The organism is Citrobacter sp. C6_1 (assembly GCF_014596835.2).
Lineage (GTDB): Bacteria > Pseudomonadota > Gammaproteobacteria > Enterobacterales > Enterobacteriaceae > Citrobacter > Citrobacter pasteurii.
In genome coordinates this window covers 3,451,282-3,508,952 of the sequence record NZ_CP115031.1, presented here as the reverse complement: position 1 = coordinate 3,508,952, position 57,671 = coordinate 3,451,282, and the positions used below count along the sequence as shown (strand labels likewise).

Here is a 57,671-nt window from a genome sequence, read left to right as displayed (position 1 = left end):
CGGCATTACGCCGAGGATAAAGGCTAACGATGTCATCAGAATCGGACGTAAACGCATACGAACTGCATCCAACGTCGCTTCTACCAGGCCTTTACCTTCTTTATCCATCAAGTCTTTGGCGAATTCGACGATCAATATCGCGTTCTTCGCCGACAACCCAATGGTTGTGAGCAGGCCCACCTGGAAGTAAACGTCGTTGGTCAAACCACGGAACGTTGCCGCCAGCAGCGCACCGATAACCCCCAGCGGAACGACCAGCATAACGGAGAACGGAATTGACCAGCTCTCGTACAATGCCGCCAGACACAGGAAGACGACGATCAGTGAAATCGCATACAGGGCAGGTGCCTGGTTACCGGACAGCCGTTCCTGGTAGGACATGCCCGTCCAGTCATAGCCGATACCGGATGGCAGTTTGCTGGCCAGTTGCTCCATCATTGCCATCGCTTCACCGGTACTTTTACCCGGTGCGGCCTGGCCCAGGATTTCCATGGAAGGCAGACCGTTATAGCGTTCCAGACGCGGTGAACCATATTCCCAACGCGAGGAAGAGAATGCAGAGAACGGCACCATTTGTCCATCGCTACCACGGACATACCAGTTTCCAATATCTTCCGGCAACATACGGTATTTGGCTTCAGACATGACGTAAACTTTCTTCACACGACCACGGTCGATGAAGTCGTTCACGTAGCTTCCGCCCCATGCAGCGCCCAGCGTTGTATTAATGTCGCTAATGGAAACACCCAGAGCCTGCGCTTTTTCCTGATCGATATCGATCTTGAATTGCGGAGTATCTTCCAGACCGTTAGGACGTACGCCGACTAACAGGTCAGGATGCTTCGCGACTTCACCAAACAGCTGGTTACGCGCCTGGGTCAGCTTCTCATGACCTAAACCTGCCTGGTCAATCAGCTGGAAGTCGAAACCGGTAGCAGTACCCAATTCCACAATGGCCGGCAGGTTAAAGGCAAAGACCATGGCGTCTTTAATCTGCGAGAATGCACCCATCGCACGTTGAGTAATGGCCTCAACTTTGTTCTCTTCGCCCGGGCGTTCACTCCAGTCTTTCAGAGAGACGAATGCGATACCGGTGTTCTGACCACGACCCGCAAAACCGAAACCGTTAACGGCAAACACCGATTCAACGTTCGCTTTTTCTTTAGTCAGGTAGTAATCCGTCATTTCATCCAGCACCTTCTGGGTACGCTCTTGCGTTGCACCCGCTGGCAACTGAGCCATTGACAGGAATACCCCCTGGTCTTCATCCGGCAGGAACGAACTTGGCAGACGAACGAACAGATAAGCCATGCCGACGACGATGATCAGATACAGCGCCAGGTAGCGACCGGTGCTGCGCAGAATACCGCCTACGCTATCGGTATAGTGATGCGTGCTCTTATCGAACATGCGGTTGAACCAACCGAAGAAGCCCGTTTTGCCTTCACCGTGATCGCCTTTAGCAATCGGTTTAAGCATTGTTGCACACAGGGCAGGGGTCAGAATCAACGCCACCAGTACAGACAACGCCATTGCGGAAACAATGGTGATGGAGAACTGACGGTAAATCGCACCGGTAGAACCCCCGAAGAACGCCATCGGGATAAATACCGCTGACAGCACCATCGCGATACCCACCAGTGCGCCCTGAATCTGGCCCATTGATTTACGCGTTGCTTCCTTCGGCGGTAGCCCTTCCTCAGCCATTACACGTTCAACGTTCTCGACCACAACGATGGCGTCATCCACCAACAGGCCGATGGCGAGCACCATCCCGAACATCGTCAACGTGTTTATCGAGAAGCCGAAAATCGCCAGGACGGCAAACGTACCCAATAGCACCACTGGCACGGCGATAGTCGGAATCAACGTCGCGCGGAAGTTCTGCAGGAACAGATACATGACCAGGAATACGAGGATGATTGCTTCCGCCAGCGTTTTCACTACTTCGTGAATAGAGATTTTCACGAATGGCGTAGTGTCATACGGGTATACGATCTTCAGACCTGACGGGAAGAACGGTTCCATCTTCTTCAGTTCTTCGCGGATAGCATTCGCGGTGTCGAGGGCGTTAGCGCCTGTCGCCAGCTTGATACCCAGACCGGATGCCGGTTTACCGTTGAACTTCGCAATGATGTCGTAGTTCTCACCGCCCAGTTCCACTTTCGCCACGTCACGCAGACGAACCTGGGAACCATCCTGATTCACTTTCAGCAGAATTTTGCCGAACTCATCAGCAGAGGTCAGACGGGTTTGCGCGATGATCGATGCGTTAAGCTGCTGACCTTTCACCGGCGGTGTACCACCTAACTGACCGGCTGCAACCTGGGCGTTCTGCGCTTTGATAGCGCTGATTACATCAACCGGTGTCAGCTGGAAGTTGTTCAGTTTGTTCGGATCCATCCAGATACGCATCGCGTACTGAGAACCAAACAGCTGAACGTCACCCACGCCTGAAGTACGGCTAATGGCATCCTTCATGTTGGCGCCAACGTAGTCGGAAATATCCTCCTGCGTCATGGTGCCGTTGGTGTTGATAACACCGACAACCATCAGGAAGCTGCTGGATGACTTCTCAACACTAACCCCTTGCTGCTGTACTTCCTGAGGCAGCAACGGCATGGCCAGCTGCAGTTTGTTCTGCACCTGTACCTGTGCGATATCCGCATCAGTACCAGACTGGAAGGTCAGGGTGATCTGCACGGTACCCGTGGAGTCACTGTTAGAGGACATGTACATCAGGTTATCGATACCGTTCATATTCTGTTCGATAACCTGCGTAACAGTATCCTGTACTGTTTTGGCATCAGCGCCAGGGTAGGTCGCGGAGATCGTCACTGCCGGAGGTGCAATAGTCGGATATTGCGCTACCGGCAATTTGAGGATCGCGAGCCCCCCTGCCAACATGATGATAATGGCGATCACCCACGCAAATATGGGGCGATCGATAAAGAAATTAGGCATGTCTTAACGGCTCCTGTTTAAGTTAAGACTTGGACTGTTCAGGCTGGCTACCGCTTGCGGCTGGCTGGTTATTATCCGCGGTGACTTCCTGCGCTTTAACCTGAGCGCCAGGACGAACTTTCTGCAGCCCACTTACAATCACGCGGTCGCCCGGCTTAAGTCCTTCAGTGACTAACCATTTGTCGCCAATTGCTTGTGCTGCCACAATTTGACGCGTTTCAACTTTGTCATCAGCACCGATAACTAATGCACTGGCATCGCCACGCGGTGTACGGGTAACGCCTTGCTGTGGAACCAGTATCGCCGTTGGGTTTGTCCCTTCTTCCAGACGCGCACGGACGAACATGCCCGGCAGTAGGGTGTGATCCGGGTTCGGGAAGATTGCGCGTAACGTAATTGACCCAGTGGTTTGATCAACCGTCACATCCGAAAACTCCAGCGTACCGGACTGCGGGAATTTAATACCGTCGCTGGTGACCAGTTCGACTTTTGCTTTACCGTTCTCTTGCTTCAGCGTGCCATTGGCCAACTCTTGTTTCAGGCGCAGGAAATCGTTACTGGACTGCGTCACATCAACATAGATGGGATCCAACTGCTGAACGGTCGCCAGTGCGGTCGCCTGACCGTTTTGCACCAGTGCACCTTCAGTAACAGATGACTTACCAATGCGGCCGCTGATTGGTGACGTGACTTTGGTATAGGCCAGATTAATACGTGCGGTTTCTACCGCGGCTTTCGCAGCGACAACAGCAGCGTTCGCCTGTTGTGCATCTGCCTGCGCGCTATCGTAGTCCTGTTGACTGATGTACTTCGTACCTAACAGTTTCTGATAACGTTTAACCGTCAGTTGAGCGATATTTGCCGCTGCTTGTGCTTTGGCCAGATCGCCTTTCGCACTTTCGTACGCGGCCTGGTAAGTAGCAGGATCAATCTGATAGAGAGACACACCTGCTTCAATGTCGCCGCCTTCGGTAAAGTTACGTTTCAGGATAATACCGCTGACCTGAGGGCGAACTTCCGCAATGCGAAAAGCACTGGTGCGACCTGGGAGTTCAGTTGTGATCTGTAGAGGTTCAGTTTTGAGCGTCACAACTCCAACTTCTGGCATCTGCTGGCCCCCTTGTTGGGCCTGTTTGTCGTCACATCCTGTTAGCGCTAAGCTGCCTGAGAGCATCAGAACGACTGCCAGAGGCGTTAACCCTCTGTTTTTGTTCATATGTAAACCTCGAGTGTCCGATTTCAAATTGATCAATGGCTTAAAGCCCATAAACCCATTGCTGCGTTTATATTATCGTCGTGCTATGGTACATACATTCACAAATGTATGTAAATCTAACACCTGTAAATTCACTGACATATGGCACGAAAAACCAAACAACAAGCACAGGAAACACGGCAGCACATTCTGGATGTTGCTCTGCGTTTGTTTTCGCAGCAAGGGGTATCATCCACCTCGCTGGCGGAGATCGCAAAAGCCGCTGGTGTAACGCGCGGTGCAATCTATTGGCATTTCAAAAACAAATCGGATTTATTCAGTGAAATCTGGGAGCTAGCAAAACCTAACATTGATGAGTTAGAGACTGAGTATCAGGCAAAATTCCCTGACGATCCACTATCAGTATTAAGAGAAATTTTAATTTACGTTCTTGAAACTACCGTGACAGAAGAACGCCGACGTTTATTGATGGAGATTATATTCCACAAATGCGAATTTGTCGGGGAAATAGCATCAGTTCAGTTAGTCGAACGTAGCCTGTGTCTGGAAAACTATGACCGTATAGAAAAAACGTTACGCCACTGTATGGATGTCAACATGCTGCCGGAAAATCTGAACACACGTCGGGTAGCGGTGATAATGCGTAGCTATATTTCCGGAATCATGGAGAACTGGTTATTTGCCCCTGAATCATTTGATCTGAAGAATGAGGCTCGCCACTACGTGGCGGTGTTGCTGGAGATGTGCCTGCTTTGTCCAACCTTGCGCCTGCAGACAGGGGAAATACGCTAACCTACCATTTCTGCACCAGGAATTCTCCTGGTCATTTTGCCTCCTGCTATTCTGCCGGTCACAGCCGTGATATTCTTGCCGCTTGACTATTTCCGGTCACTTTCCCGGTTCAGAAACATTCATTCTCATGACTATGTTGCAGCTCTATAAACGTTCACAGCATGTAATTGCTATTAGCATTCTTTTCTTCATTCTATTGCTATCCTGCCAGTCATCTGCATTTGCGCGGGCGCAACAGGGTGGTGAACTGCCGACGAAAGCGGATATCCAGAGCCAGTTAGACACGCTGAGTAAACAAAAAGATCTCTCCGCGCAGGATAAGCTGGTCCAACAGGATCTCATCGATACCGTCGCCACGCTGGATAAAATCGATCGCGTAAAAGATGAGACCGTACAGCTTCGTCAGAAAGTGGCTCAGGCGCCGGAAAAAATGCGCCAGGCAACGGATGCGTTGAATTCACTCAGCGATGTCGATAATGACGATGAAACGCGGAAAACGCTGAGCACGCTCTCTCTGCGCCAGCTTGAATCTCGTGTCGCCCAGGTGTTGGACGATCTGCAAAGTGCGCAAAACGACCTTGCAGCCTACAACAGTCAGTTGGTCTCGCTGCAAACGCAGCCAGAGCGCGTGCAAAATGCGATGTACACCGCATCACAGCAAATGCAGCAAATCCGCAATCGCCTGGATGGGACTAATGTGGGTGAGGCGGCATTACGCCCCAGTCAACAGGTGTTGCTGCAGGCGCAGCAAGCGTTGCTGAGCGCGCAGATCGATCAACAGCGTAAGAGTCTGGAAGGCAACACTGTTTTGCAGGATACCTTGCAGAAACAGCGTGATTATGTGACGGCGAATACGAATCGTCTCGAACATCAGCTTCAGTTGCTGCAGGAAGCGGTGAACAGCAAACGTCTGACGCTAACCGAAAAGACGGCGCAGGAAGCAGTCACGCCTGACGAAGCGGCTCGTATCCAGACCAACCCGCTAGTTAAGCAAGAACTTGATATTAACCATCAGCTCAGCCAGCGTCTGATTGCCGCGACCGAAAACGGCAACAGCCTGATGCAGCAAAATATTAAAGTCAAAAACTGGCTTGACCGCGCGCTGCAATCCGAACGCAACATTAAAGAACAGATTGCCGTTCTGAAAGGCAGTCTGCTGCTGTCGCGTATTCTGTATCAGCAACAACAAACGCTGCCGTCGGCGGATGAACTTGCCGATATGACCAACCGGATCGCCGACTTGCGTCTGGAGCAGTTCGAGGTCAACCAACAACGCGACGCCCTGTTCCAGAATGATGCGTTTGTCGCCAAGCTGGAAGAAGGGCACAGCAGCGAAGTTAACGGCGAAGTCCATGATGCCTTACTGCAGGTCGTGGATATGCGTCGTGAACTGTTGGATCAGCTGAATAAGCAACTGGGTAACCAGCTGATGATGGCGATTAATCTGCAAATTAACCAGCAGCAGTTAATGAGCGTGTCGAAAAACCTGAAAGGGATCCTCACGCAGCAGATCTTCTGGGTTAACAGTAACCGTCCGATGGACTGGGACTGGATCAAAGCGTTCCCGCAAACGCTTAAAGACCAGTTTAAGTCGATGAAAATCACGGTGAACTGGGAAAAAGCGTGGCCCGCAGTGTTTATTGCGTTCCTGGCGGGATTACCGCTGCTGCTCATTGCCGGGTTAATCCGCTGGCGCCTGAAATGGTTGAAAGAGTATCAGGCGAAACTAGCCGCCGCGGTGGGTAACCTGCGTAATGACAGTCAGCTCAACACGCCAAAATCGATTCTGATCGATCTCATCAGAGCCTTGCCGGCGTGCCTGATTATCCTCGCGATAGGTCTGATTTTGTTGACTATGCAGTTGAATATCAGCGACCTGCTGTGGGCGTTCAGCAAGAAGATGACCGTCTTCTGGCTGGTGTTTGGTTTGTGCTGGAAGGTGCTGGAAAAAGATGGCGTGGCGATTCGTCATTTTGGCATGCCTGCGAAACAGACCAGCCACTGGCGTCGCCAGATTGTGCGCATCAGCCTCGCGCTGTTGCCGTTGAACTTCTGGTCGGTTATTGCTGAGCTGTCGCCGCTCAACCTGATGGACGATGTGCTGGGTCAGGTGGTCATTTTCCTCAACCTGCTGCTGATCGCCTTCCTGGTATGGCCAATGTGCCGCGAAAGCTGGCGCGATAAAGAGTCGCATGGTCTGCGTCTGGTGACGATTACCGTGTTGTCTATTATCCCGATAGCATTAATGGTGCTGACGGCAACCGGCTATTTCTACACCACGCTGCGCCTGGCGGGACGCTGGATTGAAACGGTTTATCTGGTCATTCTCTGGAACCTGCTGTACCAGACCGTGCTGCGTGGATTGAGCGTCGCGGCGCGTCGAATCGCCTGGCGTCGTGCGCTGGCGCGTCGTCAGAACCTGGTGAAAGAAGGGGCGGAGGGCGCAGAGCCGCAGGAAGAGCCGACCATCGCGCTGGAGCAGGTTAACCAGCAAACGCTGCGTATCACCATGCTGGTGATGATTGCCCTGTTTGGTGTCCTGTTCTGGGCCATTTGGTCTGATTTGATCACCGTGTTCAGCTATCTCGACAGCATTACGCTCTGGCATTACAACGGCACCGAAGCGGGGGCGGCGGTGGTGAAAGACGTCACCATGGGCAGCCTGTTGTTTGCGATTATTGCCTCAATGGTAGCGTGGGCGTTGATCCGCAACTTACCAGGCCTGCTGGAAGTGCTGGTACTCTCGCGACTGAAAATGCGCCAGGGGGCATCGTACGCGATCACCACGATCCTCAATTACGCGATCATCGCCATCGGCGCAATGACGGTCTTCGGATCGCTCGGTGTTTCGTGGGATAAGCTACAGTGGCTGGCCGCCGCCCTGTCGGTTGGTCTGGGTTTTGGCTTGCAGGAAATTTTCGGTAACTTTGTTTCCGGCCTGATTATTCTGTTTGAACGCCCGGTCCGCATCGGCGATACGGTTACTATCGGTACGTTCTCAGGAACGGTCAGCAAGATCCGAATTCGTGCTACCACCATTACCGACTTCGATCGTAAAGAGGTGATCATCCCGAACAAAGCATTCGTGACGGAGCGTTTGATCAACTGGTCGCTTTCCGATACCACCACGCGTCTGGTGATCCGCATTGGCGTGGCCTATGGTTCTGATCTGGACAAAGTGAAGAAAGTGCTGCTGCAGGCGGCGATGGAGCACCCGAAAGTGATGCACGATCCGGAGCCGGCAGTGTTCTTTACGGCTTTCGGTGCCAGCACGCTGGATCATGAGCTGCGTTTATACGTGCGTGAACTGCGCGATCGTAGCCACACGGTTGATGAACTTAACCGTGCGGTCGATCGTTTGTGCCGTGAAAACGACATTGATATTGCCTTTAACCAACTCGAAGTGCATCTGCATAATGCCAAAGGTGACACAGTGACAGAGGTTAAGCGTGACATCATCAAAGGCGACGACCCGACGCCTTCGGTAGGTTAATAGAAAAGCTCATCAGGCCTGCGAGCTTCGATTCATTCGTAGGCCTGATAAGTGCAACGCTATCAGGCATTTCAGCTATAGCGCGTTTTTTGAAGATGAGAGCTGTTTCTTTTCGTAATCCCGTTTAACAATCTCCAGCGCCTTCAGCACAGTCTCAGGCGCAACCTGATTCTCTTCAAGCAAAACAATCAAATCGACGGCCAGTTTGACCTCGTCCGGGGCGTTCTCTAATGACATAAATTCTCCGGGATTAACGGGTTAAACGCGCCAGCACGTTTTCTATTCTCGCCAGTGCATGGCGACAGCGCGCCAGTCGCGCCTCGAATGCTTCTACTTCACGATGCAGTTTTTGCTGTTCTTCAAAACCCGTTGACTGAGCCAGACGCTCTTTGCGTTCACGCGTCATTTCCACCAGTCGGCGTTCAAACTCCTGGTGTTGAACCCGCTTGCGCTGCCAGCGCGCCAGGCCTGGAGATGCGTTGTCCCACTCACGGAGCGACCAGCTGGCAGTTTCACGCGAAATCGCCTCTAACTGTGAGGCAAGGTGTTCCGCCAGCCAGCTAATTTGTGGCAGTTGTTGCTGTTCGACTGCACGGCGCAAGGCGACGAGATTATCTTCAGCTTCATCCAGACAGGCCTGCAGCAACGTGCTGCGAGTGTGAAACAGATGCCTGTCAAAGCGGGCGCTCAGCGTGGCGTGATGTGCCAACGGGGCACAACGCTGCCGCAGGCGGTTAAGCTGGTTTTCAAGCGTCTGTAGCAGCATGACGGTTTTCACGACAACACTCCGATGAAAATGAGAACTGTTATGCTAAAGTAGCGATTCTCTGTGTTAAGTATTGATATTATGCAACGCATTATTCTAATCATCATTGGCTGGATAGCGGTAGTGTTAGGCACGCTGGGCGTTGTATTGCCGTTGCTGCCCACGACGCCATTTATCCTGCTGGCCGCCTGGTGTTTTGCCCGCTCATCGCCGCGCTTTCACGACTGGCTGCTGTACCGTTCGTGGTTCGGCGGGTATCTGCGTCACTGGCAAAAACACCGCGCGATGCCGCCTGGAGCGAAGCCGCGCGCGATTTTGTTGATCCTGGTGACATTTGCTATTTCACTCTGGCTGGTCAATATGATGTGGGTGCGCGGTCTGCTGCTGGTTATTCTCGCCTGTTTACTGATTTTTATGTGGCGGATCCCGGTGATTGATGAAAAACAACAAAAGCAGTAAAGCGCAATAATCGCTGTTGCAATTGTCTCTCGCAGCCAGTAAATTCGACCGTTTTCGAGCACAGGCGCAGATGGTCAAAGGTTAAGCAAGTGTAACCCTGACCCTTAATATAGACACAAAATCATTCAAGATACGTCGAGGATGAAGTGTATAGTGCGCCGTGAAGTAATACTGTATCAATCAGGCACAAACTTATGACCGCGACTGCACAGCAGCTTGAGTTTCTCAAAAATAGCATCAAAAGCATCCACGATTACCCAAAACCGGGCATTCTTTTCCGTGATGTCACCAGTTTACTGGAAGATCCGAAAGCCTACGCCCTCAGCATTGAATTGCTGGTTGAACGCTATAAAGATGCGGGTATCACTAAAGTGGTTGGCACCGAAGCGCGTGGCTTCCTGTTTGGCGCGCCGGTAGCGTTGGGTCTGGGCGTCGGCTTTGTTCCGGTACGTAAACCCCGTAAGCTTCCGCGTGAAGTGATTGCTGAGAGCTATGAGCTGGAATACGGCACCGATCAGCTGGAAATTCACGTTGATGCCATCAAACCGGGCGATAAAGTCCTGGTTGTAGACGACCTGCTGGCAACTGGCGGCACGATTGAAGCGACCGTGAAGTTGATCCGCCGTCTGGGTGGCGAAGTGACCGATGCTGCCTTTATTATTAACCTGTTTGATCTGGGCGGCGAACAGCGTCTGGAAAAGCAGGGGCTGACTTGTTACAGCCTGGTTCCATTCCCGGGCCACTAATTTCGGGCTATCTTATCCCGGCTGAAGTAATACCGAGACACACAACCTCGCCGTTGCTGCGAGGTTGTGTTAGCATTACCCTCCTGTGAATCCACCCTCCAGCCTTTCAGAGCCTGCCAATGAGTTATCAGGTCTTAGCCCGAAAATGGCGCCCACAAACCTTTGCTGACGTCGTCGGCCAGGAACATGTGCTGACGGCACTGGCGAACGGCTTGTCGTTAGGGCGTATTCATCATGCTTATTTGTTTTCCGGCACCCGTGGCGTCGGAAAAACCTCTATCGCCCGCTTGCTGGCGAAGGGATTAAACTGTGAAACCGGCATCACCGCTACGCCGTGCGGCGTGTGCGATAACTGTCGGGAAATTGAGCAGGGGCGTTTTGTCGATTTGATTGAAATCGATGCTGCCTCGCGCACCAAAGTCGAAGACACTCGCGATCTGCTGGATAACGTTCAGTATGCGCCCGCGCGCGGTCGCTTTAAGGTCTATTTGATCGACGAAGTGCACATGCTGTCGCGCCACAGTTTTAACGCCTTGCTGAAAACGCTCGAAGAGCCGCCCGCGCACGTCAAATTCCTGCTGGCGACCACCGATCCGCAGAAGCTGCCGGTGACTATCCTGTCGCGTTGTCTGCAATTCCATCTTAAAGCGCTGGATGTCGAACAGATTCGCCATCAGCTTGAGCATATTCTCAAAGAAGAGCATATCGCCCATGAACCGCGTGCGCTGCAACTGCTGGCTCGCGCCGCAGACGGCAGCCTGCGCGATGCGCTGAGTTTGACCGATCAGGCGATCGCCAGCGGCGATGGCCAGGTCTCGACCGACGCGGTCAGCACTATGCTCGGTACGCTGGACGACGACCACGCGCTCTCGCTTGTTGAAGCGGTTGTGGCCGCCGACGGCGAACGCGTGATGACGTTAGTGAACGACGCCGCCGCGCGCGGTATTGAATGGGAAGCACTGCTGGTTGAGATGTCGGCTTTGCTGCATCGTATCGCCATGGTTCAGCTTTCACCTGCCGCGCTCGGCAGCGATATGGCCGCCATTGAACAGCGTATGCGTGAACTGGCGCGAATCGTCCCACCAACCGATGTGCAGCTTTATTATCAGACCCTGTTAATTGGGCGCAAAGAACTGCCGTATGCGCCGGACAGGCGAATGGGCGTCGAAATGACGCTGCTGCGTGCGCTGGCTTTTCATCCACGCATGCCGCTCCCGGAACCTGAAGTCCCGCGCCAGTCGTTTGCCCCGGTCGCACCCACAGCGGTGATGACCCCGACGCAGGTGCCACAGCAGCAAATTGCGCCAGCGCAACAAAATGTGCCGCTCTCCGATGCCACCAGCCAGGTGCTGGCGGCACGCAGCCAGCTGCAACGCGCTCAGGGAGCAACCAAACCAAAAAAGAGTGAACCGGCAGCCGCTTCCCGCGCGCGGCCGGTGAATAATGCTGCGCTGGAAAGACTGGCTTCGGTGTCGGAACGTGTTCAGGCGCGTCCGGTGGTCTCTGCGTTGGAAAAGGCGCCGACGAAGAAAGAAGCGTATCGCTGGAAAGCGACCAATCCTGTTGCAGAAGTCAAAGAAGTCGTTGCCACGCCGAAAGCGCTGAAAAAAGCGCTTGAGCATGAAAAAACGCCGGAACTGGCGGCAAAGCTTGCGGCTGAAGCGATTGAACGCGACCCGTGGGCCGCCCAGGTGAGCCAGCTCTCGTTACCTAAACTGGTGGAGCAGGTGGCGCTAAATGCCTGGAAAGAAGAGAATGGCAACGTGGTGTGCCTGCACCTGCGTTCCTCGCAGCGGCACCTTAACTCCAGCGGCGCGCAGCAAAAACTGGCCGAAGCATTGAGTGCCTTAACGGGGTCAACGGTTGAATTGACCATCGTTGAAGATGATAATCCTGCGGTGCGCACGCCGCTGGAGTGGCGTCAGGCCATTTATGAAGAGAAGCTCGCGCAGGCGCGTGAGTCGATTATTGCGGATAATAACATCCAGACGCTGCGTCGTTTTTTCGATGCGGACCTGGACGAAGAAAGTATTCGCCCCATTTGATCGTCAGCCTAATGGTTTGATGGTCGTCATCCCTTAACGTGATTGAGAGAGAAGCCTATGTTTGGTAAAGGCGGTCTGGGTAACCTGATGAAACAGGCCCAGCAGATGCAAGAAAAAATGCAGCAGATGCAGGAAGAAGTCGCCAAGCTGGAAGTGACCGGCGAATCTGGCGCGGGTCTGGTAAAAGTGACCATCAACGGCGCGCATAACTGCCGTCGCGTGGAGATCGATCCAAGCCTGCTGGAAGACGACAAAGAGATGCTGGAAGACCTGGTTGCTGCGGCATTCAACGACGCGGCGCGTCGTATTGAAGAGACGCAGAAAGAGAAGATGGCTTCTGTTTCCTCCGGAATGCAGCTGCCGCCTGGCTTTAAGATGCCGTTCTGATGCAAACCAGCCCGCTGTTAACTCAGCTTATGGAAGCACTGCGCTGTCTGCCGGGCGTTGGCCCGAAGTCGGCGCAGCGCATGGCGTTCACGCTGCTTCAGCGCGATCGCAGCGGCGGGATGCGTCTGGCGCAGGCGTTAACGAAGGCGATGTCGGAAATCGGCCACTGTGCCGATTGCCGCACTTTCACCGAGCAGGACGTCTGCAACATCTGCTCGAACCCGCGTCGCCAGGAAAACGGTCAGATTTGCGTGGTGGAGAGTCCGGCGGACATCTACGCCATTGAGCAAACCGGGCAATTTTCCGGACGTTACTTCGTGCTGATGGGACACCTGTCGCCGCTGGACGGTATCGGGCCAGATGACATCGGGCTGGATCGTCTTGAACAGCGACTGGCGTCTGAGCAAATCAACGAACTGATCCTCGCGACCAATCCTACGGTCGAAGGAGAGGCGACCGCCAACTATATTGCTGAGCTTTGCATGCAGTATGGTGTTGAAGCCAGCCGTATCGCCCATGGCGTTCCGGTCGGCGGCGAGCTGGAAATGGTCGATGGCACCACGCTGTCGCACTCTCTGGCAGGACGACACAAGATTAAATTCTGAACAAACGGAGGCCGCGACGGCGGCTTCCGCTTGAAATCCTTCCCGCTTGTCCCCATTTCACCCTCAACGTGTTTTTACCATTGAATATGGCATTGTTGAGGTAGATCTACATGAAAGGACAAGAAACTCGTGGTTTTCAGTCAGAAGTAAAACAGCTTCTGCACCTGATGATCCATTCTCTGTATTCCAATAAAGAAATCTTCCTGCGTGAGCTTATCTCTAACGCCTCGGATGCGGCAGACAAGCTGCGTTTCCGCGCACTGTCTAACCCAGACCTGTATGAAGGTGACGGTGAGCTGCGTGTGCGTGTTTCCTTCGATAAAGATAAGCGTACGTTGACCATTGCCGATAATGGCGTGGGGATGAACCGTGATGACGTTATCGATCATCTGGGGACCATTGCGAAATCCGGCACCAAATCTTTCCTCGAATCCATGGGCTCCGATCAGGCGAAAGACAGCCAGTTGATTGGTCAGTTCGGGGTTGGTTTCTACTCTGCCTTCATCGTGGCGGACAAAGTCACCGTGCGTACCCGTGCTGCGGGTGATAAACCGGAAAACGGCGTGTTCTGGGAGTCTGCGGGCGAGGGTGAGTACACCGTTGCTGATATTACCAAAGAAGACCGCGGTACCGAAATTACTCTGCATCTGCGCGAAGGCGAAGACGAGTTCCTCGATGACTGGCGCGTACGTTCCATCATCAGCAAATATTCCGACCATATCGCGCTGCCGGTAGAGATCGAAAAATCCGAAGAGAAAGACGGCGAGACCGTGGTTTCCTGGGAAAAGATCAACAAGGCGCAGGCGCTGTGGACGCGTAACAAGTCGGAAATCAAAGACGACGAGTACAACGAATTCTATAAGCATATCGCCCACGATTTCACCGATCCGCTGACCTGGAGCCACAACCGTGTGGAAGGTAAGCAGGAATACACCAGCCTGCTGTATATCCCGTCGCAGGCGCCGTGGGATATGTGGAATCGCGATCACAAGCATGGTCTGAAACTGTACGTCCAGCGTGTATTCATCATGGACGATGCCGAGCAGTTCATGCCGAACTACCTGCGCTTTGTCCGTGGTCTGATAGATTCCAACGATCTGCCGCTGAACGTTTCTCGCGAGATCCTGCAGGACAGCACCGTCACCCGTAACCTGCGCAGCGCGCTGACCAAACGCGTACTGCAGATGCTGGAAAAACTGGCGAAAGACGACGCGGAAAAATACCAGACCTTCTGGAAACAGTTCGGTCTGGTGCTGAAAGAAGGCCCGGCGGAAGATCATGGTAACCAGGAAACTATCGCTAAGCTGATGCGCTTCGCGTCTACGCACACTGACTCTTCCGCACAGACCGTGTCGCTGGAAGACTATATCTCCCGTATGAAAGAAGGGCAGGAGAAGATCTACTACATCACCGCAGACAGCTACGCGGCGGCGAAGAGCAGCCCGCATCTGGAACTGCTGCGTAAGAAAGGCATCGAAGTCCTGCTGCTTTCTGACCGCATCGATGAGTGGATGATGAACTACCTGACCGAGTTCGATGGCAAACCGTTCCAGTCCGTGGCGAAAGCCGACGAGTCTATCGACAAACTGGCGGATGAAGTTGACGAGTCGGCAAAAGAAGCGGAAAAAGCGCTGACGCCGTTTGTTGAGCGCGTGAAAACCTTGCTGGGCGATCGCGTAAAAGAAGTGCGTCTGACTCACCGTCTGACCGACACCCCGGCTATCGTCACCACCGATGCGGACGAAATGAGTACCCAGATGGCGAAACTGTTCGCCGCTGCGGGCCAGGCTGTGCCGGAAGTGAAATATATCTTTGAACTGAACCCGGACCACGTGCTGGTTAAACGCACGGCGGATACCCAGGACGAAGCGCAGTTCAAAGAGTGGGTTGAACTGCTGCTGGATCAGGCGCTGTTCGCCGAGCGCGGCACGCTGGAAGATCCGAACCAGTTCATCCGTCGTATGAACCAGTTGCTGGTGTCCTGATAACCATCATCTAATGCCGGATGGCGCTAACGCTTATCCGGCCTACAACATCTTTTTGATCGTAGGCCGGATAAGGTGTTTACACCGCTATCCGGCAATTTCTTTCCTTATTTTCAATTTTCCCGCCATTAACCGTTTCAGCGCAGACTACCTTCCTTGAGCCAATTGCGTGATGGTGGTATCGTTTAGCGCTTTTTAAAAAATATCGACAACCTTTAAGGGGATTTTCGTAATGCGTATCATTCTGCTTGGCGCTCCGGGCGCGGGTAAAGGAACTCAGGCTCAGTTCATCATGGAGAAGTATGGTATTCCGCAAATCTCCACCGGTGATATGCTGCGTGCCGCCGTGAAATCTGGCTCCGAGCTGGGCAAACAAGCGAAAGACATCATGGACGCCGGTAAGCTGGTGACTGATGAGCTGGTGATCGCGCTGGTAAAAGAGCGTATTGCTCAGGAAGACTGCCGTAATGGTTTCCTGCTCGATGGCTTCCCGCGTACTATTCCGCAGGCAGATGCCATGAAAGAAGCGGGTATCAACGTGGACTACGTTCTGGAATTCGACGTACCTGACGAGCTGATCGTTGACCGTATTGTAGGTCGCCGCGTACACGCAGCTTCTGGCCGCGTTTACCACATCAAATTCAACCCGCCTAAGGTTGAAGGTAAAGACGACGTGACCGGCGAAGAGCTGACCACCCGTAAAGACGATCAGGAAGAGACCGTACGCAAGCGCCTGGTGGAATACCATCAGATGACCGCACCGCTGATCGGCTACTACTCTAAAGAAGCGCAGGCGGGTAACACCAAATACGCGAAAGTTGACGGCACTCAGGCCGTGGCTGACGTTCGCGCAGCGCTGGAAAAAATCCTCGGTTAATTTTTAACGCGGTTAATGCCGGATGGCGGTGTATACACCTTATCCGGCCTACGATGTTTTGTAGGCTTGATAAGCGCCATCAGGCAAATTCTCGTCTTACCTCTCACAGCAATTAGTTCTTCTTTACCGCTTTTCCGCTACAATTATCAACAATTTGAATCGATAAGAGGCGGTAATGCGTCAGACGAAAACCGGTATCCTGCTGGCAAACCTCGGCACTCCCGATGCCCCAACCCCCGAAGCCGTTAAGCGCTACCTGCGCCAGTTTTTAAGCGATCAACGCGTAGTCGATACGTCCCCTGCACTGTGGTGGCCGTTGCTGCGTGGTGTGATTTTGCCGCTGCGAGCGCCGCGTGTGGCAAAACTGTACCAGTCAATCTGGATGGAAGACGGTTCCCCGCTGATGGTCTACAGCAAGGCGCAACAGCAGGCGCTGGCACAACGTCTGCCGGATACGCCTGTCGCACTGGGGATGAGCTACGGTTCGCCGTCGCTCGAAAGCGCGGTCGATGAACTGCTGGCAAGCGGGGTTGAACACATGGTGGTGTTACCGCTGTACCCGCAATATTCCTGTTCGACAGTGGCGGCAGTCTGGGACGAGCTGGCGCGCATCTTAGCGCGTAAACGCGGTATTCCTGGCGTCTCATTTATTCGTGATTACGCCGATGACAGCAGCTACATTGATGCGCTGGCCAGGAGTGCCCGGGATTCATTTGCTCAACATGGCGAACCTGATTTACTGCTGCTCTCCTATCACGGCATTCCGCAGCGCTACGCCGATGAAGGCGATGACTACCCGCAGCGCTGTCGCGATACGACGCGTGAGTTGGTTTCAGCGCTGGGTCTGCCGCCGGAAAAAGTCATGATGACCTTCCAGTCTCGCTTTGGCCGCGAACCCTGGCTGACGCCGTATACCGACGAAACGTTAAAAATGCTGGCGGAGAAAGGGACCCGACATATCCAGGTTATGTGTCCGGGCTTCGCGGCTGATTGTCTCGAAACGCTGGAAGAGATAGCGGTGCAGAACCGGGAGATTTTCCTTGAGGCTGGCGGTAAGCAATATGAATATATTCCGGCGTTGAATGCCGCACCGGAACATATCGAAATGATGGTTAAACTGACCGAAGCCTACCGCTAAAGCTGTTGCTTAAAGAAACGCGCGCCATCCTGCAGGGCATCGTCGGCGGTTTTCATCATCCGCGAATAGTGCAGGAAGGCGTGCAGCGTGCCGGGATACATTTTGTACTGGCAGGGCTGCTGATGTGCCTGTAACGTCTGGAATAATAAGCGGCTATCGTCAATCAGCGGATCGAACTCCGCACCGGCGATAAAACACGGCGGTACGTCGCGCGTCAGATCGTTGTTAAACAGGCAATAGTACGGTGACTCGCGATCGTCAGCGCTACGTAGGTACGCGTTTTCGTACATCTGCAAGTCCTCGCGGGTTAAACCATCCCACGCGCCGCCCATCAGCCGTCGGCTCAGTGAATCCTGCAGCCCGTAAAGCCCATACCACAACAGCACGCCAGCCACCTTGCCGCAGGCAATGTTGTTGTCTCGCAGCCACAGAGTGCTGGCTAGCGCCAGCATCGCGCCGGCGGAATCGCCCGCAAAACCAATCGTATTGATATTGAGGGGATAGTCGCCAGCATGTTGATGATAGTACTGGCAAACGGCGACGATCTCTTCGATAGCTTGTGGGTAGCGCGCTTCCGGCGACAGCGAATAGTCGATGCCAATAACTGTGCACTGGGTGTAGTGCGCCAGTAAACGCATAATGCGATCGTGGGTATCCAGATTACCGAGAATAAAGCCGCCGCCGTGCAGGTAATACAGCGTCGCCTGGCTTTGGGGCTGCGGAGCGTAGATGCGTGTGGCAACGGGGCCGCAGGCGGTAGAAATCACGCATTCGCGGGTAGCTATCTGCGGGGCATCGGCATTCCACAGTCGCCGTTCATGAATGTAGTGTTGGCGCTGGGCCACGAAGTCATCGGCAGCGGGCCACGGCGGCAAATCGTCGCGATGAAAATTCACCACGCTTTTCATTTCATCCGAAATTTTGTCGAGTACGGGGATTTTGTTTTCCGGCTTCATAAAACGCTCCTTGTGGACGATGATTTATTGTAGAAACTGAGAGCGGATAAACTGCGATCCCGCCGTCCGATATTGAAACTTAGCGCCGCATCGCATGCATATCAGGTAATGTGCTACCATGCATCGCTCAGTTAACCACCCATATAATCGACCATGAAATTTCCCGGTAAACGTAAATCCAAACACTATTTTCCCGTCAGCGCGCGCGATCCGTTGCTGCAACAAATTCAGCCAGAAAATGAAACCAGTGCGGCCTGGGTTGTCGGTATCGACCAAACGCTGGTCGATATTGAAGCCAAAGTGGATGATGATTTTGTAAAACGTTATGGATTAAGCGCCGGGCACTCTCTGGTGATTGAAGATGATGTTGCGGAAGCGCTCTACCAGGAACTGGTACGCGAAAACCTGATCACCCATCAGTTTGCAGGCGGCACCATCGGTAACACTATGCATAACTACTCCGTGCTGGCGGATGACCGCTCGGTACTGTTGGGTGTGATGTGCAGTAATATCGAAATTGGTAGCTACGCGTATCGCTATTTATGCAACACCTCCAGCCGCACCGATTTGAACTATCTACAGGGTGTAGATGGCCCGATTGGCCGCTGCTTTACGCTGATTGGTGAATCCGGCGAACGCACATTTGCCATCAGCCCCGGTCACATGAACCAGTTGCGCGCGGATAGCATCCCTGAATCAGTCATTGCCGGGGCTTCCGCGCTGGTGCTGACCTCCTATCTGGTACGTTGTAAGCCGGGCGAGCCGATGCCGGAAGCGACCATGAAGGCGATTGAATATGCCAAAAAACACAATGTGCCGGTGGTACTGACGCTGGGAACTAAATTCGTTATTGCGGATAACCCACAGTGGTGGCAGGAATTTCTGAAAGAGAATGTCTCTATTCTGGCGATGAACGAAGAAGAAGCTGAAGCGCTGACCGGTGAAAACGATCCGCTGCTGGCGTCTGACAAGGCGCTGGACTGGGTGGATCTGGTGCTATGCACTGCGGGCCCGGCAGGTCTGTATATGGCGGGCTTTACGGAAGAAGAAGTCAAACGTAAAACCCAGCATCCACTGCTGCCTGGAGCGATTGCCGAATTCAACCAGTACGAGTTTAGCCGCGCCATGCGTCATAAAGACTGTACTCATCCGCTGCGTGTATATTCGCACATCGCGCCGTATATGGGCGGGCCAGAAAAGATCATGAATACCAACGGTGCTGGCGACGGCGCACTGGCGGCATTGCTGCATGATATTACCGCTAACAGCTATCACCGCAGCAACGTGCCTAACTCCAGCAAGCACAAGTTCACCTGGCTGACCTATTCGTCATTAGCGCAGGTGTGTAAATATGCTAACCGCGTGAGTTATCAGGTGCTGAACCAGCATTCCCCACGTCTGACGCGCGGTTTGCCGGAACGTGAAGACAGTCTCGAAGAGTCGTACTGGGATCGCTGAGTTCTTGCCCGATGGCGCTACGCTTATCGGGCCTACGCGTAGCAATATGTAGGCCGGATAAGGCGTTTTACGCCGCCATCCGGCACGTAACATTAACTGGCAGTAGCAACTTCACCGGCAGGCGGCGTTTCAATCATCTCCAGCATGGTGCGGGCGATTTCACGCTCCCCCATGACCACCTGATTGGCACCACGCTCGGTAATGTATTCCACCTCATCGTCATAATGCGCGCGGGCGATAATCTCAATCGACGGGCACTTCTCACGAGCGGAAGCGACAATTTCACCTGCTTCGTAACCATTTGGAATGGTCAGCAGCAGCCAGCGTGCGCAATCCAGGTGCGCCAGATTCATAATTTCCTCGTTGGCGGCGTTGCCCAGCACCGCCCGGATCCCACGCTCGCGCAGTTCATCCACCCGGGTTCGTGAGGTTTCGATAACCACCAACGGGATCCCTGCTGCCATCAGTTTCTCACCCAGCAGGCTGCCGACACGACCAAAACCGACCAGCAGTGCATGATTACAAATATCAACCGGGATCTGCTTCTCTTCTTCGATAGCCTCTTCCAGCGTCTGCTCTTCCAGCGTTTCGGTTTTGGCGAGATATTTCTCTAATACAGCAAACAGTACCGGGTTGAGCATAATGGACAGGATAGCCCCCGCCAGCACCAGATTCTGTCCTGCCTGTGGCAGCAGGTTTAACGCCATTCCCAGACCCGCCAGGATAAAGGCAAACTCACCAATTTGCGCCAGGCTGGTGGCAATGGTGAGCGCTGTGCGTTGGGAGTGGCCAAACAGGCGCACCAGGAAATAGGCGGCAAGGGATTTACCAAAGATGATAATCGCCAGCGTGCCCAGCACTGCCAGCGGCTGTTGGATCAGGACTAACGGATCGAACAGCATCCCGACGGAAACGAAGAACAGTACGGCGAACGCATCGCGCAGCGGTAGGGTATCGTGCGCCGCGCGGTGACTCAGTTCTGATTCATTCAGCACCATACCGGCGAAGAATGCGCCCAGCGCAAAGGAGACATCGAACAGTTCCACTGCGCCAAAGGCGATACCTAAGGCGAGGGCGAGAACTGACAGGGTAAACAGCTCGCGTGACCCGGTAGCGGCGCTGCGTGCCATAATCCACGGTACCAGGCGACGACCCACCAGCATCATAATGGCGATAAATGCCACTACCTTGCCGATGGTAATGCCCATATCGACGGCCAGCGAAGTAAAGCCGACGTTTCCTTTTTCCAGCATTCCGGCGACAGCAGGCAGGAGAACCAGCGTCAGCACCATCATCAGGTCTTCGACAATCAGCCAGCCAATGGCAATTTGCCCGCGCTGGCTGTCAATGAGCTGCCGTTCTTCAAGCGCACGTAACAGTACTACGGTACTGGCGGTTGAAAGACACAGCCCAAAGACGATACCGACCATCAGCGACCAGCCCATCACCGCTGAAAGCGCCATGCCCAGCAGCGTTGCTACCGCTATCTGGGCAATCGCGCCGGGAATGGCGATAGCCTTTACCGCCATCAAATCCTTCAGGGAAAAGTGCAGCCCGACGCCGAACATTAACAGGATCACGCCAAGCTCAGCCAGTTCAGGTGCGAGTTTGGTATCAGCAACAAAACCAGGAGTAAATGGACCGGCCAGAACGCCCGCTAACAGATATCCCACCAGAGGAGAAATACGTAGTTTATTGGCAATCATGCCTAATATAAAAGCGAGCACAAGGCCGCCGACAATGGTGGTGATAAGCGGGGTGGCGTGATGCATTCCGTCTCCTTTGGTTGCTGTGTTGATCCTGAAAACCCAAATTCCGAGTAATAGTTTATGACAATTTTGAAGTTTATGTTTATGAATAATTATTGAATTTTGATGAAAATAGGATTTTAAAGGAAAAAAAGCACGGATCGGAAAACTACGGGGGGATGTTTGAGGCAAACGCTGATGGTCACTGTAAGTGATGACGACCAAAGTTTACCTTTGGCCGTCAGAAAATCAGGCTTTATGTCGGTTATCAGGTAAGAATATGGTCAGTATCCCCAGAAGTGGCAGGAAAGCACATATTTTGTAGACCAAATCGATACTGGTATGGTCGGCAATCAGCCCTAACACCGCGGCTCCCAAGCCACCCATGCCGAAGGCAAAACCGAAAAATAGCCCAGAAACCATGCCGATACGCCCAGGAAGCAGCTCCTGTGCATAGACCAGAATGGCAGAAAACGCTGATGCGAGGATAAAACCAATGATCACGGTTAAAATCCCGGTCCATTCCAGCGTTGCGTAGGGTAAAACGAGGGTAAATGGTGCTACACCGAGGATAGAGCCCCAAATAACATATTTTCTACCAATTTTATCACCCAATGGTCCACCAATTACCGTTCCGGCTGCGACGGCAAACAGGAAGGCAAACAGATGAAACTGGGCATTTTGTACCGATAATCCGAATTTTTGCATCAGATAAAAGGTGTAATAGCTGCTAATGCTCGCCATATAGAAGTATTTGGAGAAAATCAGCACCAGCAGAATGCTTACCGCCAGAACCACTTTATTACGCGGCAACGGATTAACGATGGCGACCTTCGGCTTTCCTTTACTCATCCGATGCTGCGCGGCATACCAACGGCTGATTTGCGCCAGGACGACAATCGCTAATAATGCTGCCAGTACGAACCAGGCCACATTACCCTTACCATATGGCGCGATGATGACAGCCGCCAGCAACGGTCCCAAAGAGCTACCGAAGTTACCACCAACCTGGAAAATCGACTGGGCAAGGCCGTGGCGACCGCCGGAGGCCATACGCGCCACGCGGGACGATTCCGGGTGAAATACCGATGAACCAGTACCGACCAGCGCCGCGGCGAGCAGCACCATATGGAAACTGCCGGCCATGGCCAGCAAAACAAGCCCGCTCAGTGTGAAGCACATCCCAATGGGCAGTGACCACGGCATCGGGTATTTATCCGTCCAGTAACCCACGACCGGTTGCAGCAGCGAAGAAGCAAGCTGGAAGGTCAGAGTAATCATCCCTATCTGCATAAACGTCAGCGAGAACTCTGACTGCAAAAGCGGATAAATCGCGAGAATTAGCGACTGGATCATATCGTTTAGCAGATGGGAGAGGCTGATTGCCCCTAAAATGCCAAATGAGGTGCGTGCTTTAGCAACCGACGCTGACGCGCCAGCCGCTGGCTGGGTTGGTTCACTTATTGCCATAGAAAGTCACTTCTGTTTGGTTGCGATTATGAGGGTAATCTAATTTGTTATTATTACCTGACTAACATACCTGCGGAAGGTGTTTGAAGGAAGTCTCATTTCTGAAAACATTTTCGACTATTATTTCATATCATTGTAATTTCAGTCGTTGATTTTGGCTCAGGGAGAGAAATATGACGTTTTTGAAACGGGGCGTGGCGCTGGCGCTATTAGCCGCATTTGCGCTGGCAGGTCAGCCTGCTCAGGCGTACGAAAAAGATAAAACCTATAAAATCACCATTCTGCATACCAACGATCATCACGGTCACTTCTGGCGTAGCGAATATGGGGAATACGGGCTGGCGGCGCAAAAAACGCTGGTGGACGGTATTCGTAAAGAGGTGGCTGAGGACGGAGGCAGCGTACTGCTGCTTTCCGGCGGTGACATTAATACCGGCGTACCGGAGTCCGATCTGCAGGATGCGGAACCTGATTTTCGCGGCATGAACCTGATTGGCTATGACGCGATGGCGGTCGGTAACCACGAGTTTGATAATCCGCTGACCGTATTGCGCCAGCAGGAAAAATGGTCCAAATTTCCGTTTCTCTCAGCCAATATTTATCAGAAAAGCACCGGCGAGCGTTTATTTAAGCCGTGGGCCATCTTTAAGCGCCAGGATTTAAAAATTGCCGTACTCGGTTTAACCACTGACGATACGGCGAAAATTGGCAACCCCGAGTTCTTTACCGATATCGAATTCCGTAAACCTGCCGATGAAGCCAAACTGGTTATTCAGGAACTGAATATGGGGGAAAAGCCTGACATCATTATTGCCACCACCCATATGGGACATTATGACAATGGCAATCACGGCTCGAACGCCCCTGGCGATGTGGAAATGGCGCGCAGCCTGCCAGCAGGTTCGCTGGCAATGATTGTGGGTGGTCACTCACAGGATCCGGTGTGTATGGCTGCGGAAAACAAAAAGCAGGTGGATTACGTCCCGGGGACACCGTGTGCGCCGGATAAGCAAAACGGTATCTGGATTGTGCAGGCGCATGAGTGGGGTAAATATGTCGGCCGGGCGGACTTTGAGTTCCGCAATGGCGAAATGAAAATGGTCAACTATCAACTCATTCCGGTAAACCTGAAGAAAAAAGTGACCTGGGATAACGGTAAAAGTGAGCGCGTACTCTACACCCCGGAGATTGCTGAAAATCAGCAAATGCTTTCGCTGCTGACGCCGTTCCAGAATAAAGGTAAAGCGCAGTTGGATGTCAAAATTGGCAGCGTCAATGCGCGCCTCGAAGGCGACCGTAGCAAAGTGCGTTTCGTGCAGACTAACATGGGGCACTTGCTGCTCGCTGCGCAAATGGCACGCACTGGCGCTGATTTTGGCGTGATGAGCGGTGGGGGGATTCGTGATTCCATTGAAGGCGGTGATATCACCTACAAGAGTGTGCTGAAGGTACAACCGTTTGGCAACATTGTGGTGTATGCCGATATGAGCGGGAAAGAAGTGATTGACTATCTGACCGCGGTGGCGCAAATGAAGCCGGACTCCGGGGCCTATCCGCAGTTTGCCAACGTCAGCTTTGTAGCGAAAGACGGCAAGCTTAACGATTTGAAAATCAAAGGCGAACCTGTTGACCCAGCCAAAACCTATCGTATGGCAACGCTGAGCTTCAACGCCACCGGCGGTGATGGCTATCCGCGTATTGATAACAAACCAGGCTATGTGAATACCGGGTTTATCGATGCGGAAGTGCTGAAGGAGTACGTGCAGAAGAACTCACCGCTGGATGCCAGTGCGTATGAGCCTAAGGGTGAGGTGAGCTGGCAGTAACAGGGCGGAGTGCCGGATGGCGGTGCTGGCACCTTATCCGGCCTACAGGTCAGTGCGATTTGTAGGCCTTAAAGCTGCGCGCCATCAGGCAATCATTTTAAAATCGCTTAATCCCGGCGGGCGATATCGGCGAATTTCGCATCCAGAATTTTCGCCAGATCGCTCGCCGCCAGTTCAATATCCAGCCCGCGTTTACCACCGGAAACATAAATAGTGTCGAATGTCTGGGCGGGGGCATCAATCAGCGTTGGCAAACGTTTTTTCTGCCCAAGTGGGCTGATACCGCCTACCAGATAGCCGGTAGTGCGTTGCGCGACCATGGGATCGGCCATATCGACCTTTTTGGCGCCCAATGCTTTGGCGACCTTTTTGAGATCCAGTTGACCGGCTACCGGTGTGACGGCGACTGCCAGATGTTTCATATCGCCATTCACGGCAACCAGCAGCGTTTTGTAGACCTGATCCGCATTCAGCCCTAATTTACGAACCACTTCGTCGCCAAAGTTGGTCTCGGATGGATCGTGATCGTAGGTGTGGATCTGAAAAGAAATTTTGTTTTTTTCGAGTAGTTTAACGGCGGGTGTCATAGCAATTTTTCCTGGCCCAGACAAAATACGTCATAAGCATACGCCTGATGGCGGTGGAAAAAATAGTACCATCTTGCGCAATAGTATTGGCAGGATGATGACTTTGAGCGACAATCGACCTACACCGATGCTTTAAGCGTCGGCATAATAATAATGATGAAATTCCTCTTTGACGGGCCAATAGAAATATTGGCCATTTTTTTATCGCATCATCTCCGGTAAGTTTCCCTCTCCATACAGATGCAGTGCGCCCACTGCGACCACATAGTGGCCTGCCGGCATTGCCTTGAGTTTGTCCCGCCAGGCCTCATTACGCTGGTGCATTAATACGTCATATAATGACTGGCTGAATGTGTTGGGTAACGTGAGTGCGCCATTTTGTGGTGGTGATTCAAGCCACCAGCCCATCATTTGTTGCAGCAGTCTGGCGTTGGTGTGCCAGTGCGTCAGGGTATCGTCGAGCAAAGCCAAACCGTTATCAGGCAATTGGCATAACAGGTCGATTTGGCTGGAGGCGCCTTCCAGTTCAATAATGGTTTTTTGCGCCTGTTTAGCCGCTTTGAGCAGTTGGTAGTCAATGCCATATTCCGCCCGTAATCCCAGCTGTTGCGCCTGCGTGGCTTGTAAGATCATGGCTATTTGCCACAGGGGTTGAGTCGAAAACAGGGAAGGGGAAATACCAAGATCGGCAGAAACTTTTTGCAGATTGCGCAACTGCTCTTCGCTGATGCGTTCTTCCAGCGCGGCAAAAACCGGAAGATTGGCAAACGGAGCATCGTCGCCGGAAACATCGGCTTCGACAATTAGCGCATCGGCATGCTTGAGCTTTTTGAGTAATTTGGCAGGCAGAGGCGCCATACCCCGGCTACCCATATGAATACTGCCAATCAGATGGAAATGGCGGTTGCCAGGCAAAGAGATATCGATGGCCGGCCAGGTATAATGGTTGCCGCGCAGTGCAGACCATAATGCTTTTACCCGGTATAACAAATCCATACGACCTCCCTAAGTGGACTTCCATGCTAGCGCGTGGTCCAGGAAGGTGCAATGCGTGATTGCCGGATAGCGCAGTTGACAGCGCCATCCGGCAAAGGGTTACTCTTTCGGTTTGAAGCGCAGCAGTCGGTTGGCGTTGCTCACCACGGTAATAGAAGAGAGCGCCATCGCCGCTCCGGCAACGACCGGGTTGAGCAGCGTGCCGGTGAACGGCCACAAGATCCCGGCGGCAACGGGGATACCGATGCTGTTATAGATAAACGCGCCGAGCAGGTTCTGCTTCATATTGCGCAGCGTTGCCCGCGAGATAGACAGGGCATCGGCAACGCCCATCAGGCTATGACGCATCAGCGTAATCGCAGCGGTTTCAATCGCCACATCGCTGCCGCCACCCATGGCAATACCCACATCGGCCTGGGCCAGGGCTGGGGCATCGTTAATGCCATCACCGACCATGGCGACCTGACGTCCCTGGCTCTGCAGACGTTTAATCGCTTCCGCTTTACCGTCCGGCAGTACGCCCGCTATCACCTCGTCAATACCCGCCTCTTTGGCAATGGCGTTGGCGGTCGTTGGGTTGTCGCCTGTGAGCATCACCAGACGATACCCGGCGCGGTGCAGGCGCTGGAGCGCTGCCACGCTGTCGCTGCGCAGTGGATCACGCACCGCTAACAGAGCCGCGGCTTTACCGTCAATGGCTAACAGCACCGGGGTTGAGCCCTGGGAAGCCTGAGCGGTGATTTCAGCCTCCATTTCTGTGGTGTCGACCTGCTGCTCATTGAGCAGCGCCTGGTTGCCTAACAGAAGCGTATGACCTTCGGTCTCGCCGCTGACGCCTAACCCGCGCAGCGTACGGAAACCGTTGACCTGCGGCAGCGTAACATCGCCCGCTTTGTCCAGAATCGCCCGGGCCAGCGGATGGCTGGAACCCTGTTCAAGGGCGGCTGCCAGGCGAACAGCCATCGCTTCGTCGGTATTGCCAAACGTTTTGATGGCGACAACCTGCGGTTTGCCTTCAGTCAGCGTCCCTGTCTTATCAAAGACGAGAGTATCGAGCGTGCTGGCGCGTTGCAGCGCATCGGCATCGCGTACCAGTACCCCAAACTCAGCGGCACGACCAACCCCGGAGATAATCGACATGGGGGTGGCCAGACCCAGCGCACAAGGACAGGCAATAATCAGGACGGTGGTGGCAATCACCAGCGTATAAACAATTTGTGGCGCCGGGCCAAAGAAGTACCAAATTGCTGCACTCACCAGCGCAATCACCACCACCACCGGAACGAACACCGAGGAGATACGGTCGGCCAGTTTGCCAATCTCGGGCTTACTGCTTTGCGCCTGACGCACCATGCGAATAATGCGCGACAGCGTGGTGTGGCTACCAACAGCGCTGGCGCGAAACAGTACGCTGCCATCCTGGACGACCGTACCGGCGTGGACGCTATCGCCTTCACCTTTTTGCTGCGGGATAGGCTCACCGGTCAGCATTGCTTCATCCAGCCAGGCCTCGCCCTGGGTGATTTCGCCATCTACCGGAACGCGGTCGCCGGTGGTCAGGCGCAGTAACATTCCGGCCTGAACGTCTACCAGCGGTACGTTCTTTTCACCTTCGTCAGTCACGACGCGTGCGGTCGGCGGCGTCAGATCGAGCAGTTTTTCCAGCGCTTTGGACGAGCGCTGGCGAGCCCGCGCTTCCAGCATGTGTCCGAGGTTAATCAGACCGATAATCATGGCACTGGCTTCATAATAGAGATGCCGTGCTTCCATTGGGAACCATTGCGGCCAGAGGTTTACGCTCATGGAATAGAGCCATGCCACTCCCGTGCCCAGCGCGACCAGTGTATCCATGGTTGCGGTGCCGTTCATCAGGCTTTTCCACGCGCTGCGGTAGAAGTGACCGCCTGCGAAGACCATCACGGCGAGTGTTGCCAGACCAATTGCCAGCCACAGGCTGCGGTTGTCGGCACTCACCATCATGTTATCGCCAATCATTCCCCATACCATGACCGGGACACCCAGCAACAGCGCAACCGCCGCCTGCCAGCGAAAACGTTTCATGGTCGCAACGGCGGTTTCCTGCTGGCGTTCGCGACGCTTAGCGTCGTCTTCGATCGCTTCCGCACCGTAGCCGGCTTTTTCCACCGCCTGCACTAAATCTGCAGCGGATGCACTGCCCATTACCAGCGCAGTGCGCTCCGCCAGGTTTACCCGTGCCTGCGTGACACCCGGTACGCTTTGCAATGCATTTTGTACACGGGTCACACAACTGGCGCAGCTCATGCCGTTTAACAGCAACTGTTGGCTGTCATCATCAGCCGTAGCTGCCGGAAGCTCGGAAGGGACCGCTGCCAGTGCTTCCGACGGGATTGTTGACTCCGTCAGCGGTTTAGCCTTTGGGTGGCTTAACTCCGCCCCGTAACCGGCTTGTTTGATGGTTTCAATCAGCGCTTCTGCGCTGGCGCTCCCGGTAACATGCGCCTCTGTCACGGTGACATCCGCTTGCTCAACATCCGGACGTTGTTCGAGACTTTCTTTAACGCGTTTTACGCAGTGACCACAGGACAAACCGTCCAGGGTTAGATCGATTGTTTGAGACATAACCAACTCCTTCATTGCAGGATTAACTGACTGTGATAAAGGTTAAACCTTCCAGCAAGGGGAAGGTCAAGGGCGTTTTTAGAAAAGATGAAAAAAGGGGGCGAAGGGGGAAAAAACGGGAACGTCAGAGCGTTCCCGGTCTGTTATTGATTGAGGACGATAAGCGGCGTTCGATGCTCCGGTTCATTTATGACCGTGAGATCGGCACCATACAGCGCGTTCAGCGCCCGTTGCTTCAGGACATCCTGTGGATACCCGTTATCAACTATCCTGCCGCGTTCCATCAGTACCACGCGGTCGGCATAACGCGCCGCGAGGTTGAGATCGTGCAGGACGCAGCAGACGCTAAACTGCCGTTCGCGCACCAGACGACGCAGCAGACGAAAAAGGTGCTGCTGGTGGTGAATATCCAGGGCGGAGGTGGGTTCATCGAGAAACAACCATTTGGGTCGAGGCTCGGGTTCCCAAAGCTGAACCAGCAGACGTGCCAACTGTACCCGCTGTTGCTCTCCTCCCGACAGGTGCCGATAATCGCGCGCGGCCAACGCCTGGCAATCACACAACGCCATGATGTGTTCCGTTTCATCGCCGGTGTTGCACGTACGATACGGATGCCTGCCCATACGAATGACCTCCTGCACGCTAAACGGGAAAGCCATATGACTGTTCTGGCGCATCACCGCACGGGTTTTTGCCAGCTCGGTGATTGACCACTCGTCCAGCGGCTTGCCGAATAAGCTACAGCGCCCACTGTGAGGTTGCAGATACCCCGTGAGCTGGCGTAGCAGCGTCGATTTCCCGGCGCCATTCGGGCCCAGAATCGCGATAATCTCTCCTTCAGGTAGCGTCAGGGAAACATCATCGGTCAATCGTCTGCCCTGAATGTGGTAAACCAGATTTTCAGCAACGATCATGACACCCTCCGGCTACGCAGGATTAACCACAGAAAATACGGTCCTCCGATCAGGCTGGTTAACAGACCAACGGGCATTTCGGCAGGCTGCACCAGAGTGCGGGCCAGCGTATCGGCAATCAGGAGTAGACAGGCTCCCGCCAGCGTAGAGCAGGGAATCAACCAGCGATGATCGGCGCCGGTAGTCATTCTGATCAGATGCGGGATCACCAGGCCAATAAAGCCAATTACGCCGCTGACGGCAACGGCAGCGCCAACCAGTAGCGAGCTGAGTAACAGTAATTTCTGACGCTTACGTTTGACGTTTACGCCGAGGTAATGCGCCTCTTCATCGCCCAGTTGCAGCAAATTAAGGGTTCCCGCCATACAAACGGTGACAGCAATGGCTGGAAGAACAAACGTGCTGGCGACCAGCAGCGTTGGCCACTGGGCCTGGCCGAGATTGCCCATCATCCACAGCGTAAGTTGACGTAGTTGCTGCTCGTCGCCCACATAGCTCAGTACGCCAATAGCCGAACCGCACAGAGCATTGATAGCGATACCGGCTAACAGCAGTTGCATCATTCCGCCGTGGCTATGACGCTGGCTTATCAGGAAAATAATCGTGCAGACCACCATGCTGCCCGCGACGGCAAAAATCATCTGCTCATACAGCACCAGCACCACGGGGAACGAAAAGGGGATAACGATCGCGATGCCGACCATCAGCGCGGAGCCGCTACTGACGCCAAGCAGGCCAGGATCGGCCATCGGATTGCGAAAAAGCCCCTGCATGATAACCCCTGCTGTCGCCAGCGCCGCGCCTACCAGCACGGCCAGCAACACGCGGGGCAAGCGGATGTTCAACCAAATGTCACGGTATTCGTCGTTGAACAGCGCGCTGAAGCTAATGTTCAGCGCCCCCTGGCTGGCTCCGAAGAGCATCAGAGCGACCAACAACAGAGAAAGACCCGTCAGAATGCTGACGGAAGAAAGCGAGTCCTTAAGCACGCAACGCTCCATAACGTCTTTGCGGCGCGAAGTTCCCGCGCCGCGAGGGGTTTACGCGGGTTTGAGTCCTGGCTCAACCAAACTGTAAATCTGGTTATTGAGTGACGGGGCTGTAGCCAGCTCGTGAATGTGCTTTGCAACATCTGCACGCATCACAAAACCATGGCACTCCTCGGCCTGTATCCGTTGCGCCTGACCTGTGGCTGCACCGTTCAGCAAACCGCCGGGGCGGAGAATGGCGTAGTCCAGTTGACTGGTTTGTAGCCAGCTTTCAGCCAACGATTTTTCCCGTACCGCCTGACCAAATGCGGCCCTGGCGCGTGGGGACAAAAAGGGCCAACTGTCGCCACAGCCAAGCGAAGTCACCAGAATCATGCGTTTGATCTCCGCTTTTTCTGCTTCATCAATGACGGTTCTGTGCGCCAGATAATCCTGGGCACCGCCCATGGAGGAGATCACCGTGGCATGTTGACCCGCTGCGCGACAGGCACAGGCGGTGACCTGGCTGTCGCAGGCGTCGCCAATGAAGACCTGCACACCTTTTTCCTGCAACCCGGCAGCGACCTGCGCGTTGCGAACGACGGCAATCACCGGACGTTGTTCCGCCAGTGCGAGTGCCAGTGTTTTCGCGCCGACGCCGCTACCACCCGCACCAAAAATGAGCCATGGAGCCATCAGGCATGTTCCTTTAAGGATGAAGACAGCGCGTGAAAGGCGCTGACCTGGTCGGCCAGTAGCTGACGATGCTCATCCCGACCGAGGAAAATTTTGAACATAGCGCTACCTGCCTGGTTAAAGAAGAGAATGGACGCGGTGTCCATGCCCATAAATTTGCGTTCAATCAGGGCGATATGTGTGCAGTTTTCTGCCTTGATATGACCGGTCATGCCTTTTTTGCCGCGCAGGTTGAAGTAACCGTGGCGGTGGAATCCTGAAGGTAATTCACCCGTGAATTCCAGAATGACATCAGCAGTATGGACCAGGGTGGTGACTTTGCCCCATTCGCTGACGGTTTCCCAGACGGTATCAAATTGACTGCCGGAAACCAGCGTCGGGGAGGGGAGATTTTTCACCACCTCCAGCAGCGTGGTGTTGTACTGGGCTGCGATAGCTTCCAGCGTACCGTCCGGCTCAGTTTTCAAAAAATCCTGTAAAGAGACATGGCTCATACTTCACTCCTTTTATGGTTGCTCTACCGCAATACGCGGCGCGTTAAGTGCCTGAATCAGTTCATCAAGAGACTGCAAAATATTGCTCGCCCAAAAACGCCCTTCATTGGTCAGGCGCAAACAGGTGCTGGCATCTCGCGTCAGTCCTGCGTGATGCCACTGGGTCAGTAGCGGGATCAGTTTTTGTGCATGAGGCGTCAGTTCATCCAGCGGGACGCGGGCCGTTTCAATGCCGGCCTGGAGGGTGTGTCGCCACTGGAAACCCCGCTCGGCGGTGCGCATCATCATCATGAGCGGTTTTTTTCCGGCGGCGATGGATTCATGCCATGTGGTCAGATTGCGCTCGACCATCCAGGAATAGCCATTGACCGACCCCCCTGCGCCAGAGCCGAATGCCAGACAGTCTGCTCCCTGTTTAATCAGCAGGTTGTACAGATTGCGTTCTCGTGTGGTGCGCGCCCAGTGGCTATTGCTGATGCAGCGCCAGCCCGCGCTGTCCATAAAATCGCAGCCCTGAAGATAGAGGTCGCGACGTTCGGCAGGAGAGGGAACCGTTGTGCGTCCGGTTTCAACCGCTTTGCCAAGCGGCGTATTGGGGATCAGGTTCAGCGCATAAAGGTCTACGCCGTCGAGGCCGATGTCGCGGGCAATCGCCAGATCGTCGCCCCACAGTTTGGCGTCCTGTCCTGGCAGACCAAACAGCAGATCGCAGACCACGGCGGCTCGATCCCGTTTTACCAGCCCCTGCATAAAGGCAATTGCGGTCGGGCCGTCCGAGGTGCGCGCCATTTTCTTGCGGATCCGGCTGTTAAATGACTGAATGCCGATCGAAAACCGATTGGCGCCAGCGTCAAGGCAGGCATCGATTCGGGCGTCGTCAAAATTGAGCACCCGTCCCTCAATGGTGATTTCGCAGTCCGGTGCCAGCGGTAACTTTTCTCGTAGCGCAGTGATGATTCTGGCCAGATCCCGTGCCGACAGCGCAGACGGTGTACCGCCGCCAAAATAGACGGCGTGAATCGGGGCCGACTGATGTAATGCGCTATCGGCTTCCATCTCAATTTCGCGTAATAGCGCGTTGGTGTAGCGGGCGCAGTGATCCTCTTCAAAGCGGTTTTGATAAAACCCACAGAAAGTACAATGGGTTGCACAAAAAGGGATATGCAAATACACCAACCGTTTACGCGGCGGGGTGGGCTGGCTGATGACATCCTGCCAGGTTTGTGACAATAGCTCTTTGGCAACCGGGATCGCCCCACGCCAGGGCATCGTGGCGCGGCGATCCTTAAAGGGCTGACTTCCCTCGAGCGCAAAATGCGCAGTGAGATCCAGCGAGTGTTCAGTTTTCATTGTTCTTTATAAATCCAGTTAGTGAGGCCAGAATTGCTGGTGCAGGGCTTCAACCGCATCGGCGACGCGCGGCCCCATACCCAGAATCAGCGCCTGGTCTACCGCCACAATGCGCTGGTTTTTCCAGGCCGCAGTGTGGGTAATACCGGCGATTGCGCTCAGACGATTCAGATCGCCATCCACCATTTGCGACGTCACCACGATGACCTCCGGGTTGGCCGCGATCAGCGATTCCGCGCTGTAGCTTTTGTACTGCGCGTGAGTGGCGACATTTTGTGCGCCCGCGAGGGTCATAATGGCATCGGCAACGCTACCCTTGCCGGCGACCTGTGGCGCGCTGCCGCCAGCGGAGAGAATGAACATGGCTTTGACCGGCGCGTTTTTCGCTGCCACGCTGTGCTGAACGCGATCCAGACGTTGACGTATGCGATCGATCAACGTCTCACCTTGTTCAGGAATGCGCAGGGTTTGAGCCAGTTCCCGAATGTTGGCGTACATCTGCTCAACGGTGGCCGGGACGCGCGGCAACGTCACGACGTTAACTTTTTGCGCCCTAAGTTGATCCAAAACGATTTGAGGGCCTGCATCCTGCCAGGTGATAAAGCTGTCCGGATGCAGTGATAAAATGCCCTCGCTGCTTAACTGCTTCCAGTAGCCGATATGCGGGAGTGCGGCAGTTTCGGGCGGGTACGAGGTGGTTTCATCGACGCCGACCACCCGGTTGCCGACGCCCATGGCGTAAATCAGTTCGCTAAGCGATCCGCCCGCTACTACCAGGCGGTCGGCGGAGTGGGCGCTGAAAACACAGGCGAGGCTCAGTAAGCCAATCATGAGTTTTTTCATCGTCAGAAATTCCACGCAAAGCCAACGGCGGCGTTGAAACCCGCGGCTGGAATAGATTCATGCGCGGTTCTGTAACGCTTGTCGGTCAGGTTGTTAAGCGCGAGGTTGACCTGATACTGGTCTTGCGGACCAAACTCGGTGTTGAATGCGAGGTTAAGCGTGGCCCAGCCCGGGTAATTAATTTCCGTAGTACCGGTATTATCTTTGGCGCTGGACGCCGCGCGGATAAAGACATCGGACGTTACGTTAGCGACATTCATCAACCAGGTATGTTTCAGACCCACGCGCCCGGTCAGCGTAGGTTCGCCGGTATCCCAGGTTTTAATCGTGTCGCCCTCGTACTGACGGCGAATGAGATTACCGCTCAGGTAAGGTGAAACCGCCCAGCCGTTGTATTCTGCGGTGAGTTCCATACCCCAGGTTTTGGCCCGATCGATGTTGTCGTAGTAGTTGTAGCCGCCACGTGAAGAGGTGCTGTTACCGTAGCAAACGGGTTGGCCTGCACAGGCCAGACTGGCGATATAGTCTTTAGCTTCGGAGTAATAAATGGCGCCGTCTATCAGCCACATATTCCCTTTATACCGCGCGCCTAACTCATAGTTATTCGAGTGTTCCGCCTTCAGATTTGGGTTGCCGTAGGTCACGCTGCCGCCTGCGGACGTCTGCGTGAACAGCTGAGTCAGCGTAGGGAAGACATAGCCCTGGGCGTATGCTGCCCGGAGTTCAAGATCTTCAAAACCGGAATAACGCAGGCTGGTTGAGGTCACCAGTTCATCATCGTGAACGGAATTTCCCCCGGTAGATTGCCAGGTCGTACCGCTGCTTTGGATAGTTTGCGTATCGTTGCGATTGAGTTTCGAGGACAGCCAGTACTGGCGTGCGCCGACGGTCCACGTCCAGTCATCGGCAAAGCGCCAGTCGTTTTGCGCGAATAACGAGGTGTTGCTTTGCTCCGCTTCGTTGTATGACAGCGTGCGGGTTTGCGTATCGAAGAAGCCGGTAGCCGCGGTCTGGCGCGTGTTGCCGTCCGTGTCCTGTTTTATTTTGTCATGCTGGTACTGAGTGCCAATCACCAGCTCGTTGTTAGCGGGCAGGGAGAAGTTGCTTTGTAGCGTTACCCCTTGGGTATACTGTTTGTCGTTGGTATTGGTCTGATTGCTGACCGTCAGCGCTTTAATCATCGGGCTGGGGATAACCTGGGTCGTTTTGACCCGGTTTTCAAATTTGCGCTCTATTGTCTGGGTGTATGCGTCAACATGGATGTTCTTCAGGTAATCCCCATCGGCCGCGTAGTCGTAGAAAAGACCGATTTTCTCGCGTTCCAGCTTAGGAATTTTGACGCTAAAGTCGTCGAACTGACCTTCCGGGTCGTCAAACCAGGTTTGAGTGGACAGCTTATAACGGTCAAGGGAGAGCCCAATTTTGTGGCGATCGAAGTTGTAGCCAAGCCACACGCCCTGGCCGTTATTACGGAAGTTGGTGTCGGGTAATCTTCCGTCAGGTGTGTCGCGGTCGCCCTGGTCGGAATAGCTGCCATTGATGCGGTAGTCAAAGTTACCGATGCTGCCCCAGGCCGCTGCCGACTCTTCCCATCCTGCCGTTGCGGAGTTATAAACAGCCTTAACGCTACCGCCGAGGGGCTTATCGCCGCCTTTTTTGGTAATAAAGTTCACGACGCCGCCAATCGCCTGCGAACCGTAGAGGACAGAATAGGGGCCTTTGACCACTTCAATACGTTCCAGCGCGGATTCATCAATCAGCAAACCGGCTCCGTAGTTTTGTCCGGCACGTTGGTAACTGACGACCTGGCCGTCGATCAAAATCAGCACCCGCGAAGACGCTTCGCCACGGATACGAATTTGTTTCCGCCCTGCGAGGGCGTTATCGGTGACTTCGACGCCGGGAATATCTTGTAAATCATCAGCAATAGAAACGCTGGTGGAATTTTGCAGCGTCTGGCGATCGATAACCTGGATGGTTGCCGGGCTATCCCAAAGACTACTTTCTGTGCGGTTAGCCGTGACGATAACCGTGTCTTCTTCGGACGTAGAAGCGTGAGTTGGAGAGGTGGCTGCAAAAGCGGCGCCGGACATGCATAATGTCAGGGCTGAAAGAATAAATGGCCTTTGGTTATTCCGTGGCAACATAAGAGAACCTTTATTGAATGTAAATGATCATCATTATCATTCGCATTTATATATAAAATTGTTTCCCTCTGTTCAAGATGAAAGATGTAGAACCAATATATCTTTTGATTTGAGTCAATTTCGTACAGTCATTAAATGTAGAAATGTGATCTGAATCGAATATAACAATGTGAATTAAAAGGATTTATGCATCGCGGTGATGGTGGGAAATGCGCAGGGTTCTCGGGTCAATCATTAGGACAATCTGGGCTATAATGGGCTCAGTACCAACAATATCCGCGGGGGAAATGTGAATATTAGCGATGTTGCGAAAAGAACCGGTTTGACCAGCAAAGCGATACGCTTTTATGAAGAAAAAGGCTTAGTGACGCCGCCGCTGCGTAGCGAAAATGGCTATCGCACCTACAACCAACAGCATCTGAATGAACTTACGCTGCTGCGCCAGGCGCGGCAGGTTGGCTTTAACCTGGAAGAGTGCGGTGAGCTGGTAAATTTGTTTAACGATCCGGCGCGTCACAGCGCGGATGTCAAAAAGCGCACGTTAGAAAAAGTGGCGGACATCGAGCGGCATATCAGCGAGCTGCAGGCCATGCGCTTGCATTTGCTGGCATTGGCGGAGAGTTGCCCTGGCGATGACAGCGCCGAATGCCCGATCATGGATAACCTCTCCGGCTGCTGCCACCATAAAGCGAAGGCCTAGCCGCGAGGTGGTTGCAGCATAAAGACCACCGTACCGCGATACCACGCTGACTTTTCCAGTTGCGCTTCAGCCTGCACATCCCGGCTCCCGTGTTGTACCAGCCCGAGCTTAAACGGAATGCGTAACCGGGTGAGTGCGGGCAGATACGCCTGATAGTTGGCTACCGTGTGATGTCCCTGATAGCTCTGCACCACCAGTTCATCAACCGGTAACGCGTTCAGCGTGGCGACATCGCCGGTCTTGGCCCAGTCCAGCAGTCCGGTCACCCCAAGAGCGAACTCCGACGGCAGCTGCTGGCGCAGCTGTTGCAGAAAACGGGCGTAATCGGCGAGCTGGTGAGTCGCGGCGTCAAAATCAACCTGCAGGCCGACCACGTGATTGCCAGCCGCCTGCCAGCGTTGCATTAATCGTATAATGCGCGCCGGGATCGCCTCCGGTACGTCGAGCGTGGTAAAGCGCACGGTCAGCCAGATTGAGGGAAAGGACAGGCGGCTGACCGGCAGTCCGAGACGCTGGAAAACCACGTTACCTGAACGAATCAGCACCTCACCCTGATGCAGATAGACCGTTTGCGCGTCTTTAAGCTCATCACTGGCCTTCACGCCGGACCACAGCCAGAAGGCCGGATGTTCACGGGCGGCGACGATATCCGCCGCCTGCGGCTGGCCTGTCAGCAGCGCGGTTACCAGTAGTATTTGAGTTTTTGCGCCCACGGAGTTCCCGGATACTGCGTTTTCAGTTGGGTGAACCAGCCTTTACGCTGCAGTTTATCCACTTCCTCACCGCCGCACTCGTTAGAGCCTGACGGCGCATAGCACATGATGGCGCGATACAGCGCGAAGCTCTTGTCTTCAACCTCTGCTTTCGGCGAAGTGATTACCTGCTGATAGTAGCTTTGCCTGTCGAACTGGCCGAACGGCTCCTTGCGCGATATTGCTGATTCAAGCACATCGTTGCCGGCACTGTTTTTCCACAAATCAACGTGGGTTTGCGTGGTGCGGAAGAATTCGCCTAAGCAGTTCAGCGCGTGGGCATCATCCGCTTTTTTGTTTAATACCGTTACCGTTTCATTGAGGCTGCGACAGGTGTAACCGGCTTGAGCTGCATCGCCATTCCAGTCGAAAATACTCAGATTAACGTCATCAAACACGTCGCCAATAACCGGTGGAGTAATGGCGCTGGCCAGTTTTCTGTCATTCAACCAGTCGCCAAAGCGGTTTTCGGTAAGATCGCGTACCAGCAGCGTATGCAGGGCGATGGTACGCTCTTCATTGTTAGGTCCATGGATGGCCTGCTGGCGCAGCAGTTCAGGCGAGGCCTGTGTTTTCAGGATCTGCGAGCGAAAACGCAGGTTGGTTACTGCGCTTTCTGGGGCAAATACCGCCGCCACGTCGCCGCTATAAACCAGCGTTGCGGCGAGCTTAGCCTGTACATACTGCTGCTGTTCGTTGTCCTGGCTGAGTTTTAGCAATTGCTGCCAGAAATCACGCGCCGCGCTCCAGTTCTTCTGGCCCATCAGCGCTTCGCCGTACAGCACTTGTTCGCTGAAGGCGAGGGTATCGTGAGCGGCAAGTTTCTGCGCTGGCGTAACTGCCTGAATAATCGCCGCATAGTCCCCTGTCGCCAGCCACAGATTCAGTTGCAGATCGCGCCATAGCGGCAATTTTTGGCTCTGCTCAAACACCGGTTTGCTGGCATCGAGCTGCGACTGCGTCAGCGTGGGGTTACTGTTGTTATCCAGACGCAGCGCCCGCAGCAGTTCGATATAGCTGACAAGCGGCGCATCGGGAAAGGCTTCTACCACGGACTGTTCGTAGAACGCCATACCGTAGACATTATCGTATTCGATGACAATTTCACGCAGTTGCCGAGCGTCAGCAGACTGCTGGAGCGTCTTCTCATACAACCCGGCCAGCTGCGGCCACGCCTGTAAATACCAGTTAATGCGACGCAGCATGCCGCGCGCGGAGTCGGCGTAAAGCCCCTGCGGGAAGCGTTGCAGATAGGCTTGCGCCTGCGTCTGAGCCTGAGTCGCGTCCTCGCGGTTAATTTTTGCAATATCAAAATCGCCGTACTCGCCCACGCTGTTCTGGCTGCTCTTGTTTAACGCCGCACGCATCAGCATGTACTGCGCGGTCTCTGCCAGCCACGGACGCTCACTGTTGGCAAGCTGAGTGAAATCCCGTTCGGCGCTGGCATAATCACCGGCATAGAAACTGGCAGCCGCGGCCAGATAATTTTTATAGGACTGAGCCGGTGAGTCAGCCGGGAGGGTGGCAAGCGAAGACTCAATTTGCTCGCGGGTTGCCCCGGATAGCAGCCCTGTACGTGCCTGGGCTAAGGCCTGGCGCTGTTCCGTCGTTAACGTCGAGTCGACCAGCAGTGCGGCAAAAAACGCGCTGACGCTCTCGGTGTTATTCGAAACATGACGGTTCTCAAGCTCAGTGTCGTTGACGTTTATTTCGTCTGCGTGAATGTTCAGTTCGGCCATCTGTCGGGAGAGTGGGCTGTCTTCGCCGGATACTGGAGCAGCGGCTGGCGGCGGGGCAACGTCATCCCACTGCGGATGATACGCAAAATAGAAATCGCGGGAGCGGGTGATGTCCGCTGGCATCGACTGCACCGGCAGAGCAAATGATTTTTCCTGGCTCAGCAGTCGCAGCAGGTTATCGCGGCTGTCGTTTTCCGGATTAAAGGTCGGCGTGCCTTTCAGCAGGCAGCTGTCGTCGCTCCATTTGCAGTCTTCCATATCGAAAGAGGCGAATGCCTGCGGGGCGGCGATCAGTAACGTGCAAAGGGCAAAGGCAAGGGGTGTCTTCCTGACCATAGTCTTATTTCCTGTCTTTTTAGTGTGATATCGCTTTAATAATCAGGGTGATCCCTTCAACAGCAATGACTTCAACCTGCGTTCCGGCGCTCAAATCGTCGCGGGCGCTGACGGGCCATGAGCTATCGCCGACGCGCATATGTCCACGGCCATTGACCAGGCCAGTTTCCAGAATAAATCGACGGCCAACCAGCTGCTGCCCGCGCTGGTTAAGATGGCTGTCGGCGGGTTTCTGCTCCTGAACGCGCCTTGCCAGCCATTTCCACCACAGCCAGGCCGCCAGCAGGGTGAGGGCGGCGAACATCGCCCCCTGCCACGCCCAGTCTAGCGGAACGAGCCAGACGACCAGACCGGTAATTACTGCCGCTACGCCGCTCCACAACAGATAGCCGTTACCACCCAGCATCTCGGCGGCGAGTAGCAAACCGCCGAGGCTGAGCCAGAAGATGTGCGGGTGCACCAGAATCATCGCTATCATGATTTTTTCCGCTCGCTGGCGCTGTCTTTCACCAGTTCGGCGATCCCGGCAATGGAGCCCATCAGGCTGCTGGCATCCAGCGGCATCATCACCACTTTGCTGTTATTCGACGAACCGATATGTTGCAGTGCTTCGGTGTATTTCTGTGCCACAAAGTAGTTCACAGCCTGAATATCCCCGGCGGCAATGGCCTCAGAAACCATCTGCGTTGCGCGAGCCTCGGCTTCTGCGGAACGTTCACGCGCTTCAGCCTGTAAAAACGCGGACTGGCGTTCACCTTCTGCTTTCAGGATTTTCGACTGCTTCTCACCTTCGGCCTTGACGATTTCTGCCTGACGGATCCCTTCGGCTTCAAGAATGTAGGCACGCTTGGTACGTTCGGCTTTCATCTGCGCGTTCATCGCGTCGATAAGTTCGGCTGGTGGGCGCACATCGCGGATCTCGATACGGGTGATTTTGATGCCCCAGGGATTCGTGGCTTCATCAACAATATGCAGCAGGCGCGTGTTAATGTTGTCGCGTTGGGAGAGCATTTCGTCGAGTTCCATCGAGCCGAGAACGGTACGAATGTTGGTCATGGTCAGGTTGATGATCGCCAGTTCCAGGTTGCTGACTTCATAGGCCGCCTTCGGCGCGTCGATGACCTGAATAAAGCAGACGGCATCAATGGCGACGTTGGCGTTATCTTTGGAGATGACTTCCTGAGAAGGGATATCAAGCACCTGTTCCATCATGTTGATCTTACGACCGATGCGGTCCATGAACGGCACCACAAGGCTTAAACCTGGTTGCAGGGTCTTGGTGTAACGGCCGAAACGTTCCACCGTCCATTGGTATCCCTGCGGGACGATTTTGACGCCAGCGCCGACGATGACCAGCGCGACAAAAATAAGAATAGGAATAAAAATGAGCATTGATGAAACCTCCTGTTGTGCTGTCCTTTACTGCCTCATTAATCAAATTATACCCGATTTATCAAGGGGGGATCCCTTATAATAAATTACAGGCATATACCCTTCATACTTCAAGTTGCATGTGCGTTAGCTACGTTAGCTCACCCCAGTCACATAGTTAGCTATGCTCCTGGAGATTCGCTCACTTGCCGCCTTCATGCAACTCGAATTATTTTGGGTATAGACTGTCTGCACGAAAGATGTAAAAAAGGGATGGGTAATGGAAGAAAGCAGTATTTTGCTTCAGTTAAAAAATGTCGCATGGCAGGCAGGGGAGACGCAGGTTCTCAATAACATCTGTTTTGATCTCCGCGCCGGAGAATTTAAGCTGATTACCGGCCAGTCCGGCTGCGGGAAAAGTACGTTACTCAAGATTGTGGCGTCATTAATGAGTCCGACTGCCGGTGAAATTCTCTTTGAAGGCAAGGAGATCAATACCCTCAAGCCGGAAACGTATCGCCAGCAGGTCTCTTATTGCGCGCAAACGCCCGCTTTGTTTGGTGACACCGTTTACGACAACCTCATTTTCCCCTGGCAAATCCGTAACAAACGTCCGGATCCGGATGTGTTTCTGGCCGATCTGGCTCGTTTTGAGCTCCCCGAGACGATCCTCAAAAAAAGCATAAATGAGCTGTCCGGTGGCGAGAAGCAGCGCGTCTCGCTAATTCGTAATTTACAGTTTCTGCCGAAAATCCTGCTGCTCGATGAAATCACCAGCGCGCTGGATGAAGCTAATAAACGTAATGTGAACGAGCTAATTCACCACTATGTGCGCGATAAGAATATTGCTGTGCTGTGGGTGACGCACGACAAAGATGAAATTAATCATGCGGATAATGTCATTATCCTTCAGCCGCATGCCGGAGAAATGCAGGAAGCACGCAATGAACGAGCATAATATTACCAATGAGTCCCTGGCATTAGCGATGATGCTGGTGGTGGTGGCGATCCTGATTAGCCACAAAGAAAAACTGGCGCTGGAGAAAGATATTCTCTGGAGCGTTTGCCGGGCGGTGGTTCAGCTGATTATCGTCGGCTATGTGCTGAAATATATTTTTGGCGTTAACCACAGCATTCTGACCTTACTGATGGTGCTGTTTATCTGCTTTAACGCGGCTTATAACGCGCAAAAGCGCAGTAAATATATTGATAAAGCTTTCCTCTCGTCGTTTATCGCCATCACGGCGGGGGCGGGATTAACGCTGGCGGTGCTGGTTTTGTCTGGGTCTATCGAGTTCACGCCGATGCAGGTGATCCCGATCTCCGGCATGATTGCAGGCAATGCGATGGTGGCAGTGGGGCTGTGTTACAACAATCTGGGGCAGCGGTTTAACAGCGAACAGCAGCAAATTCAGGAAAAACTCAGCCTCGGCGCGACGCCGAAAGTGGCCTCCGCGCCGCTGATTCGCGACAGCATTCGCGCCTCGCTGATCCCAACGATCGACTCTGCGAAAACGGTAGGGCTGGTGAGTTTACCAGGGATGATGTCCGGGTTGATCTTCGCGGGTATTGATCCGGTAAAAGCGATTAAGTATCAGATTATGGTGACGTTTATGCTGCTTTCTACCGCCAGCCTGTCAACCATTATCGCCTGCTATTTAACCTATCGGAAGTTCTATAATTCGCGCCACCAATTAGTCGTAACGCATTTGAAGAAGACGTGATGTGATGCCGGAGGGATCGGTATTGGCAGAATTTCCAGGCCCGATAAGCGCAAGCGCCATCGGGCAAAATCAAACGGATTAGTACAACAGCGCGTACAGCTGGCGGCGGTATTTTGAGGCCAGCGCATCGCCGGTTCCCAGCGCGGCAAGGATCTCCTGGAAGGTCTTACGTGCCTGACCGTCGGCGGCAGTGAGATCTTTCTTCAGGTGGCTGAACAGCAGTTCCAGCGCTTCTTCGTTACGTCCAACCTGGTGCAATTGAATAGCCAGCTGCGTTGCCAGTGCTGCATCCTGCGGGTTATTCGTAACCTGTTGCTGTAACTGCTGAATTTCTGGCGTATCTGCCGCCTGCTTCAGCAGTTCAATTTGCGCGACCAGCCCCTGATAACGGGTATCCTGATCCTGCAAAGGGATAGTTTTGAGTACAGCTTCGGCATCTTCAGAACGATTCAGCGCGATTTGCGTTTCCGCCAGCAGCAGGCCAATTTCGCTGCTCTGGTTGGAGATCTGCCAGGCTTCTTTCAGCAGCGGCAGCGCGTCGGCGTGATTACCTGCTTCGATGAACTCAATCGCCTGGCGTGCTTTCAGCTCTTCTTCGCTCGGCAACACTTTCTCCAGCAGCGCGCGGATAACTTCTTCCGGCTGCGGGCCCTGGAATCCGTCCACTGGCTGACCGTTCTGGAACAGATAAACCGTAGGGATGGCGCGCAGGCCAAACTGAGAGGCGATCATCTGCTCGGCATCGCAGTCGAGCTTGGCGAGAATAAACTGACCGTTGTACTGGGCGGCAAGGCTCTCCAGTACCGGCGTCAATTGCAGGCAGTGCTGACTGCGCTCAGACCAAAAATAGAACAGGACCGGCGTGGTCATCGACTGTTCAAGGGTCTGCTGCAGGTTTGATTCGTTAATGTTAACAATATTCTGTGTGGACATGGAGTTACTCTCTTTTGTCGATTTCTTGTTACATGGGGGCTGACGCGCGTGCTTCAACTCAACCCTGTAAAATTTTGTCCATTATGCGGCCTGGCAACAGGCGTTTAAGTAGCATCACTGCCCAGGTCACCAATGTAACCGGATAACGTAGCTTCGGTTTGTCGTTCTCAAACGCATGACGCACTTTGGCGACGACTGCTTCTGGTCCTAGCGTAAAACGTGCGGCAATTCCGGGGTTTTCCACGGGAGCATCACGTTGAGTCTGGTTGACGTTTTCAGTAAAGCGGGTGCGAATGGGGCCGGGTTCAATCAGGCTGACCTTAATTCCGCTATGGCGCAGTTCCATGCGCAGCGCGTCGGACCAGGCTTCCAGCGCATATTTGCTGGCGGCATAGGCGCCGCGTCCCGGCGTTGAGATCAATCCCATCACCGACGAGGTCATCACGATACGTCCTTCGCCGTGAGGGAGCATAGCGGGCAACAGGCGCATGGTCAGTTGATGCGCGCCAAAGAAGTTGGCGGAAAACTGCTGCTCCATTTGCTCGCGGCTAATGGTGGGCAGTGGGCCATAGACGCCGTATCCGGCGTTGTTAAAGATCCCATACAAACGGTTATCGGTCAGGGCGATCACCTCATCGGCGGCGCGATCCACGCTTTCGGGTGAGTCCAGATCCAGCAATACGCCGGTGAATCCCATGCCGTTCATGCGCGCGACATCGTCAGGTTTGCGACAACCAGCCAGAATTCGAAAACCCTGGCGTTTAAGCTCAAGCGCACTTTCCAGGCCAATACCACTGGAACATCCTGTTATTAAGACCGATTTTTGCATAACTTTACCTGTCAGGATCTCCGTTGATTTACGAGTCGTGATTTACTAAAGGGGTCAATTGTTTCGCCATCCAGTCGGCAATAAACGGCTGGGCGTCACGATTAGGATGGATACCATCATCCTGCATCCACTGGGGTTTCAGATAAACCTCTTCCATAAAAAAGGGCAGCAGAGGAATATCAAACTCTTTGGCAAGCTTGGGATAAATCGCGCTAAAGGTTTCATTATAACGGCGACCGTAGTTAGCTGGCAGACGAATTTGCATCAGCAGCGGTTCGGCATTTGCCGCTTTCACATCCTGCAGGATTGTGCGCAGGGTTTGTTCGGTTTGCGCAGGCGCGAAGCCGCGCAGACCATCGTTACCGCCCAGTTCGACCAGCACCCAGCGCGGTTGATGTTGTTTCAGTAATGCGGGCAGACGGGCCAGACCCTGTTGCGAGGTATCGCCGCTAATACTGGCATTTACCACCGGTGTTTTGCTGTGCCATTTATCATTAAGCAGTGCAGGCCACGCCGCACTGGCTGACATACGGTATCCGGCGCTCAGGCTGTCGCCCAGAATAAGTAACGTGTCCGCCGCGGCGGCGCGGAAAGTTAACAGAACCAGGAACAGGAAAGGCCAATGCCAGCGGAAAACATTGTTGAAGTTCATCATCTTAAGAAATCCGTCGGTCAGGGTGATCAAGAGCTATCCATCCTTACCGGAGTTGAACTGGTTGTCAAACGCGCCGAGACCATTGCGTTGATTGGCGAGTCGGGATCGGGGAAATCCACGCTGCTGGCGATCCTCGCCGGGCTGGACGATGGCTCCAGCGGTGAAGTCAGCCTGGTGGGGCAGGCGCTGCACACTATGGACGAAGAAGCCCGGGCGCAGCTGCGGGCGCGACACGTAGGCTTTGTCTTCCAGTCATTCATGTTAATTCCGACCCTGAACGCACTGGAGAACGTTGAGCTGCCCGCGCTGCTACGCGGCGAAAATAGCGGAAAAAGCCGCGACGGGGCGAAAACGCTGCTTGAACAATTGGGGCTGGGAAAACGTCTCAACCATCTCCCGGCCCAGCTTTCCGGCGGGGAGCAGCAGCGCGTAGCGCTGGCACGGGCGTTTAACGGACGCCCTGACGTGCTGTTTGCCGATGAACCAACGGGCAATCTGGATCGCCAGACCGGAGACAAAATCGCCGACCTGCTGTTTTCTCTGAACCGGGAACATGGCACCACCCTGATTCTGGTGACCCATGACCCGCAACTGGCGGCGCGCTGCGATCGTCGTTTACGTCTGGTGAACGGACTGTTGCAGGAGGAGGCATGATAGCACGCTGGTTCTGGCGCGAATGGCGCTCGCCTTCATTACTGATAGTCTGGCTGGCGCTGAGCCTGTCTGTGGCCTGCGTGTTGGCGCTGGGTAACATCAGTGACCGGATGGAAAAAGGTCTGAGCCAGCAAAGCCGCGAATTTATGGCGGGTGACCGATCGCTACAAAGTTCGCGCGCCGTGCCGAAAGCGTGGATTGACGCGGCGCGACAGCGTGGCCTGAAAGTCGGCGAGCAACTGACCTTTGCCACCATGACCTTTGCCCAGGATACGCCGCAACTGGCGAACGTCAAAGCGGTGGATGATGTGTATCCGATGTACGGTACGTTGCAAACCAATCCGCCGGGGCTGAAACCGCAGCCGGGCTCAGTGCTGCTGGCCCCGCGTCTGATGGCGCTGCTCAACTTAAAAATCGGTGATTCCATTGATGTTGGCGATGCCACCCTGCGCATCGCCGGGGAGGTGGTGCAGGAGCCGGATTCCGGTTTTAATCCGTTCCAGATAGCGCCGCGCCTGATGATGAACATGGCGGATGTTGAAAAAACGGCGGCGGTCCAGCCGGGAAGCCGTGTGACCTGGCGCTATAAATTTGGCGGTACGCCACAGCAACTGGAAGCCTATGAAAAATGGCTGCTGCCGCAGCTAAAGCCGGAACAGCGTTGGTATGGGCTGGAGCAGGATGAAGGGGCGTTGGGGAAATCACTGGAGCGTTCGCAACAGTTCCTGCTGCTGTCGGCACTGTTAACGCTACTGCTGGCGGTTGCTGCCGTTGCCGTGGCGATGAATCATTACTGCCGCAGCCGTTACGATTTGGTGGCGATATTAAAAACGCTCGGCGCGGGCAGGGCGCAGCTGCGCAAGCTGATTATCGGCCAGTGGCTGATGGTGCTGGCGCTGTCTGGCGTGACCGGCGGGCTGTTCGGGCTGTTATTTGAGCGGGTGCTGGTGGTATTACTGAAGCCAGTTCTGCCCGGTGAGCTGCCGCCCGCCAGCCTGTGGCCGTGGCTGTGGGCTCTCGGTACGATGACCGTTATTTCTCTGCTGGTGGGGCTACGCCCTTATCGCTTGCTGCTGGCGACGCAGCCGCTGCGGGTACTGCGTCGCGACGTGGTGGCAAACGTCTGGCCGCTTAAGGTCTATCTGCCCGTAGCAACGATAGTTGTGGTTGCGCTGCTGGCCGGATTGATGGGCGGAAGTATGCTGCTGTGGGCGGTACTGGCCGGGGCTGTGGTGCTGGCGCTGCTGTGCGGCGTGCTGGGCTGGATGCTGCTTAACCTGCTGCGTGGTTTGACGCTGACCTCGCTGCCGCTGCGTTTGGCGGTCAGCCGGCTGTTGCGCAAGCCGTGGTCAACGCTGAGCCAACTGTCGGCATTTTCGCTGTCCTTTATGCTGCTGGCGTTGTTACTGGTGCTGCGCGGCGATCTTCTCGACCGCTGGCAGCAGCAAATGCCGCCAGAAAGCCCCAACTACTTCCTTATTAACATCGCCAGCGAGCAGGTGGTGCCGCTGAAAGCGTTCCTTGCTGAGCATCAGGTGATCCCGGAGTCGTTCTACCCGATAGTGCGGGCGCGTCTGACGGCGATCAATGAGAAATCGACCGAAGGCAATCAGGATGAAGCGCTTAACCGCGAGCTTAATCTGACCTGGCAGGATACCCGCCCGGATCATAACCCGATCGTTGCCGGGAGCTGGCCGCCAAAAGCGGGTGAAGTGTCGATGGAAGAGGGGCTGGCGAAGCGGTTAAACGTAAAGCCTGGCGATCGGGTGACCTTTATGGGGGATACCCAGGATTTCAGCGCTACGGTCAGCAGTCTGCGCAAAGTGGACTGGGAAAGCCTGCGACCAAACTTTTTCTTTATCTTCCCTTCCGGTGCGCTGGACGGGCAGCCGCAAAGTTGGCTGACCAGCTTTCGCTGGGAGAACGGCAACGGCATGCTGACGCAGCTTAACCGCGAATTCCCGACTATCAGCCTGCTGGATATTGGCGCTATTCTTAAACAGGTAAGCCAGGTACTGGAGCAGGTGAGTCGCGCGCTGGAGGTGATGGTGGTACTGGTCACCGCCTGCGGTATGTTGCTGCTATTGGCGCAGGTGCAGGTGGGGATGCGTCAGCGTCATCAGGAACTGGTGGTCTGGCGTACGCTGGGCGCGGGCAAGAAGCTGCTGCGTACCACGCTGTGGTGCGAGTTCGCGATGCTCGGGATGGTCGCCGGACTGGTGGCGGCCATCGGGGCGGAAACTGCGCTGGCGGTGCTGCAAACCCGCGTGTTTGATTTCCCCTGGGAGCCAGACTGGCGGCTGTGGGTTGTGTTGCCGCTTTGTGGGGCATTGCTGCTCTCTCTCTGCGGCGGATGGCTCGGTTCACGTCTTCTTAAAGGCAAAGCGCTGTTCCGTCAGTTCAGCAGTTAATTCATATTCGTGATGATTACGCACCGGTTTTTTTAAATCGGTGCGTTTTTTTCTCTATGTAGCACAAATTGATAACTCCTTGATATTTAACAGCACAGAACAATAAAAACCCGACAACACGAGTGTATTAATAAACGTTAATATTTGTATGCTGAATAATTGGCAGGCTATCTATCAAGGTACAAATAATGACTATAAAAAAAACGGCGCTGGCGGTATCGATCGGCGCAGCAGTGGCATTAACGACTTTCGCCTCCCAGGCGGAAATCACGGTCCTGAAACAAGATCCGCAGGCGGGCAACCCGCTGAGCCGTCTTAATTTCACCGTCGGCGGGAGTATTCGTCCGCAGTTCCAGAATATGGCCGGTGACGATGGTAAGAATGGCTACAAACGTAATGGCTTCGACGGTGGAACGCGTTTCCGCTTCGCTGCTGACTACTATCTGTTTGATGACATCAGTTGGGTGAGCTATTACGAGCTGGGCGTTAACTTCCCGGCGATGTTCAACTGGGACAATCACTATGCTAACGGCGCCAACGATACTACGCGTCGTATGCTGTACACCGGTCTGAAGAGCGCGACCTGGGGTACGCTGACCTTCGGTCAACAGAACAGCATTTACTATGATGTGGTGGGTGCGAAAACGGATATCTGGGACTACGACATGATCGGCCAGGCACCGGGTAACGGTATCAATGGCGACTACGACGGTTCCTATCGTACACGTAAGTCACTGAAGTATAAAAATACGGTAGGCGATGTTGATCTTTACGCGTCTTATCTGTTTAGCGATGACTACAACCCGAACAACGGTTTGCGCTACAAACGTAAAGGTGGCGGCTCCCTGGGTGTGGATTATCACATCACCGATGACCTGACCTGGGGTACGGCGTGGAACTACACCCGCGCGGAAATGCGTGGCAACACCAGCAAAACCTACGATCAAAACATCGTCGGTACTGCGCTGAGCTGGAAACCGGACAACTGGACCTTCTCAATGGGCGGCGGCTGGTATCAGAACTTCATGACTACCAAAAAAGTCTCTGTTAATGACTATTTTGCCGGTGACGCCTGGGGTCTGGAATACTTTGCGGGATACACCTTCCCGGTTGGCCAGTATGCGCTGAAATCCGTGCAGCCATACTTTATGGGTGACCGTATTGAATACGTGAATGGTCGTAACTACCTGCGTACCGACAACGGTGTGGGTATCAGCTTCCAGCTGGATTACGGTTTCCGTGTGGATTACGAACACGTCTTCACCTCCAGCACCGACAATCTGGGCGACATGAACCTGGTGCGTCTGCGTTACGACTTCTAATCGAACGCCTGCCGCCCGATGCGCTTATCGGGCCTACGAGAGCAGGGGGATCGCGTTATTTGTAGGCCGGATAAAGCACTTGTGCCGACATCCGGCTTTTTCATGCCTTCTCACATTTAAAAACACACTCTGCAACATCATGAAATAATTTCAAGGACAGCAGGTTGTGATCTGTGTCATGTTAACAATCAGCCTGTTAACAGGCCAACAAGAACAACGCCGCAAGAACGGCGTGAGACATGACACCACAACGTTAAAATGGAGAGATTATGGGATTGCGTCAGAGTTTACGCGTCGCGACCGGAGCGCTGTTACTGGCCTGCGGATTACAATTTGCTCATGCGAACAGTGACCCGCATACCATCGTATTTGGCGTCGCGCCTGGGCCGTACGGCGATATGGTAAAACAAGCCATTGCTCCTACGTTAAAAGAGAAAGGCTATAAGGTGGTGGTGCGCGAATTCAGCGACTACGTGCAGCCGAACATGGCGCTCTCCAACGGCAGCATTGATGCCAACCTGTTCCAGCACTCGCTCTACTTTGACAAATTCACCGCCGATAAAGGCCTGAAGCTGAGCAAGCTGATCGTGGTCCCAACGGCCGGGATGGGTTTTTACTCACATAAAATCAAAAGCCTGGATGAGTTGAAAAAAGGGGATGTGATCACGCTTTCCAACGATCCCACCAACCTGGCTCGCGGTCTGCGTTTCCTGCAGTCTATTGGCCTTATCACCATCAAAGATAATATCGATCCAACTAAAGCCTCCGAGCGCGATATTGACAGCAACCCGAAAGGGCTGGTGTTTAAACCGCTGGAAGCTGCACAGCTGCCGCGCACGCTGGACGGCGTGACCGGCGCGCTGGTCAACGGTAACTTTGCCGTGGCGGCAAAACTGGATCTCGCCAGCGCCATCAAGCAGGAACACCTGGATGAAAATCTGAAAAATATCATCGCGGTACGCAGTGAAGATGCGGATAAACCGTTCGCCAAAGATATTGTTGAGGCGGTGAAATCTCCGGCATATCGCGCGGTGATAGACGATCCGAAAAATATCTACAGCGCCTTCCAAAAACCGGAATGGATGTCGGCAGCCCAATAATCGCTGCGCCAACGGTTTAACAGGGCAGCGATGACTGCCCTTTTCGCATTTCTGAGGTGGCTATGATTGAGATAGAAAAGGTTTGCGTGGACTTCGCCGCAGGCCGTGGACCATCAACCCGGGCGGTTGATGATGTCAGCTTGCGCATTGGCGCAGGTGAAATATTTGGTATTGTTGGGACCAGCGGCGCGGGAAAAAGTACGCTTCTACGTACCCTGAATGCCTTAACGCGTCCGAGCCAGGGAAGCGTAAAAGTGAACGGCGTGGAGATCTCTGCGCTCGAGGGGAGTCATTTACGCAAAGCGCGTCAGCGTATCGGGATGATTTTTCAACATTTTAATCTGATGCATACCCGTACCGTGGCGCAAAACGTTGCGTTCAGCCTGAAGGCTGCGGGTTGGGAGCGTAGTAAAATTGGCCCGCGCGTCAGCGAAATCCTGGCGCTGGTGGGACTGTCTGATAAGGCGAGTCGCTTTCCTGTCCAGCTCAGCGGCGGGCAAAAGCAGCGCGTGGGTATTGCCCGTGCGATTGCCAATCACCCGGATGTGTTGCTGTGTGATGAACCGACTTCCGCGTTAGATCTGGAAACATCGGCCACCATTCTGGCTCTGCTCAAACAGATCAACCAACAACTGGGGATCACGATCGTGCTGATCACTCACGAGATGAATGTGATCAAATCCATTTGCGATCGCGTGGCGGTAATGTCCGGCGGCAAGGTGGTGGAGTCAGGTGAGGTGTTTGATGTCTTTGCCCACCCGCAGCACGCTTTTACTCAGCAACTGGTGTCGCATACCCTCAATCTGACGCTACCCGAGCGCCTGCGCCAGCATCTGCCCGGCCAGTTGCTAAAAATTCTGTTCATCGGTGATTCGGCGGAACAGCCGGTGCTGTCAGAAGTGGCGGTTAAATTTGGCGTGGCGGTGAACATTCTGCACGGCAAAATTGAATATATCGGCGAACGTGCGCTGGGGATTCTGGTGGTGCAACTGACCGCGCCGCATAACCCTTCTGCGGTGGATGTCGCCGTGGAACATATTCGTCAACGTACTGCACAGGTGGAGGTGATTCGTGGATGATTTATTGCCGGATTTGACGCTGGCGTTTAATGAAACCTTCCAGATGCTGAGCATCTCTACGCTGTTGGCGATTGTTGGCGGCCTACCGTTAGGGTTTCTTATTTTCGTCACCGACCGCCATTTATTCTGGCAGAACCGTTTTGTGTATCTGCTCAGTTCCGTACTGGTGAATATTATTCGTTCGGTACCGTTTGTGATCCTGCTGGTGCTGTTGCTGCCGCTCACCCAGTTTTTGCTCGGCAATACCATTGGACCGATTGCGGCGTCTGTTCCTCTGTCGGTAGCGGCGATTGCGTTTTATGCCCGACTGGTCGACAGCGCGCTGCGCGAAGTCGATAAAGGCATTATTGAAGCGGCGGAAGCCTTTGGCGCCAGCCCGATGCGTATCATCTGCACCGTGCTGTTACCGGAAGCCAGTGCGGGTCTGCTGCGTGGGCTGACGATAACGCTGGTGAGTCTGATCGGTTACTCCGCAATGGCCGGGATCGTTGGCGGTGGCGGGGTAGGCGACCTGGCGATTCGCTTTGGCTATTACCGCTACGAAACCCAGGTCATGATCGTCACCGTGGTAGCGCTGATTATTCTGGTGCAGGTCGTGCAGGTGCTGGGCGACTGGCTGGCGAAACGCGCGGATAAGCGCGATCGGCATTAATGCGCCTGGACCCAGTCAGCCACGTCCTGCCATGAGCCGCGGAAGACAATTTTCGCGGCTTTCTTTTCCAGTTGATAGCGATACATCGGGTCGTAATATTCATTGAGCAACGGCACCAGCCAGCCCATATGCGCGTCAGTACTGCCGTTGGCTTGTTGCTCTTGCAGGGCGACGTCGAGCAGTGCTGTCAGCTCTGCGAAGCGCTGTAATCCCAGACGGCGGCGGATGGCGAACAGACCGTGATGCAGATAGTCACAGTATTCCTGCCAGCCCTGAGTTTCCCCGTAAACGTGGGTGAAATCGTGGTGCATACGGACAAAATACTCTTCGCGCAGTCGCCCCAGGCGTAGCTCAAAAGGATCGTCCACCACCGCAATGGATGCCTGAGTCATACGATCACGCAAACATTCGGGCAGATGATTGGCACCAATCATGCGGCCTTCATCTTCCAGTATCCACGAACGCAGATCCTGACGGCTGTCGGTTTTCAGCATTTCGACCGCCAGCAGGTTTTCGAAGCTCGCCTGGCTGAGCTGTGGTTCAACGGTTCGACCAAAAGAAGAGCCGCGATGGTGCGCCAGACCTTCAAGGTCAATGCCGTTCGGCTGCTGTTGCACCAACTGCGTTTTACCGTTCCCGGTACAGCCGCCAATTAAGACGATCGGTTTTTGCACCAGTTCTTCAGTGAGTTGAATCGCCGCCTGACGCAATGCTTTATAACCGCCGTGTATTAGCGGGTAGTCAGTACCGGACTCGTGCAGCCACTGCTGCACGATGTGCGAGCGCTGGCCGCCGCGGGCACAGCACAAGTATCCCTCAGGATGCTGGCGACAGGCTTCCAGCCAGGCATTCATCCGCTGCTGGCGAGTCTCGCCACAGACCAGTTGATGGCCAAGCGCGAGGGCGACCTCAGACCCCTGACGTTTATAGCAGGTCCCGACTGCGGCGCGTTCGTCATCGTTCATCAGGGGAAGGTTGATTGCGCCGGGTATCGCACCCTGTTGAAATTCGACGGGGGCGCGTACATCGATTAAAGGCGTACCGGCGAGCAGAATCGCGCGATAGTCCTGTACTGTTTGTGTGTCTTGCATAGTAAAAAACGAAACCTCAAATCATCCTGCGTACCATTTTACGCGCCAAATGAGAGGATGACTTGATTTTCAATCGCGTGAGTTGTTGAAAATTGCTAAAAACCCGGCAATTTCAGGCTTTCGCTGGGTAAACAGCGTCACAATATCTTCAACGGCCTTACCCGCGCCGAACTTATGCCAGGCAAGGCTTAAGGGGGAAGGAGGACGCATAGTGGGGATGATGTTGCTGACCAGATGCCCGCTATCCAGTAAAGGCTGGCATATCGGTTGCGGAACGAATCCAATGCCCACTCCTGCAAGATGCGCTGCGAGCTTGGTTTCCATGTCCGGGACGATGATCTCTTTTTGACCGGGAAGGCGCCACGCGACCCGTTTACTCAGAGTCCGCGCGCTGTCCTCAATGTTAATTGCCGGAAAATGGCGCAGTTGGGCTTCTGTTAATGGACCGCTCGCGTCCGCCAGCGGATGATCTGCTGACATAACAAATCGCCACTGAACAGAACCTAAAGGATCGAGGGTAAAGGTGTTGGCCATCGGTTCCGTGCCGGTAACGCCGATAGCCAACGAGAATCCTTCATACAAGAGTGAATCCCACACGCCCATATAAATTTGCCGGGAAAAGTGAAACTGAGTAAAGGGATAGCGCGCGTTAAGCCAGGATAACAGACGAGCGACGGCTTCAGGGCTGTACAGCAGGTTGTTAACCACAATATTCACCTGGCGCTCTACGCCGTCGTTCACTTGCTGCAATTCGCTGGGCATGCTGTCCAGCCAGGCGAGCCAGTCTTTTGCCTGTGAAAGAAGGTGAGACCCTGCGGCGGTTAACGTCACGCTTCGGGTTGTACGAAAAAACAGCGCGACGCCGGTGTTTTCTTCCAGAAGCTTAATACGGTAGCTGATGGTGGCTGTGGTTTTACACAAGCGCTCCGCCGCCCTGGAGAAACTCCCCGTTTCGGCGACGCCGATAAAGGTACGCAGTGTTTCCGGGTCAAACATCGTCAGCTACTCCCTTAATGATCTTCTACAAGCCTGATTTCTTGTTCTCTGATTTATAAGTATTTTTACATAATGTCCTTGTTCAAATTGTGGTCTAAATCTAGTTTTGGAAAATTTTTCCAATTTTTGTGTTGATGTTAAATCACGAAGGTTTTAGATTGCATGGTATTGAAGCCGCTATGTGTTCTGGTCGCGGTTCAGCGGAATTCAGTTACAAGGAAATAATGATGAAACTTGAGGTCTTACCGTTAAATCAGCACACGTTCAGCGCCTATGGCGATGTCATCGAGACGCATAAACGTGATTTTTTTCATATCAATGATGGGCTTGTTGAACGTTATCACGATCTGGCCAATGTGGAGATCCTTAATCAGGATCGCACCCTCATCAGTATCAATCGCGCGCAACCGTCAGCAATGCCGATTGTTGTGCATGAGCTGGAGCGCCACCCGTTAGGCACCCAGGCATTTATGCCAATGAATGGCGAAGCGTTTGTGGTGATTGTCGCACTCGGTGAGGACAAACCCGACCTTTCCACCTTAAAAGCCTTTATCACCAATGGCCAACAGGGCGTGAATTATCATCGAAATGTCTGGCATCACCCGCTGTTCGCCTGGCAAACCGTCACCGATTTTCTGACGGTCGATCGCGGCGGCAGCGATAATTGCGATGTTGAAAGTATCCCGACGCATGAGCTCTGTTTTGCGTGACGCTTTCGGCCTTCTTGCTTAATATGCGCATATTGTTCATTGTTTATGCTCATATTTTGGGCCGGAGTAAACGTAGTGGAGACGGAAGTAAGACGGCGCGGCAGGCCTGGACAGGCGGAGCCGGTTGCGCAGAAAGGCGCTCAGGCGCTTGAGAGAGGCATTGCGATTTTGCAGTACCTCGAAAGAAGTGGAGGCAGTTCGTCAGTGAGCGATATTTCCGCCAGTCTGGATTTACCGCTCTCTACGACCTTTCGCCTGTTGAAGGTTTTACAGGGTGCTGATTTTGTCTATCAGGACAGCCAGTTAGGCTGGTGGCACATCGGTTTAGGCGTATTTAACGTGGGCTCCGCGTATATTCATAATCGCGACGTCTTGTCGGTAGCCGGACCGTTTATGCACCGATTAATGCTGCTGTCAGGCGAAACGGTTAATGTCGCGATTCGCAATGGCACCGAAGCGGTGTTGATTGGTCAGAAGGAGTGCAAATCGATGGTCAGAATGTGCGCACCTTTAGGCAGTCGTATGCCGTTACATGCTTCCGGCGCGGGAAAAGCGCTGCTTTATCCGTTGATGGAAGAAGAGTTAATGGACATCGTCGTGAAAACGGGGTTACAGCAGTTTACGCCGAACACGTTGGTGGATTTTCCTACTCTGCTGCGCAATCTGGAACTGGCCCGTGAGAATGGCTATATCGTCGATCACGAAGAGCATGTTATTGGTTTGAATTGCATCGCATCAGCTATCTATGACGATGCAGGCAGTGTCGTTGCTGCCATCTCTATTTCGGGGCCCGCATCCAGACTGACGGAAGATCGTTTTATCAGTCAGGGGGAGCTGGTACGGGATACTGCACGAGATATCAGTACGGCGCTGGGTTTAAAAGCCCCCGTAGCTTAAGTCGCAACCCGCTCAGAGGAGCGGGACTTTTTTGGATTTTTTCAAAATTGGAAAGTTTTTCCAATAAATAGAGGTAGAAAGAAAATGGCAAAAATGAGAGCCGTTGACGCGGCAATGTATGTGCTGGAAAAAGAAGGCATCACCACCGCATTTGGGGTTCCGGGGGCGGCAATTAACCCGTTCTATTCCGCAATGCGTAAGCACGGAGGCATCCGTCACATTCTGGCTCGTCACGTTGAAGGCGCTTCCCATATGGCGGAAGGCTATACGCGTGCGACGGCAGGAAACATTGGCGTCTGCCTTGGCACCTCTGGCCCGGCAGGCACTGACATGATCACCGCGCTGTATTCCGCTTCTGCCGATTCTATTCCTATTTTATGCATCACCGGCCAGGCGCCTCGCGCTCGTCTGCATAAGGAAGATTTTCAGGCTGTTGATATTGAATCTATTGCCAAACCGGTCAGTAAAATGGCGGTAACGGTGCGTGAAGCCGCACTGCTTCCCCGGGTTTTGCAGCAGGCATTCCATGTCATGCGCTCTGGTCGTCCTGGTCCGGTATTGATCGATTTGCCTTTTGATATTCAGGTTGAAGAAATCGAATTCGATCCAGACATGTATGAACCGCTGCCAGTCTACAAGCCTGCGGCCAGCCGCAAACAGATTGAAAAAGCGCTGGAAATGCTGATTCAGGCTGAGCGCCCGGTCATCGTGGCTGGGGGCGGGGTGATTAATGCTGATGCCAGCGCACTACTGCAACGCTTTGCTGAATTAACCCACGTACCGGTAATTCCTACGCTGATGGGCTGGGGATGCATCCCGGACGATCATGAGTTAATGGCCGGAATGGTGGGGTTGCAAACGGCGCATCGTTACGGCAACGCCACGCTGCTGGCCTCCGATATGGTGTTCGGTATTGGTAACCGTTTTGCTAACCGACACACCGGCTCCGTCGCGAAATATACCGAAGGTCGCAAGATCATTCACATCGATATTGAGCCGACGCAAATTGGCCGCGTCCTGTGTCCGGATTTAGGTATCGTTTCGGATGCCAAAGCCGCGCTGACTTTGTTGATTGACGTTGCTCAGGAGATGCAGAAAGCCGGCCGTTTACCTTGCCGGAATACCTGGGTTGATGAATGCCAGCAGCGTAAGCGGACGCTCCTGCGTAAAACCCACTTCGACAATGTCCCGGT

General features: G+C 54.0%; 50 protein-coding genes and 1 other annotated feature (2 of these 51 only partly in view). Of the genes, 24 read left to right on the top strand and 26 right to left on the bottom strand.

Features of this window, described 5'->3' with window-relative positions; translation table 11 throughout:
* Positions 1-2,964 carry the 5' portion of an efflux RND transporter permease AcrB gene (gene acrB / locus IB196_RS16945; RefSeq protein WP_048212411.1) on the bottom strand. 186 nt of this gene lie to the left of the window's left edge, so the window shows 2,964 of its 3,150 coding nt (coding positions 1-2,964); its start codon is at positions 2,962-2,964; its stop codon lies off the left edge, out of view.
* A gap of 22 nt (positions 2,965-2,986) precedes the next feature.
* The gene (gene acrA / locus IB196_RS16940; RefSeq protein WP_040232688.1) at positions 2,987-4,180 is read right to left on the bottom strand and encodes a multidrug efflux RND transporter periplasmic adaptor subunit AcrA; all 1,194 of its coding nucleotides are present in this window, start codon (positions 4,178-4,180) and stop codon (positions 2,987-2,989) included.
* A gap of 141 nt (positions 4,181-4,321) precedes the next feature.
* On the opposite strand from acrA, the gene acrR reads away from it, so the two are divergent.
* Together acrR and mscK are read left to right on the top strand one after the other, a co-directional pair.
* Positions 4,322-4,972, top strand: coding sequence for a multidrug efflux transporter transcriptional repressor AcrR (gene acrR, locus IB196_RS16935; RefSeq protein ID WP_005125195.1), 651 nt, complete (start codon positions 4,322-4,324; stop codon positions 4,970-4,972).
* A 127-nt stretch (positions 4,973-5,099) separates the two neighbouring features.
* Entirely contained in the window at positions 5,100-8,465 is a 3,366-nt protein-coding gene (gene mscK / locus IB196_RS16930; protein ID WP_040232686.1) for a mechanosensitive channel MscK, read from the top strand.
* 75 nt (positions 8,466-8,540) lie between these two features.
* Here mscK and rsmS read toward each other — a convergent pair whose 3' ends face one another.
* Together rsmS and priC are read right to left on the bottom strand one after the other, a co-directional pair.
* Positions 8,541-8,702, bottom strand: a complete 162-nt coding sequence (rsmS, locus tag IB196_RS16925) for a pleiotropic regulatory protein RsmS (protein ID WP_003021750.1) — start codon at positions 8,700-8,702, stop codon at positions 8,541-8,543.
* 13 nt (positions 8,703-8,715) lie between these two features.
* Positions 8,716-9,243: a primosomal replication protein N'' gene (gene priC / locus IB196_RS16920; RefSeq protein ID WP_182290857.1), complete on the bottom strand. Its 528-nt coding sequence runs from the start codon at positions 9,241-9,243 to the stop codon at positions 8,716-8,718.
* Positions 9,244-9,312: 69 nt separating this feature from the next.
* On the opposite strand from priC, the gene IB196_RS16915 reads away from it, so the two are divergent.
* The 8 genes from IB196_RS16915 to hemH all read left to right on the top strand — a co-directional run bounded on the left by IB196_RS16915 (position 9,313) and on the right by hemH (position 17,473).
* Positions 9,313-9,690, top strand: coding sequence for a DUF454 family protein (locus tag IB196_RS16915; RefSeq protein WP_003847534.1), 378 nt, complete (start codon positions 9,313-9,315; stop codon positions 9,688-9,690).
* A gap of 194 nt (positions 9,691-9,884) precedes the next feature.
* Entirely contained in the window at positions 9,885-10,436 is a 552-nt protein-coding gene (gene apt / locus IB196_RS16910) for an adenine phosphoribosyltransferase (RefSeq protein ID WP_005125198.1), read from the top strand.
* A 119-nt stretch (positions 10,437-10,555) separates the two neighbouring features.
* Positions 10,556-12,481 (top strand): DNA polymerase III subunit gamma/tau, encoded by a 1,926-nt coding sequence (gene dnaX / locus IB196_RS16905; protein WP_188231729.1) that lies wholly within the window; start codon positions 10,556-10,558, stop codon positions 12,479-12,481.
* Positions 11,814-11,878: a sequence feature (DnaX frameshifting element), on the top strand. Its footprint overlaps the gene before it by 65 nt.
* 57 nt (positions 12,482-12,538) lie before the next feature.
* Complete coding sequence (locus tag IB196_RS16900) at positions 12,539-12,868, top strand: YbaB/EbfC family nucleoid-associated protein (protein WP_003021764.1); 330 nt, start codon at positions 12,539-12,541, stop codon at positions 12,866-12,868.
* On the top strand, positions 12,868-13,473 hold the full coding sequence (recR, locus tag IB196_RS16895) for a recombination mediator RecR (RefSeq protein ID WP_003021767.1): 606 nt from the start codon (positions 12,868-12,870) through the stop codon (positions 13,471-13,473). The genes IB196_RS16900 and recR overlap by 1 nt, the downstream gene beginning before the upstream one ends.
* A 110-nt stretch (positions 13,474-13,583) precedes the next feature.
* Positions 13,584-15,458 carry a molecular chaperone HtpG gene (gene htpG, locus IB196_RS16890; RefSeq protein ID WP_188231730.1) on the top strand — a complete coding sequence of 625 codons (1,875 nt, stop codon included), beginning with the start codon at positions 13,584-13,586 and terminating at the stop codon, positions 15,456-15,458.
* A gap of 232 nt (positions 15,459-15,690) precedes the next feature.
* Positions 15,691-16,335, top strand: a complete 645-nt coding sequence (adk, locus tag IB196_RS16885; protein ID WP_003021773.1) for an adenylate kinase — start codon at positions 15,691-15,693, stop codon at positions 16,333-16,335.
* A gap of 175 nt (positions 16,336-16,510) precedes the next feature.
* The gene (gene hemH / locus IB196_RS16880; RefSeq protein WP_188231731.1) at positions 16,511-17,473 is read left to right on the top strand and encodes a ferrochelatase; all 963 of its coding nucleotides are present in this window, start codon (positions 16,511-16,513) and stop codon (positions 17,471-17,473) included.
* Here hemH and aes read toward each other — a convergent pair.
* Positions 17,470-18,429 (bottom strand): acetyl esterase, encoded by a 960-nt coding sequence (gene aes / locus IB196_RS16875; protein ID WP_188231732.1) that lies wholly within the window; start codon positions 18,427-18,429, stop codon positions 17,470-17,472. The two genes, hemH and aes, sit on opposite strands and share 4 nt — an antisense overlap.
* Positions 18,430-18,582: 153 nt before the next feature.
* Here aes and gsk point away from each other — a divergent pair, with 153 nt between their 5' ends.
* Positions 18,583-19,887, top strand: coding sequence for an inosine/guanosine kinase (gene gsk / locus IB196_RS16870; RefSeq protein WP_149691419.1), 1,305 nt, complete (start codon positions 18,583-18,585; stop codon positions 19,885-19,887).
* A 92-nt stretch (positions 19,888-19,979) separates the two neighbouring features.
* Here gsk and ybaL read toward each other — a convergent pair whose 3' ends face one another.
* Together ybaL and IB196_RS16860 are read right to left on the bottom strand one after the other, a co-directional pair.
* Entirely contained in the window at positions 19,980-21,659 is a 1,680-nt protein-coding gene (gene ybaL, locus IB196_RS16865) for a YbaL family putative K(+) efflux transporter (protein WP_005125207.1), read from the bottom strand.
* 225 nt (positions 21,660-21,884) lie between these two features.
* Positions 21,885-23,105, bottom strand: coding sequence for an MFS transporter (locus tag IB196_RS16860; protein ID WP_149691418.1), 1,221 nt, complete (start codon positions 23,103-23,105; stop codon positions 21,885-21,887).
* Positions 23,106-23,278: 173 nt separating this feature from the next.
* Between IB196_RS16860 and ushA the strand changes: the two genes are divergently transcribed.
* On the top strand, positions 23,279-24,931 hold the full coding sequence (ushA, locus tag IB196_RS16855) for a bifunctional UDP-sugar hydrolase/5'-nucleotidase UshA (RefSeq protein ID WP_188231733.1): 1,653 nt from the start codon (positions 23,279-23,281) through the stop codon (positions 24,929-24,931).
* A gap of 107 nt (positions 24,932-25,038) precedes the next feature.
* Here ushA and ybaK read toward each other — a convergent pair whose 3' ends face one another.
* From ybaK to IB196_RS16805, 10 genes are all read right to left on the bottom strand, one after another.
* The gene (gene ybaK / locus IB196_RS16850; protein WP_003021794.1) at positions 25,039-25,518 is read right to left on the bottom strand and encodes a Cys-tRNA(Pro)/Cys-tRNA(Cys) deacylase YbaK; all 480 of its coding nucleotides are present in this window, start codon (positions 25,516-25,518) and stop codon (positions 25,039-25,041) included.
* Between the two features lie 201 nt (positions 25,519-25,719).
* A complete protein-coding gene (locus tag IB196_RS16845) occupies positions 25,720-26,514 on the bottom strand; it encodes a TraB/GumN family protein (RefSeq protein ID WP_149691416.1) in 795 nt (264 codons plus the stop codon).
* Between the two features lie 99 nt (positions 26,515-26,613).
* Positions 26,614-29,115 carry a copper-exporting P-type ATPase CopA gene (gene copA, locus IB196_RS16840; RefSeq protein ID WP_188231734.1) on the bottom strand — a complete coding sequence of 834 codons (2,502 nt, stop codon included), beginning with the start codon at positions 29,113-29,115 and terminating at the stop codon, positions 26,614-26,616.
* Between the two features lie 143 nt (positions 29,116-29,258).
* On the bottom strand, positions 29,259-30,029 hold the full coding sequence (locus tag IB196_RS16835) for a heme ABC transporter ATP-binding protein (protein WP_005125214.1): 771 nt from the start codon (positions 30,027-30,029) through the stop codon (positions 29,259-29,261).
* Entirely contained in the window at positions 30,026-31,018 is a 993-nt protein-coding gene (locus IB196_RS16830; RefSeq protein ID WP_005125215.1) for an iron ABC transporter permease, read from the bottom strand. Before IB196_RS16830 ends, IB196_RS16835 begins: the two co-directional genes overlap by 4 nt.
* A 51-nt stretch (positions 31,019-31,069) precedes the next feature.
* Positions 31,070-31,693 (bottom strand): anaerobilin reductase, encoded by a 624-nt coding sequence (gene chuY / locus IB196_RS16825; protein WP_115454530.1) that lies wholly within the window; start codon positions 31,691-31,693, stop codon positions 31,070-31,072.
* Positions 31,693-32,187 (bottom strand): heme utilization cystosolic carrier protein HutX, encoded by a 495-nt coding sequence (hutX, locus tag IB196_RS16820; RefSeq protein ID WP_003847520.1) that lies wholly within the window; start codon positions 32,185-32,187, stop codon positions 31,693-31,695. The genes chuY and hutX overlap by 1 nt, the downstream gene beginning before the upstream one ends.
* A gap of 12 nt (positions 32,188-32,199) precedes the next feature.
* Positions 32,200-33,537, bottom strand: coding sequence for a heme anaerobic degradation radical SAM methyltransferase ChuW/HutW (gene hutW / locus IB196_RS16815; RefSeq protein WP_005125220.1), 1,338 nt, complete (start codon positions 33,535-33,537; stop codon positions 32,200-32,202).
* An 18-nt stretch (positions 33,538-33,555) separates the two neighbouring features.
* The gene (locus IB196_RS16810; RefSeq protein ID WP_040232667.1) at positions 33,556-34,380 is read right to left on the bottom strand and encodes an ABC transporter substrate-binding protein; all 825 of its coding nucleotides are present in this window, start codon (positions 34,378-34,380) and stop codon (positions 33,556-33,558) included.
* Positions 34,381-34,382: 2 nt separating this feature from the next.
* Positions 34,383-36,527, bottom strand: a complete 2,145-nt coding sequence (locus IB196_RS16805; RefSeq protein ID WP_040232665.1) for a TonB-dependent receptor — start codon at positions 36,525-36,527, stop codon at positions 34,383-34,385.
* Positions 36,528-36,816: 289 nt separating this feature from the next.
* Between IB196_RS16805 and cueR the strand changes: the two genes are divergently transcribed.
* The gene (gene cueR / locus IB196_RS16800; protein ID WP_005125223.1) at positions 36,817-37,227 is read left to right on the top strand and encodes a Cu(I)-responsive transcriptional regulator; all 411 of its coding nucleotides are present in this window, start codon (positions 36,817-36,819) and stop codon (positions 37,225-37,227) included.
* On the opposite strand, the gene IB196_RS16795 is transcribed toward cueR, so the two are convergent.
* The 4 genes from IB196_RS16795 to IB196_RS16780 are packed head-to-tail and all read right to left on the bottom strand — an operon-like array spanning position 37,224 to position 41,446.
* Positions 37,224-37,940, bottom strand: coding sequence for a DUF3142 domain-containing protein (locus tag IB196_RS16795; protein ID WP_188231735.1), 717 nt, complete (start codon positions 37,938-37,940; stop codon positions 37,224-37,226). The two genes, cueR and IB196_RS16795, sit on opposite strands and share 4 nt — an antisense overlap.
* Complete coding sequence (locus IB196_RS16790; RefSeq protein WP_188231736.1) at positions 37,910-40,054, bottom strand: hypothetical protein; 2,145 nt, start codon at positions 40,052-40,054, stop codon at positions 37,910-37,912. The genes IB196_RS16795 and IB196_RS16790 overlap by 31 nt, the downstream gene beginning before the upstream one ends.
* A 19-nt stretch (positions 40,055-40,073) precedes the next feature.
* The gene (locus tag IB196_RS16785; RefSeq protein ID WP_188231737.1) at positions 40,074-40,532 is read right to left on the bottom strand and encodes an NfeD family protein; all 459 of its coding nucleotides are present in this window, start codon (positions 40,530-40,532) and stop codon (positions 40,074-40,076) included.
* Entirely contained in the window at positions 40,529-41,446 is a 918-nt protein-coding gene (locus IB196_RS16780) for an SPFH domain-containing protein (protein WP_003021835.1), read from the bottom strand. Before IB196_RS16780 ends, IB196_RS16785 begins: the two co-directional genes overlap by 4 nt.
* Positions 41,447-41,705: 259 nt before the next feature.
* Here IB196_RS16780 and fetA point away from each other — a divergent pair, with 259 nt between their 5' ends.
* Positions 41,706-42,383 (top strand): iron ABC transporter ATP-binding protein FetA, encoded by a 678-nt coding sequence (fetA, locus tag IB196_RS16775; protein WP_188231738.1) that lies wholly within the window; start codon positions 41,706-41,708, stop codon positions 42,381-42,383.
* Complete coding sequence (gene fetB, locus IB196_RS16770; protein WP_149691407.1) at positions 42,370-43,149, top strand: iron export ABC transporter permease subunit FetB; 780 nt, start codon at positions 42,370-42,372, stop codon at positions 43,147-43,149. The genes fetA and fetB overlap by 14 nt, the downstream gene beginning before the upstream one ends.
* Before the next feature lie 78 nt (positions 43,150-43,227).
* Here the strand turns inward: fetB and IB196_RS16765 are convergent, their stop codons facing one another.
* The 3 genes from IB196_RS16765 to tesA are packed head-to-tail and all read right to left on the bottom strand — an operon-like array spanning position 43,228 to position 45,566.
* A complete protein-coding gene (locus tag IB196_RS16765) occupies positions 43,228-44,082 on the bottom strand; it encodes a co-chaperone YbbN (RefSeq protein ID WP_040232657.1) in 855 nt (284 codons plus the stop codon).
* A gap of 58 nt (positions 44,083-44,140) precedes the next feature.
* Positions 44,141-44,911 (bottom strand): SDR family oxidoreductase, encoded by a 771-nt coding sequence (locus tag IB196_RS16760; protein ID WP_005125230.1) that lies wholly within the window; start codon positions 44,909-44,911, stop codon positions 44,141-44,143.
* Between the two features lie 28 nt (positions 44,912-44,939).
* A complete protein-coding gene (gene tesA, locus IB196_RS16755; RefSeq protein ID WP_115644354.1) occupies positions 44,940-45,566 on the bottom strand; it encodes a multifunctional acyl-CoA thioesterase I/protease I/lysophospholipase L1 in 627 nt (208 codons plus the stop codon).
* Between tesA and ybbA the strand changes: the two genes are divergently transcribed.
* The 6 genes from ybbA to IB196_RS16725 all read left to right on the top strand — a co-directional run bounded on the left by ybbA (position 45,534) and on the right by IB196_RS16725 (position 52,784).
* Positions 45,534-46,220: a putative ABC transporter ATP-binding protein YbbA gene (ybbA, locus tag IB196_RS16750; protein ID WP_188231739.1), complete on the top strand. Its 687-nt coding sequence runs from the start codon at positions 45,534-45,536 to the stop codon at positions 46,218-46,220. The genes tesA and ybbA overlap by 33 nt on opposite strands.
* Complete coding sequence (ybbP, locus tag IB196_RS16745; protein ID WP_188231740.1) at positions 46,217-48,631, top strand: putative ABC transporter permease subunit YbbP; 2,415 nt, start codon at positions 46,217-46,219, stop codon at positions 48,629-48,631. The genes ybbA and ybbP overlap by 4 nt, the downstream gene beginning before the upstream one ends.
* A 188-nt stretch (positions 48,632-48,819) precedes the next feature.
* Positions 48,820-49,953 (top strand): porin, encoded by a 1,134-nt coding sequence (locus tag IB196_RS16740; protein WP_048212385.1) that lies wholly within the window; start codon positions 48,820-48,822, stop codon positions 49,951-49,953.
* Positions 49,954-50,222: 269 nt separating this feature from the next.
* Complete coding sequence (locus IB196_RS16735; RefSeq protein WP_188231741.1) at positions 50,223-51,053, top strand: MetQ/NlpA family ABC transporter substrate-binding protein; 831 nt, start codon at positions 50,223-50,225, stop codon at positions 51,051-51,053.
* Between the two features lie 62 nt (positions 51,054-51,115).
* A complete protein-coding gene (gene sfbB / locus IB196_RS16730) occupies positions 51,116-52,132 on the top strand; it encodes a virulence-associated ABC transporter ATP-binding protein SfbB (RefSeq protein WP_040232650.1) in 1,017 nt (338 codons plus the stop codon).
* Entirely contained in the window at positions 52,125-52,784 is a 660-nt protein-coding gene (locus IB196_RS16725; protein ID WP_040232649.1) for a methionine ABC transporter permease, read from the top strand. The genes sfbB and IB196_RS16725 overlap by 8 nt, the downstream gene beginning before the upstream one ends.
* On the opposite strand, the gene mnmH is transcribed toward IB196_RS16725, so the two are convergent.
* Both mnmH and allS read right to left on the bottom strand, forming a co-directional pair.
* A complete protein-coding gene (gene mnmH, locus IB196_RS16720; protein ID WP_188231742.1) occupies positions 52,781-53,875 on the bottom strand; it encodes a tRNA 2-selenouridine(34) synthase MnmH in 1,095 nt (364 codons plus the stop codon). The genes IB196_RS16725 and mnmH overlap by 4 nt on opposite strands.
* Before the next feature lie 69 nt (positions 53,876-53,944).
* Positions 53,945-54,871: an HTH-type transcriptional activator AllS gene (allS, locus tag IB196_RS16715; protein WP_149691401.1), complete on the bottom strand. Its 927-nt coding sequence runs from the start codon at positions 54,869-54,871 to the stop codon at positions 53,945-53,947.
* A gap of 227 nt (positions 54,872-55,098) precedes the next feature.
* Here allS and allA point away from each other — a divergent pair, with 227 nt between their 5' ends.
* The 3 genes from allA to gcl all read left to right on the top strand — a co-directional run.
* Positions 55,099-55,581 (top strand): ureidoglycolate lyase, encoded by a 483-nt coding sequence (allA, locus tag IB196_RS16710; protein ID WP_188231846.1) that lies wholly within the window; start codon positions 55,099-55,101, stop codon positions 55,579-55,581.
* Positions 55,582-55,656: 75 nt separating this feature from the next.
* The gene (allR, locus tag IB196_RS16705) at positions 55,657-56,478 is read left to right on the top strand and encodes an HTH-type transcriptional repressor AllR (RefSeq protein WP_246803255.1); all 822 of its coding nucleotides are present in this window, start codon (positions 55,657-55,659) and stop codon (positions 56,476-56,478) included.
* A gap of 84 nt (positions 56,479-56,562) precedes the next feature.
* A protein-coding gene (gene gcl / locus IB196_RS16700) for a glyoxylate carboligase (RefSeq protein ID WP_188231743.1) crosses the window boundary here: on the top strand, positions 56,563-57,671 show its 5' portion. Its footprint extends 673 nt past the window's final position; 1,109 of the gene's 1,782 nt are visible here — the first part of the coding sequence; its start codon is at positions 56,563-56,565; its stop codon lies beyond the right edge, outside the window.

Bases quoted from the DNA above. Each gene is read 5' to 3' on its own strand.
- acrA (WP_040232688.1), bottom strand. From the start codon at position 4,180: ATGAACAAAAACAGAGGGTTAACGCCTCTGGCAGTCGTTCTGATGCTC.
- acrR (WP_005125195.1), top strand. From the start codon at position 4,322: ATGGCACGAAAAACCAAACAACAAGCACAGGAAACACGGCAGCACATT.
- mscK (WP_040232686.1), top strand. From the start codon at position 5,100: ATGACTATGTTGCAGCTCTATAAACGTTCACAGCATGTAATTGCTATT.
- rsmS (WP_003021750.1), bottom strand. From the start codon at position 8,702: ATGTCATTAGAGAACGCCCCGGACGAGGTCAAACTGGCCGTCGATTTG.
- IB196_RS16915 (WP_003847534.1), top strand. From the start codon at position 9,313: ATGCAACGCATTATTCTAATCATCATTGGCTGGATAGCGGTAGTGTTA.
- apt (WP_005125198.1), top strand. From the start codon at position 9,885: ATGACCGCGACTGCACAGCAGCTTGAGTTTCTCAAAAATAGCATCAAA.
- dnaX (WP_188231729.1), top strand. From the start codon at position 10,556: ATGAGTTATCAGGTCTTAGCCCGAAAATGGCGCCCACAAACCTTTGCT.
- IB196_RS16900 (WP_003021764.1), top strand. From the start codon at position 12,539: ATGTTTGGTAAAGGCGGTCTGGGTAACCTGATGAAACAGGCCCAGCAG.
- recR (WP_003021767.1), top strand. From the start codon at position 12,868: ATGCAAACCAGCCCGCTGTTAACTCAGCTTATGGAAGCACTGCGCTGT.
- htpG (WP_188231730.1), top strand. From the start codon at position 13,584: ATGAAAGGACAAGAAACTCGTGGTTTTCAGTCAGAAGTAAAACAGCTT.
- adk (WP_003021773.1), top strand. From the start codon at position 15,691: ATGCGTATCATTCTGCTTGGCGCTCCGGGCGCGGGTAAAGGAACTCAG.
- hemH (WP_188231731.1), top strand. From the start codon at position 16,511: ATGCGTCAGACGAAAACCGGTATCCTGCTGGCAAACCTCGGCACTCCC.
- aes (WP_188231732.1), bottom strand. From the start codon at position 18,429: ATGAAGCCGGAAAACAAAATCCCCGTACTCGACAAAATTTCGGATGAA.
- gsk (WP_149691419.1), top strand. From the start codon at position 18,583: ATGAAATTTCCCGGTAAACGTAAATCCAAACACTATTTTCCCGTCAGC.
- ybaL (WP_005125207.1), bottom strand. From the start codon at position 21,659: ATGCATCACGCCACCCCGCTTATCACCACCATTGTCGGCGGCCTTGTG.
- IB196_RS16860 (WP_149691418.1), bottom strand. From the start codon at position 23,105: ATGGCAATAAGTGAACCAACCCAGCCAGCGGCTGGCGCGTCAGCGTCG.
- ushA (WP_188231733.1), top strand. From the start codon at position 23,279: ATGACGTTTTTGAAACGGGGCGTGGCGCTGGCGCTATTAGCCGCATTT.
- ybaK (WP_003021794.1), bottom strand. From the start codon at position 25,518: ATGACACCCGCCGTTAAACTACTCGAAAAAAACAAAATTTCTTTTCAG.
- IB196_RS16845 (WP_149691416.1), bottom strand. From the start codon at position 26,514: ATGGATTTGTTATACCGGGTAAAAGCATTATGGTCTGCACTGCGCGGC.
- copA (WP_188231734.1), bottom strand. From the start codon at position 29,115: ATGTCTCAAACAATCGATCTAACCCTGGACGGTTTGTCCTGTGGTCAC.
- IB196_RS16835 (WP_005125214.1), bottom strand. From the start codon at position 30,029: ATGATCGTTGCTGAAAATCTGGTTTACCACATTCAGGGCAGACGATTG.
- chuY (WP_115454530.1), bottom strand. From the start codon at position 31,693: ATGGCTCCATGGCTCATTTTTGGTGCGGGTGGTAGCGGCGTCGGCGCG.
- hutX (WP_003847520.1), bottom strand. From the start codon at position 32,187: ATGAGCCATGTCTCTTTACAGGATTTTTTGAAAACTGAGCCGGACGGT.
- hutW (WP_005125220.1), bottom strand. From the start codon at position 33,537: ATGAAAACTGAACACTCGCTGGATCTCACTGCGCATTTTGCGCTCGAG.
- IB196_RS16810 (WP_040232667.1), bottom strand. From the start codon at position 34,380: ATGAAAAAACTCATGATTGGCTTACTGAGCCTCGCCTGTGTTTTCAGC.
- IB196_RS16805 (WP_040232665.1), bottom strand. From the start codon at position 36,527: ATGTTGCCACGGAATAACCAAAGGCCATTTATTCTTTCAGCCCTGACA.
- IB196_RS16790 (WP_188231736.1), bottom strand. From the start codon at position 40,054: ATGGTCAGGAAGACACCCCTTGCCTTTGCCCTTTGCACGTTACTGATC.
- IB196_RS16785 (WP_188231737.1), bottom strand. From the start codon at position 40,532: ATGATAGCGATGATTCTGGTGCACCCGCACATCTTCTGGCTCAGCCTC.
- IB196_RS16780 (WP_003021835.1), bottom strand. From the start codon at position 41,446: ATGCTCATTTTTATTCCTATTCTTATTTTTGTCGCGCTGGTCATCGTC.
- fetA (WP_188231738.1), top strand. From the start codon at position 41,706: ATGGAAGAAAGCAGTATTTTGCTTCAGTTAAAAAATGTCGCATGGCAG.
- fetB (WP_149691407.1), top strand. From the start codon at position 42,370: ATGAACGAGCATAATATTACCAATGAGTCCCTGGCATTAGCGATGATG.
- IB196_RS16765 (WP_040232657.1), bottom strand. From the start codon at position 44,082: ATGTCCACACAGAATATTGTTAACATTAACGAATCAAACCTGCAGCAG.
- IB196_RS16760 (WP_005125230.1), bottom strand. From the start codon at position 44,911: ATGCAAAAATCGGTCTTAATAACAGGATGTTCCAGTGGTATTGGCCTG.
- ybbA (WP_188231739.1), top strand. From the start codon at position 45,534: ATGCCAGCGGAAAACATTGTTGAAGTTCATCATCTTAAGAAATCCGTC.
- tesA (WP_115644354.1), bottom strand. From the start codon at position 45,566: ATGATGAACTTCAACAATGTTTTCCGCTGGCATTGGCCTTTCCTGTTC.
- ybbP (WP_188231740.1), top strand. From the start codon at position 46,217: ATGATAGCACGCTGGTTCTGGCGCGAATGGCGCTCGCCTTCATTACTG.
- IB196_RS16740 (WP_048212385.1), top strand. From the start codon at position 48,820: ATGACTATAAAAAAAACGGCGCTGGCGGTATCGATCGGCGCAGCAGTG.
- IB196_RS16735 (WP_188231741.1), top strand. From the start codon at position 50,223: ATGGGATTGCGTCAGAGTTTACGCGTCGCGACCGGAGCGCTGTTACTG.
- sfbB (WP_040232650.1), top strand. From the start codon at position 51,116: ATGATTGAGATAGAAAAGGTTTGCGTGGACTTCGCCGCAGGCCGTGGA.
- mnmH (WP_188231742.1), bottom strand. From the start codon at position 53,875: ATGCAAGACACACAAACAGTACAGGACTATCGCGCGATTCTGCTCGCC.
- allS (WP_149691401.1), bottom strand. From the start codon at position 54,871: ATGTTTGACCCGGAAACACTGCGTACCTTTATCGGCGTCGCCGAAACG.
- allA (WP_188231846.1), top strand. From the start codon at position 55,099: ATGAAACTTGAGGTCTTACCGTTAAATCAGCACACGTTCAGCGCCTAT.